Origin of the sequence: Lactiplantibacillus paraxiangfangensis (genome assembly GCF_036246185.1) — a bacterium.
Taxonomy (GTDB): domain Bacteria; phylum Bacillota; class Bacilli; order Lactobacillales; family Lactobacillaceae; genus Lactiplantibacillus; species Lactiplantibacillus paraxiangfangensis.
In genome coordinates, this window is sequence record NZ_BTPW01000023.1 from 1 (window position 1) to 46,621 (window position 46,621).

Consider the following 46,621-nt stretch of genomic DNA (forward strand, 5'->3'; position numbering starts at 1 on the left):
ATTCAAATCTAGAAACACGTAAACCACAATGGTTTACGCATCTAAAAGACTGGTTTACTCAAGAACAGTTAATCTTAAAGGGCTTAGAACTGGATCCAATTTTTCAACATACTTACTTTACAGCGCATGCCTTAGTGGATGCGTTAAGAACCAGAGATTACCAACGTTTTATCGAAGCTTTAAGTAGAACTGACAAAGTCAGTTCACAGCTTGAAATAACCATGAAAACCTATCGTAAACATCTGTCTCTAATTAAGAACATGATGGCAAGTACCTACTCCAATGGTCCTTTAGAGGGCGTTAATCGAAAAATAAAGCAAATCAAACGGACGGCGTACGGGTACAAAAATTGGTCGCGTTTTTACACACGAATTCGGATTGAATTTACAATTCAGAACAAAAAAAGAAAACCAATTCGAAAATGAATTGGTTTCCTCATAAAGTTACTCATCAACAGCCGTTGACAAAGAGCCAAAATTTTCTGATTGGCTTTTTGTCCCAAAACTCATTTTTTATGTTCATGCCACATTAACTACATGTCCGTCAACAAGCCATCAATAATTGCTAATACGCCATCATGATTATTGTCGAGGGGCGTCTCGTAAGTTGCCACCTGTTTAACGGGGGCAATGGCATTTTTCATCGCGTAACTGTAATCCGCTTCACGCAACATCTCAAGGTCATTACCGTTATCGCCAAATGCAGCCGTCTCACTAGGCGTCACCTGCCAGTGTTCCTGTAAATAGGCTAGCCCAGCCGCTTTATGCACGTGCGGTGGAATCACGTCTAGCCCATTGCCACCACTAACCGTTGCGCGTAGTCGCTGATCAAAGTGCCGATTAATCGCCGCGGCGTGCACGTTAGCGTCCGCATCCGGCCAACTAAAGTTCACTTTATAAACGTGGTCGCTGATTGTCGTTAAGTCATCAACAACGTGTAAATCACTTAAAAAGTACCGCATTAACGGATTGTCGTCTTGTGGTCGAATGTAAGCACCCTGCTTACCCGAAATTGAGATCTGCACCCCAGCCATCGCCGGTGTCGTGGCGACGAAGGTCAACAATTCCCGTAATAGGTCTTGGTCGATCAGACTTTCATGCAACGTCTGACCATGGTTATCCATCACGAGTCCCCCGTTTTCCGCCACGTAAGTCAATTCACCGTCAATCCCGTCAAAGACGTCGATACAATGCTGGAGCTGATTACCACTTGCAACCACAAAGTGCTGCCCCTGACGATTCATTTGATCTAATTGAGCCTGAAACCGGTTGCGGTCAAACTGATGGTCATCCCGCAAAAACGTGCCGTCAAGGTCAGTTGCAATAATTTTAACTTTCAAGGATCTGAGCCCCCCTAAGAATGTATAAGCCTATTTTACCAGACTTGAAAGGGGTTTCAACTAGTAACCTTGATCTTCGTAGTCTTCCAGCATACCCACCATTTCACCGTCGTCCGGTTCAATGGCCAAGTAATTCCGCAAAGCGGCAACCGTTTCCGTGAGCATCCCGGCCTCCCTAAAGAAGTAAATCGCTGGTTTTAAGAAGTCGACGTTATGTTCAAAGAACGGGTACGCGGCTAAGTAGTTATCCCGGGCTTCCTTGAAGTGATCCAAGTGATCGTCCGAGACCGCCAAGTTCCAATAAAATTGCGGGTCAAACTCATTAATCTGCAAGTATTGATCCAACAAGTTCACGTTATCTTGATAGCGCTCTTGTTGAACTAACAAATTGGAAAGCTCTAAGACCGTGGTCAAATTATCCGGGTCAATGCTTAGTCCTTCCCGCAAATACTTCTCAGCAAGGTCCTGATCGTCCAATTTAAGGGCTAAGCGGGCCGTCCGCAAGTAGAGTTGCTCATTGTACTGGTCGACAGCCAAACCTTCTTGTAGCGTCAACAACGCGTGATCCAGTTGATGCAACTTTTCCTGCGCTTCAGCTAAGTACGGGTAGACGGACGCATACTGCGAGTCCTGTTCCTGCAATTTCTTGAAAACGTCAATGGCCTTGCGCGGTTCATCAAGCTGTAAGTACGTAAAGCCCAGTTCAAATTGACTGTCCGGTGTTAACTTGGCCGGCTTGATCTGTTCTAAGTACCCGACGGCTTGTTCAAAGCGCCCAGCTTCAGCGTAGGAAACCCCAATTCGTTCAACTAAATTAACTTTAGAAATTTCCAGTTGACCCTTTTTGATCAAGTCCAAATAGAAATTAATCGCCTTATTATAGTTACGAATCAAGAAGTAAAATTCAGCTAACGCAAATTCAACGATCGGTTCGTCCGAATCAATTCGGTAAGCTTCCAATAGCTTTTGTTCGCTCACTTCAAACAGTTCCTGCGTTTGGTACAGGTCCGCTTCAACGAGCAGCGCTTGAACGTAAGCTGGTGAATCTGGCTTAACCTGGTGTAAATAATCCAAGGCCAGGTCCGTATCACCTTCATCAATGGCAATATCGGCTAATCCCGTTTTTAAATCATCTTCATTGGGATATTTTTTTAATAGTTTTTGATAAGTACGGGCGGATTGCTTTAAAAATCCAAGTCCGTAGAGTTCTTCGGCCAAGCTAAACAACGTGTCGTCATCATCTTTGCGTAATGCCCAGGCAAAGTGTTTCTTGGCCGTTTCAAGTTGCCCATTTGACAAGGCGGCAAGCATTTTTTCTGAGTAAGACATGGTACACCCCTTAAGAATGGCTTGGGCCACCAACTACGCCTCCGTTAGTTTAGCCCAAGTTTAAGTTAGTATGACTGCACGCCGATCAATGTCGCCGTGCAATTCGACTAATAAGCATAACGCAAAACAGTACAAAAAAGCCAGTATAACGATTGCTATACTGACTTAAAAAGTTTGCACTTTATGAAAATTATTTAACTGCATCCTTCAAAGCTTTCCCTGGTTTAAATGCAGGTACTTTGCTTGCTGGAATTTGGATTTCGTCACCAGTTTGTGGGTTACGGCCCTTACGAGCAGCACGTTCACGTACTTCGAAGTTACCAAATCCGATCAGTTGAACTTTTTCACCCTTTGCAAGAGTGTCTTGGATTGATGCAAAAACTGCATCTACTGCAGCAGTTGCGTCTTTCTTAGTTAAGTTAGTTGCGGCAGCAACATTGTTAACTAATTCAGCCTTGTTTGCCATGTTTGAATTCACCTCCCCTTTACAGAGTGAAGATGTAGAAGTCTTTTTTTAAATGACGTACATCCAGATGATCATTTTTGAGTGGTCCAAAAATGAGAGAAACGATGACAAGCATCATTTCTTCATCAAAGATAGCATAGGAATGCTGTAATAGCAAGCTTTTTTAGACCTTTTGCATAAAATATCGGAATCGAGTAATAATTATTTACAACCCCAATTGATTGTGCTAAAATGCTGGTTTTACAGGCTTCCGGCTACTTTCGGCGCCGTTCGATCATATGGATCGGTGTCCCGGTAAAATCAAACGCGTTCCGAATCTGATTTTCTAAAAAGCGTTCGTACGAAAAGTGCATCATATCAGGGTCGTTGACGAATACCACGAAAGTTGGTGGCTGAATAGCCACTTGAGTCGCGTAGTAAACTCGTAAGCGTTTCCCGTTGTCACTTGGTGTCGGATTCATCGCAATCGCATCCATAATGACGTCATTTAAGACGGAAGACTGGATTCGACGCATGTGGTTCGTATTAACTTGCTTGATCAAAGCAGGTAATTGTTCCAAACGCTGCGTCGTCTTCGCAGAAACAAAGATGATCGGTGCGTAGGCCAAGTAAACGAATTGATCCCGAATGTAGGCTTCAAATTCCTTCATCGTGTGGTTATCCTTTTTGACCAGGTCCCACTTGTTGACCACGATAATAATCGCCTTACCCGCTTCATGCGCGTAGCCAGCGACCCGCTTATCTTGCTCACGAATGCCTTCTTCACCGTTGATCACGAACAGGGCGACGTCACTGTTGTCAATGGCCTTTAACGCCCGCATGACACTGTAACGCTCGGTGTTTTCGTAGACTTTACCCTTCTTACGAATTCCGGCCGTGTCGACCATGACAAAGCGGTCGCCAGCCTCATCGGTAAACTTCGTATCAATGGCATCACGGGTCGTCCCAGCCACGTCTGAGACGATGACCCGGTCTTCTCCTAGCAGCGCGTTGACAATTGAAGATTTACCAACGTTAGGCCGACCAATCAAACTGAAACGAATCGTCCCAGGTTCATCTTCGCCACTTTTTTCAGGGAAGTTTTTCACGACGGCGTCTAATAAATCACCCAGCCCTAAGCCGTGTGACCCAGACAATGGGTATGGATCACCGAAACCGAGTGAATAGAAGTCATAAATCTCCGAGCGTAACTCAGGATTATCGACCTTGTTGACTCCTAAAACGACCGGTTTATCTGACCGGTATAGGATTTGGGCAACGTGCTCATCCGCATCGGTCACCCCACCCTTGACGCTAACCAAATAAATGATCACGTCAGCTTCATCAATCGCAATTTCGGCTTGTTCCGTAATTTGCTTAATGAACGGGGCGTCTTCAATGTCGATCCCCCCGGTGTCAATTAAGCTGAACGACTGTCCAAGCCACTCGCTGTTCGCATAGATGCGGTCACGAGTAACCCCCGGCGTATCTTCAACAATTGAAATCCGGTCACCGGCGATCCGGTTAAAAATAGTCGATTTCCCAACGTTCGGGCGCCCGACAATGGCGACAACTGGTTTTGCCATCTAAATTCCTCCTTTGCCTAAATAATTCATAATCATAAAAAAATATCCTTCAAGGCAAGCTTGAAGGGTATTTTTTACTCAATCAATGATTAGTTTTCATCATTGTTGTTTCCAGCATTCTTCAATTCGTTACCGATCAAATCGCCTAAAGTGAAACCACTTTGTTCTTCTGGGGCGTTCGCCGTTGAACGTTCGCTAGCAGTCCGGTTGTCGCGACTATTGTTGTTACGACGACGGTTGTTGCTACGACGTTCTGGTTGAGCGGCTTCTTCTTCGCCTTCAGCAGCTTGTGGCTTTTCTTCCAAAGCTTTGATGGATAAAGCTAAGCGCTTTTCGTCAGGACGAACATCTAAGACCTTAACTTTGATTTCTTGGCCAACCTTTAAAACGTCATTTGGCGTTGCAATGTGTTGGTGTGAAATTTGAGAAATGTGAACTAAACCTTCAACGCCAGGGAATACTTCAACGAAGGCCCCAAAGCTAGTCAAACGTTTAACTTTCCCATCAAGAACGGCACCTTGTGGCGCTTTTTCTTCAATCCCGTCCCAAGGTTCTGGTAAGGTTGCTTTGATGGATAATGAAACCCGTTCGCGGTCTGCGTCAACGGATAAAATCTTAACCGTAACTTCTTGACCAACCTTCAATACGTCAGCAGGCTTTTCAACCCGTTCGTATGAAATTTCAGAAACGTGAACCAACCCGTCGATACCGCCAAGGTCAACAAAGGCCCCGAAGTTAGTCAAACGAGCAACTTTACCTTCAACCGTTTCGCCAGCTTGTAAAGTCTTCAAAGCTTCTTCACGTTGTGCTTCGCGTTGCTTTTCGACAACGGCACGGTGTGATAAGATCAAACGGTTTTCGCTAGGTTCAATTTCAATAATCTTAAGTTCAAGTTCTTGGCCTTTGTAGGCGTTTAAATCTTCAACGTAATGATCATCAATCATTGAGGCAGGGATGAAGCCACGAACACCAGCGTCAACGACTAACCCGCCCTTAACAACTTGTGTTACCGGAGCTTTAATCGTGTGACCTGCTTCGTATTCTTTTTCAACATCGTCCCAAACTTTGCGAGCTTCTAACCGACGATGTGACAGTAAATAACTGCCGTTTTCTTTGTCGCTGCCAATCCGAGAAATGACAACCAAGTCTAAGACGTCACCAACTTTAGCGACATCGTTGACATCTTCGACCCGTTGTGTTGAGAGTTCCTTCAAAGGAACGACCCCTTCAACACCGGTACCTTGGATCCCAACAATAACTTGCTTGTCGTCGTCAATTGCTAAGACTTCACCCTTAACAACGTCACCGACGTTAACTTCTTCAACGCTATTTAAAGCGTCTAAAAGTTCATTTTTCTCATTTTGACTGTTTTCGTTTTCACTCATGCAAATTTCCTCCTGTCAACAATAACTCTAACCTATATCATAGCCGAAAAAGCTATGAAAAGCCAGCTAAAAGCATTAACTTAATGCAATTAGATTGTTGAACTTTGTTTTTTTATAATTTCAGCGATCGTTGTGACCACTTCTTCGATGGACATTGGTGTTGTATCGACCAGTACGGCATCCGCCGCCTGCGTCAATGGTGAAACCTTACGGGTCGAGTCTTTATGGTCCCGTAATTCAATTTCAGCCTGCAATTGGGCTAAGGGAGTTTCAATTCCTTTTTTGATGTTTTCTGCGTACCGGCGTTTTGCCCGTTCCGCCGCAGAAGCCACCAAGAAAATTTTGACTTCAGCATGTGGCAGTACCGTCGTGCCAATGTCACGACCGTCCATCACGATGCCGCCAGCATCAGCCATTTCCCGTTGCTGATCCGTCAAAATAGTTCGTACCTTTGGCAAAGCGGCAATCGTTGACACGTTATTCGTCACGTCCGGTTGTCGAATCGCTTGGGTGATATCCTGCGAGTTAGCAAAAACTAACTGATCAGGTTCGCCCGGCTTAAAGCTAATCTTTAACGACTGCATCGACGCAATGACAGCCGCTTCGTCTGTCAGGCTGACATCGTGTTGCATTGCCCACAGCGTCACGGCCCGGTACATTGCACCGGTGTCGACATAAATATAGCCAAACCGTTTGGCAACCAGCTTGGCCACGGTACTTTTACCAGCCGAAGCTGGCCCATCGATGGCTACTTGAAGTGCTTGTTCAGCCATTAACTATACCCTCACTATCCAAAATTCGTGCTTTTAACGGACACGTAACCGCTGGCCTGCCGAAATGGTGGCTCCTGAGGATAAGCCATTTAATTCAAGTAACTTATCCACGGAAATCCCCGCATTCGTCGCGACCCGGTAGACACCTTGACCAGCTTCTACCGTGACGTACTTACCGCCTGCTGAAGAACTACTGCTGCTGCTTGCACTGGAACTACTCTTAGTACTCGCAGAATCTTCAGAGTCGGATTTAGCAGCGGCCTTGTTACTAGCGGCTTTGGAACTCGCTAGGGCGACGCTACTACTCTTAGCAGCAGCCTTTTTCTTAGCTGCCGCTTCGGAGGCACTCTTTTTACTAGTGGCACTCGATTTATCAGCGACCTTTGTCGAAGATTTCTTCGAACTAGAACTAGCAACTTGTTCGGTCTGTTGCGGATTATTGAGCGAATTTTTCTTCACCAAAAAATAACCAATTGGTGCTAAGGCGAGCAACAAAATTAAAACCACTAGAATGGTGGTTAACGTTGAATTACTACTATCTTGCTTGCGTTTTTGAGTTCGCGATAAATTGCCCGAGTCATCCCGATCGTCTTCAAAAGTTTTATCCCAGGGCTTATCTGCCTGAGGCTTATCATTATCATTTTTTTGACTCATAGGGTGTTCCTCCTCAAAAAACTTTCAACCAATATTGTAACATAACCCTTAATCGATTTCTTTAAGAATTTGGTAAAAACAGCCGGGTTAAGGCTTTTTCCCAGTCCGATGCTTGTGAGGTTACAGTCGTTACCGTTCGAATCAACCCCAGCGTTTCCAGTGGGAGTGCTTCCCCGTCTAGCTGACAACAACCGTCATCGTGGGCCGGCGCTTCTTCATCAAAGTAATTCAGCATGACCGCACGCCGACAAGTGGTGCTCGTAACGTACTTCAACAATTCTCGCAGTTCCCGCTCCTTGGCTTCGGTCCGGGTGGCAAATAACGCCGTCACTTCAGCAACCGTCGCCTGGTGTTGCCAGTAATATTGTAACACCTGACTCACCTCATCGGTCGGTTCCTGTCGCCGGATAAAGCGTTGGTAATCTTGTTCAATTTCGTTAGGCGTTGCCGCGGTTAGTTCATTTAAATTACGGACAAGGGCTTCATCCCCCGGAACGTATAAAATCACCGCTAATGATGGTTGCCCATCCCGACCAGCACGACCAATTTCTTGAACGTAATCCGCTAACGTGGTGGGCAGATGATAATGAATCACCATCCGGATATCCGCTTTATTGATTCCCATACCAAAGGCCGACGTTGCACAAATTACGTCTAAATCACCAGCCATAAACTGCTGCTGAATTTTGAAACGGTCCTCCGCTGATAGCCCAGCATGGTACGCCGCAACCCGCAAGCCGGTCTGATCGCGTAGCCACTCCGCAATCAAGTCCGTTTGCCGTTTGGAACTGAAATAAACGATGGCCGGCCCCGCAACCGTGGTCACTAATTGCTGCAGCCGAACACGTTTAGCCGCCTCATCACTGAGATTGGCAACCGCTAAATAAATGTTGGGCCGGTTGACTGAGTGTAAGATTTGGTGTGCATTGGGTACCCGTAATTGCTGGAGAATGTCTTGACGAACGTGCTTAGTCGCCGTCGCGGTGAGCATCAACGTTCGGGGTTGGCCTAAATCGGCACGTAACGCCCCTAATGACCGGTAATCCGGGCGAAAATCGGGGCCCCACGTTGAAATACAGTGTGCTTCGTCCACGACAAATAAGGCGATCGGAACCAGTTTTAACGCGGCCATCACGGCATCCTGACTCAACATTTCGGGTGAGATAAATAAGTATTTAACGGCTTGGAGGTGATTCAGTAAGTGCTGCCGCGCCCCAAAGTCTAGTTGGGACGTCAACGCAGCCACCCGCTTTTCACCCTGATAATTCAACCGCGCAACTTGGTCTTGCATCAACGAAATCAAGGGTGAAACAACAACGACTAATCCGGGTACCACGCTCCCAACTAATTGGTAAATCAAGGACTTACCCGTCCCGGTCGGTAAAACGGCTAACACGTCTTGCCCAGCTAATAATTGCTGAATAACTTCTAGTTGGCCCGCACGAAAGTGGTCAAACCCGTACTTTTGCTTTAGTAAGTCGTGTAATTCATCCTCGTTCATGTTGACACCTCATAATCTGAAAGAGTCGGAAATAGAAAAAATCCAATTGCGGCATCACGGTTTGAACCTGTGCGAACTGCCAAGTCGTTAATTCGGGCTGATCCGCAAAAATCGTCGTTAATTGCTGACTGACCGTTTTTGTCAGCAACCGTTCAAAGGGGAAGTCCGGCGTTAAAATGGCGACTTCCAGTAAGTGTTCACGGACCGTACTGAGTTTCAGATGGCGCCGTTTAGAAATATTTTCCAAATCGCCAACTTGTAAGAAGTCCTGGAAGGTTCGCTGCGCGCTACTGCTGACTGGTGAAACTTTCACTAAGGGGGCTAGGAGCGCCCACAGCGGATCCGTTTGGTGCTGACCCAGCCAGATGACCCAGCGACACATCAGGTCTTTGCGGATGACTAATATTTCAACTGGTGACCGCTTGAAAGTAGTTGCGAGCTGGGCGTCCGTTTGTCCGGGAAACTGGTAGCCGGTCAGACTCTGAACAAAGATCTGTGCTAATTCATCGGGTAAGCTCACCAAAAAGGCTTGTAACCCATCAAAAATGTTTTGCCCCAACGTGGGACCGTGAAAGCGCCGAAACCACGCCTTGACGATAGCTTGAACACCCGGGTCAGTCGTCACCGGATAGTAACGATTCTCGCGGTGAGCCGCTTCAGACGCGACCTGTAGCGCTAATTGACTTAGGGCTGCAAAGCGACGGACGTCCGTTGTTTGAAAAACGTGCAAGGCAACGGGCTGGTAGCGTAATGCCCACTGACTTTTTTGCCGAGTCGCGCCCTGCGCGGTTAACTGATAATACCCAGGCGTCGGACTAACGAGGTCCCCAGTACTTTGTAGTTGCGCCGCCGTTGCCACAAATTTTTCCAGCGGTACCCCGTGCCAACTGTCTAGCTGGTCTAAGCAACCGTACGTCAGTCCAGCAAACAATGTCGATACGGTTCGACGACCCCGCAGTACGTTAAAAATCCCTTTGGCCCGTCGTGGTTGGGTCGCAAATAAAAATAAGACATAGTCTGAAAACACACCGACGCCTCCTCTCAATTCTAATAGCATAGCACGCCCCGCTACAATGAACCAATCAACACAAAAAAAGTACCCACTCCTCAACGTTAACTCCGTGAAAAGTGGGCACTCGCATTAACTTTTTTTGATTAAACTCGACTTGTTAATTGATTATGATTGCCGAGCCACTTGGCCAACCGTTGGTAAACTAGCCCGAAGACCGTCCCAACCAGGACACCCTTGATTAAGTTGAACGGTACCACCACAAACAACACAAACTTACTTAATGATAATTGGAGATTGAAGCCCATGACCTGTAAATAAAACGGCAATACAAACGTTAAGTTCGCCGTCGACTCGACCACGGTCAAAACAATCGTTGCTATCCCCACCGCCAATGGTAGCCGGTACTTGGGATTACCTTTGTAGTAGCGTAAAACGACCGCAAAGACAATAATCAAGCTAGCAGAGCCTAAAAAGCTTGCTAAAGAGCCGATTAGATCATAAATGGCAAACCCCATCGTCGCAGAATGAATCACTAACTTTAGCACCGTGATGGTGAACGCACCACCAACCCCGTAAAGCAGTAGCCCAATCAAAATCGGAATATCCGAGAAATCAATCTTCATCCACGTTGCCGCGGGAAGAATCGGAAACTCCAGTAACATCAATACATATGCACACGCGCCGAGTAAGGCAATGCCCACTAGTCGGCGTAACGTCGTTTGTTCCATAACGCACCCTCCTATGGGTCATCTTCAATTGAACCCCATTGTCATACCTAAGTAAAAAGACCGCACGAATAACAGTTACTGTCATCCGGGCGGTCTTACTTGCAAGTTTATGGCAAATAAGCTCGATCTTCTTTATACCAGACTTTAACTGTCGACTTTGGAATTGCACCAAATCACTATGCCACTGCATAGGTCGCGGGTTTTTACCGCCGGTCGGGAATTACACCCTGCCCTGAAGATGAACCAAATATTTATTTTTACATTTATATTCTAAGCGCAATGTTATTAAAATGCAAGCGCTATCTTTCACCTTTTAACTTACTAATTTCAATTGGCTTTAATTTACGATACTCACCAGGTTGTAAACTTTGCAAATCTAGAACACCATACCGCTCGCGCTTTAGCTTCGTTACGGGGTGCCCGATTGCAGCCAACATATTCTTCACTTGGTGGTTATGACCCTCATGAATCGTCAATTGGACTAAAGCATTATTTTTTTTATGATCGCTATCTAACAAGTTAGACTTCGCTGGTGCGGTCGTCCGACCGTCAATTTCAACACCTAATCGGAGTTGTTTTAAGTCGGCGTTCGTTGGCACCCCTTCAACTTTTGCCAAGTACGTCTTTTTAACTTCGTACTTAGGGTGGGTCAAACGGTTAGCCAAGTCACCATCATTAGTCATAATCAATAAACCCGACGTGTCGTAGTCTAAACGGCCCACCGGATAGATCCGTTCAGGGACGTCCTTAAAGAAGTCCATGACCGTTTTACGACCCTTTTCATCGTGGACAGTCGTAACGACTCCGCGTGGCTTGTAAAACAAATAATAGACTAGGCTCTCCGCATTCAACGGAAGCCCCTTCACTTCAACGTGGTCACTTGGTTCCACTTTAACCCCAAGCGTGGTTACAGTCTTTCCATTAACTTTGACGTATCCGGAAGTGATCAACACTTCAGATTTACGTCGGGAAGCAACGCCCGCTTCCGCCATAACTTTTTGTAAACGTTCTGCCATTAGTTTTCCTCTCGATCTTGGTCGTCGCCCTGCAATTTATCTTGAAACGCATTGAGGAATAGGTCCGTTTCTGGTGCTGGATTTTCAGCATCGCTCAGTGCGTCCAGATCAATTGTAGGTAAGTCGTCTAGTGTCTTTAAGCCAAAGTAGTCCAAAAATAATTCAGTCGTCCCGTACAAAATTGGTCGGCCGGGTTCGCTTAAGCGTCCCGTTTCAGTCACTAACTGTCGTAAAACGAGCTTCTGAATCGTTGAGCCACTTTGAACCCCCCGAATCTCATCAATTTCAATCCGGGTCAGTGGTTGCCGGTACGCAATAATTGCCAGTACTTCTAGTGAAGCCTGTGACAAGCTCGTCGATAACGGCGCTTCAAAGTACCGTTTCAATACTGGTGCAACCGCGGCCTTCGTTGCCAAACGGTAAGTATTCTCAGTCGACAACACCATCAGTGCACAGTCGGGGTCCTGGTCATACTTGGTCGCTAGATTGGTCAACATCGTGGTGATGGCCGGCTTAGCAAAACTCGTGGCGTGTTCAATTTCCGCCACGGTGATTCCTTCATCACCGGCTACAAACAGTAGCCCTTCAATTTGTTCAATGTTCGTCATGCTGTTGTTCTTCCCGCCTTAAAGTTAAATGAATCGGTCCCAATTGATCACGTTGCGTTAGTTTGATCTGCGCTTGTTTCGTTAATTCAAGGACGGCCATGAAAGTTGTCACCAACATTTCATCACTCGCCGTTACCGTGAATAAATCCGCAAATGCCATCCCCGTATGGTGACGCTGCAACTGCGTTTTGATTTGAGTCATCCGAACGTCGATATTCACGCTCTCAGCCACGACCGTTTTAGTTAGTGGCCGTGCCCGACGGCGTTTATCAACTAATTGCCGAAAAGCAGCCTGCAGATCGTCAACCGTAATTCCAGCCGTGAGCTTAGGTGCACTCAAATCACTGGGCACTAGCATCGCTTCACGTGTGAAATGTTGATGACGCGCCTGTTCCTTGACCCGCAGTTCACCGGCAGCTTCTTGATAGACCTTATAAGCCAACAGTTCTGCCACTAACGAGTCTCTAGGATCATCTTCAGCTGCATCTTCGTCATCATCTGGTTCTGGCTGTGGCAATAAGTAACGACTCTTAATCGTCATCAAAGTCGCTGCCATGACCAGATAATCACCCGCAATGTCTAATTTTAACGCCTGCATTGAGTGCAAGTAATCTAGGTACTGCTGGGTAATGTCCGCAATGGGAATATCATAAATATCCATTTTATTCTGTCGAATCAAATGGAGCAGCAGATCAAGGGGACCTTCAAATTCAGAAATTTTAATGGTGATTGGTTGTTGTTGATTGTTTGTCACGATTTCGCTCCCACTCGCCAATAATTGACGCCATGTCTAAGGTTCCCATGACCCGCTTATGCGGGTACAGCGCTGCTAGCTCATCCAACATCTGTTGTTGATTGTCGGCCGTCCGTTCTTCTGGTGACAGTGAATCATGGTGAACTAAGACAAAGTCAGGCCCAACCTCGATGCCAATGATGCCGCTAAAGTCACCATCGGCTTGCCGCCACAGCAATAGCTGATGGTTGTCAGTGGCAAGGTACCACTGCATCTCGGTCTGTAAGTGCGCTAGGTCTTTGAAATCGGGAATAAACGATAACAATCCCATCGCTACTTTCTCATAATCTTTTCGATATTTAACTAGCAACGTGGACCTCCTTATTAAGCACGCGGATGGTATTTATTATAGACTTCTGCAAGTCGTTTTTTCGTAATGTGCGTGTAGATCTGGGTCGTGGAAATATCCGCGTGTCCTAAAAGTTCTTGGACGACCCGTAGATCCGCACCATTTTCCAAAATATGGGTCGCAAACGAGTGGCGCAACGTATGGGGCGTGACGTTCTTTTCAATTCCAGCGGCTTTAACTTCCGCTTTTAAATTCTTCCAAACACCTTGCCGCGTGAGTTGTCCACCATGATTATTTAGAAACAAGTACGTGTTGCGACGCTTAGGCGAGGCGAGTTTCGGACGGGCAGTCTTCAAGTACTGCTCCACAAAATCAATGGCAACGTCACCAATCGGAATAATGCGTTCCTTGTCGCCCTTCCCAATCGTTTGAATCAGTCCTAAGTCTAAATGCAAATCGTCAAGTTTCAAGTTAATTGTCTCGCTAACCCGTAACCCGGTGGCGTACATCACTTCTAAGATCGTCCGGTCACGTAATCCCAACGGTTTATCCAACTTAGGGACAGCCAACAACCGTTCCACTTCATGTGGTGATAACACCTGTGGCAAATGTTGGGCACGCTTAGGCGTATCGATCTTAATCATGGGATCACTGTCAACCTGGTGTAACTGCGCCAAATACTGAAAAAACTTACGCAGACTAGAGACACTGTGGATGATCGTATTCCGTGATTTACCCCCATCGTCTAGAAACTGCAAGTAATTCAGTAACACGTAGCGGTCAACATCATTATAATCAGTGATTTTTTGCGTCATCAAATATTGACTAAATTCCGTTAAATCTTGCGAATAGCTTTTTATACTATTCGTTACCAGGCCGCGCTCGACACGCAAAAAATGCAGGTAATCAGCAAGCTGGTCCTGCATTCGTTGCTCAATCTTCGGCTTGCTCATCGGTTGGTTCCACCAACTTGATTTCGCCAGGTTCCTGACTGATCAAGCGTTGTTTTAATAAATTACCGACGGCCCGCTTGAATTGGGACTTGCTGATGCCAAAGTACGTCCGGATATCTTCCGGATCACTTTTATCCCAAAATGGTAACTTATGGTCCGCTTGATGTTGGAGTGCGGCCAACAACATCTGCGCATCATCACCAATTTCTTCGTAGCCCCGTGGTTTAAGCGACAAGTTCAATTCGCCATCACGTAAATAACCGATAACGCGGGCTTTCATATGTTGCCCCAAACGTGGTTCTTGATCCCGTTCTGACGGGTGGACAAAGCCTAAATGGTTATCATCGGTAATAACCGTTGTCCCAACAATTTTTAATCGTAAAACGGTCACTTCAGTATCCGAATTTTTAACTTGTTCTTTGTTATACGGTGTCGCTAATGCTTGGAAATCCGTCATTTCAGCTAAGGTTCCCCAAAGCCGGTCTTTATTATCCCGCGTCAATTTAATGTAGAGGCGGTCATCCTTCTTCGGCCATAGACGGCTAATCGTTGGAAGTTCATCCAATGAAACCACGAAGTCTTTATTAGGTAAACCAACATCTACGAACACCCCTAAATCATGGCGCGTCCGGACAACGGTTCCCCAGACAAACTGATCAAACGAAATTTCTGGAACGTGGCGCGTCATTTGTAGACGGTGATCTTCATTCTCATAAACAAAGCCTTCGTAAGAACCGCCAATGTGTAACGGTTTTTCTGGTTCATCCTTATCGACCCACAATGTTTGACCATTCGCCTGTACAAAGTACGCGTCATCATTTTCATCGGTTACCTTTGCAGTAACCACCATTCCCATAATACTGTCCATTAATTTTGCTCCTTTAACCTACTGTAAACTAAGATGTAGGACTTGAATAATGCAATAAGTAATTCCGGCCGCAATAATTGGGCCGGCGGCGATGCCCTTTAATAAGACAACCCCCATAATCGTTCCAAACACGAGGGCCACCGTAATCTCCGGCGTCGCTGACAAGAGACCGACCCCGTGAAAAGACAGGACCGATACCAGGACACCACACGCGACCGCGATCCAACCGACCGGCGATTTAAACGCGTGCAATAGATCCCGAAACCCAATCTGACCGGTCGCGATTGGAATCAAGATAGCAACGGTAATGACCGTTACGCCCCAATTGATCCCTTTTTGACCGATCGTGGTTAAAAGTTTATTCGTATTCGGAATTAACTTGATCAGCAAAACCACTCCGGTCGCAATTTGTAACGACTGATTTTTTCCTAACCAGGCTACGACCAAAATTGCTAATAAAAATAACCAACTTTCCATACGACACCTCACGTGATATTTATTGTAACTGAAAACGCCCCAAATTACGAGGATTCACGGTAATTAACCGTTAAAAGTCCCAACCCCAAGCCAGGATCTTGGCTACAGCTATGTAAATAAAAAGCCGTCGCAAAGCGACGACTTTTCGAAATCAAATTAAATTTGATCTTAAAGGGCGTTTGAAGCACCGCGGTAAACAATCCCACGACGTGAATCAACGGTGATCAATTGACCATCGGCAATCACAGTAGTGGCATCCTTAACACCAACGATAACAGGAATACCCATTGAGATACCAACAACGGCAGCGTGTGAAGTTAAACCACCATTTTCAACAACTAAAGCGCTAGACTTTTCGATTGCTGGTAAGTAGTCTTTGTCGGTAGTCTTAGTAACTAAGACGCCGCCTTCAACAGCCTTGTCGATAGCTTCTTGTGCTGACGTTGCGATTACGGCTTTACCGATAACCGTTTCATCACCAACACCTTGACCATCAGCTAACTTAGAACCAATTAATTGGATCTTCATGATGTTAGTCGTACCGCGTTCGCCAACTGGCACACCGGCAGTAATCAAGATTAAGTCGCCTTCCTTGGCAAAGCCAAGTTCAACAGCTTTAGAAGCAGCTAAATCAAACATGTCATCAGTGGTTTCTGGTTTGTCAGCCACGATTGGTTGAACACCCCAGTTAACCATTAAGCCACGTTGAGTCCGTTCGTCAAAAGTGATAGCTAAGATATCAGCATTAGGACGGTACTTCGAAATCATCTTAGCAGTGTAGCCAGATTCAGTCGCAGCAACAATCGTCTTAATGTTTAAGTTCTTAGCAGCACGGGCAATCGCAATACCGATTGTTTCCGTAACACTGGTCTTGTCGAAACGGTTTAATTGTAAGTTACCATTTTCAGCCAAAGTGTTTTCAGCCTTTTCGTCGATCTTAGCCATCATGGCAACAGATTCAACAGGGTAAAGACCGTTAGCACTTTCACCAGAAAGCATGGTTGCGTCAGTACCGTCAAAGACAGCGTTGGCAACGTCAGATGCTTCGGCACGAGTAGGACGTGGGTTTTCTTGCATTGAGTCTAACATTTGGGTAGCAGTGATAACTGGCATACCTAAAGCGTTACACTTCTTGATCAAGCTCTTTTGTACCAAAGGCACATTTTCAGCTGGAATTTCAACACCCATGTCACCACGAGCAACCATCAAACCATCACAAACCTTAAGAATTTCATCGACGTTGTCGATACCTTCTTGTGATTCGATCTTAGGGAAGATTTGAACGTGTTCCATATGCTTTTCTTCAAGTAATTCACGGATGTCTAAGACATCTTGTGGCTTACGAACGAATGAAGCAGCAATGTAGTTGATTTCATGATCCAAACCGAAACGAATATCGTCTGAGTCTTTTTCAGTAATCCCAGGTAAGTTGATAGAAACGCCAGGAGCGTTAGTACCTTTACGTGAGCCCAAGACGCCGGCATTTTGAACAGTCGTAACTAATTCGCGATGTGCATCGTCTTTTTCATCGATCTTCATGTCTAATAAACCATCATCGAAGAGGACATGACCGCCAACATGAACATCGTCATAAAGGCCATCATAGGTAACGGCAATCTTTTCCTTGGTTGATTCAAGTGAATCGTCCATAGAAATACGTACCTTATCACCGATCTTGTATTCAGACTTACCGTCTTTTTGAACGGTCGTCCGAATTTCAGCACCCTTGGTATCAAGCATGATACCAACAGTCTTACCCGTAATCTTTTCTGCTTCGTGGACCTTAGTTAAACGATCCAAATGTTCTGCATGATCTCCATGTGAGAAGTTAAAGCGGAAAATATTTGCGCCGGCTTCGATTAATTTAACAATAGTGTCAGTATCGGTGCTGGCAGGACCAAGTGTTGAAACAATCTTGGTTTTCTTCATAAGAAAAATCTCTCCCTTGAAAGTTTTTTATAAAAAGACATTAACGTCATTTTTATCAGAGTTTAGTAATAAAGTGGTTAGCACTTATTAGTGGAATGAAAGTTCTTCGTTCAACTTGCTAAGTGATAATTCCGCTTTATGTTTAGAATCGAATAGGTCCAGGATGTCGTGGCTAACTAATTGGTTTTCTTGAATCCCAACCGCTAAACCACCCTTACCGCTAAGTAAGAGTTCAACAGCGTAAGCACCCATCTTGCTTGCCAAGACACGGTCCTTAGCCGTTGGACGACCACCACGTTGCATATGACCGATGGTGTTGGCACGAGCATCAAAGTCACCGTATTGTGATAACTTTTCGACGAATTCGTCGGCGCTCATAACCCCTTCGGCCAAGACAACGATGTTGCAACGATGACCATTAGCACGGTTGTGCTTGATCTTGTTTGCGATCGTTTCCATATCCCAATCAAGTTCTGGGATCACGATTGCATCGGCACCGGCAGAAACACCAGCCCACATTGCAACGTCACCAGCGCCACGACCCATAACTTCCACAACGAAAGTCCGGTCATGACTGTGAGCCGTATCATAAATCCGATCAAGTGCTTCAACGTCAGTGTTAACCGCCGTATCAAAACCAATCGTGAAATCAGTAAATGGAATATCATTGTCGATTGTTCCGGGAAGACCAATCGTGTTGTAGCCGTGTTCAGTTAAACGTAAGGCACCATGGTAAGAGCCATCGCCACCAATAACGACCAAGGCATCGATACCGAATCGCTTCAGTTGTTCGATTCCTTTTAATTGACCTTCTTCATGAGCAAACTCAGGATAACGTGCGGAATATAACAAGGTTCCACCTTGGTTGACCACACCGTCAACATCTGCTGCTTCAATTTTATGAATGTCACCAGCAACCAACCCAGCAAAGCCGTAGTTGATGCCGTATGCTTCTAACCCTTCGGCCATTGCTTTACGAGCAACGGAGCGAACGGCCGCATTCATACCAGGAGCGTCGCCGCCACTGGTTAAAATACCAATGCGTTTCATTTTTTCACCTCAGGCAATAAATTGAGTTCGTAACTCCATAAGTGATTCTAACACTTTTAAAACTGATTGTCTGTTATTTTCGCAAATTAAATCATGGTGAAAACGCCGTCAAATCAGGGGGTTACGTTCTTCATCACCACATTATCGCGACCTAATAACGTTGTAAGCGCTCCAAATAATTCTGCATTTTCACTGACCCAATACTGTGAATTTAGTTCAACTGTTCGGTGGGCACTGACCGAGTAGATTAAAACGGGGTTCGGCCCAGGAGACTGCCGTAGTAACCCCAAAATTTGCTTTTGCACGGTCGCGTCATCCTGGTTAGGCTGTAATCGTAAGAATAATTGTCCCGTTGGTTTTGGAAACTGATCCGCCAATTGCCAATTATCCACGATGACTTGTAGCCCCCGCTGTTGCTCGACCTTCCCACTGATCAATACGATGCTTTCCGTCTGCAATTGATCTTGCAACCGTTGATACGTATTCGGAAAAATCGTTAAATCAATCTCACCAGAAAGGTCACTGCCCGTGGCAAACGCCATCGCCTGACCCCGCTTCGTCCGGATCGTCCGAATCTTCGTAATATAGACCAAAAGTTTAACCCGTTGCTCATTAGTGAGCGTACTTATCAAACTCGTCCGCTGCTTTTGTGCCAGCCACTGATAAGTTTCCACCGGATGGCCAGAAACGTAAGCCCCCAGGTATTCAGCTTCTTTGGCTAACCGTTCACCTAGCGGCAATTCCGGTTGCTTTTTGATCTTTGGAGCTAATGATGCAAACAAGCTCATACTGTTGCCAGCCAATTCTGCACTCGACATTAACTCCGGCACACCGGTCAATAACTCTGCCCGGTTGAGTCCAAAGTGGTCAAATGCCCCAGCATAAATCAAAGCCGTCATTAAATCATCTTTCAACCACTTAGATTCGATGCGCTGCATGAATTGCTGCAAGTTCTTAAACGGTCCGTTAGCCTTCCGTTCACCAATAACGCTTTGAATAAAGTCACGTCGTAAGCCCTTGATCGAGCTCAAGCCGAAAATAATCTGTTTGCCGTTCCAATCAAAGTACTGCCCACTCCGATTAATATCGGGTGGCACGATGGCCACGTGATGCTGTTTGGCTTCGGCTAAGTACTGCTTGAGTTTCGTGCCGTTACCCATCACCGAGTTCATTAACGACGTAAAGAACGCCCCCGGAAAATGAACCTTCAGGTAAGCCAGCTCAAACGCCATCTTACTATAAGCTACCGCATGTGAGCGATTAAATCCATAATTTGCGAATTGTTCAATATATTGGTAGACCTGCGTTGCAACGTCCGGGCCAAACCCGTTGGCCTGAGCGCCAGCGATAAACTTCTGCCGCATTTCATCAATCACGGCCCGTTTCTTCTTACTCATCGCCCGCCGCAATAAGTCGGCTTCGCCTAATGTAAAGCCTCCCATGACCGCGGCAACTTGCATGACTTGTTCTTGATAGACCAAGATACCGTAAGTGGGGCCTAAAATTGGCGCTAACTCGTCAGCCGGGTAGCTGACGGCTTCACGCCCCTGTTTGCGGGCAATGAAGTGGTCAATGTTTTCCATTGGCCCCGGCCGGTACAGTGCGTTTACGGCCGCCACCAGTTCAAAATTATCAGGATGCAATTTACGTAAGACGTTGCGGATCCCACCCGATTCAAATTGGAAGACGCCGGTCGTGTCGCCAGCCTGAAAGAGTTTTAACGTTTCCGGATCATTTAAATCGATTTTGGTTATCGCTAACGGCTTGCCCGTCTGGCGCTGAACGTAATGCAACGCACTCGCCATTAAGGATAAGTTTCGCAGTCCCAGAAAGTCCATCTTCAATAGACCGACCGCTTCCACGGTATCCTTAGTATATTGCGTCATCATCATCGTCTCACTACCAGCTTGCAGCGGAACAATCGTAATCAACGGTTGCTGACTAAGGACCACCCCGGCGGCATGGGTCGAGTAATGCCGCGGTAAGCCTTCTATTCGTTGGGCCGTCTCAAATAACAGTCGATTTTTAGATGAATCCGCCACCATATTCTGTAGACGCTGTGAGCCCTGATAGGCTTGTTTCAGCGTGATGTGTAGTTGGTTAGGGACGGCCGCACTCCAATCACTCATTTCAAAAGTCGATAGCCCAAAGACCCGCCCAACGTCACGCAGGGCTTGCTTGGCGGCCAAGGTGCCAAAGGTAATGATTTGGGCGACCCGATCGTGTCCGTACTTATCATGGACATACGCTAAGACTTGTTCCCGGCGATTATCCGGAATATCCAAATCGATATCGGGCATGTTGGCCCGTTTAGCATTTAAAAATCGTTCAAATAATAAGTTGTACTGTAACGGATCGACATCCGTAATTTTTAAAACGTAAGCCACTAGTGACCCCGCCGCAGAACCGCGCCCCGGGCCAGTCGTAATGTCTGACTGGTGAGCAAAGTTCATGACGTCCCAAACGATCAAAAAGTAATCATCAAACCCCATCTGGTCAATTACTTTTAGCTCCCGTTCAAGGCGGTCATGGTACGGTTGCGGGTCGGTCGTTTCCGCCATCGCTGCTAGTCGTTCTTGGAGCCCGGCCGTACACAGTTGCCGCAAATATTGGTTAGCAGGCTGCTGATTCGGCGTCGGGTACGTTGGAAGTTGCGGTTGTTGAAAAACTAACTCAACGTGACAGGCAGCCGCAATTTCCCCAGTAGCGCTAACAGCCGCCGTCAACGATAGTTCGTCGTAATCCCTGACCACCGTCTCAGCTGGACGTAAATAGTGGGCACCGGCAATACCTTGTAACTGTTCGGGCTGTTCAATTTGCTGGCCCCGGTCAATCGCGCGCAGTACCGAGACCGCAAAATAGTCGGTCGACTGGACGTAATCTACCGGATCCAACGCAACGATTGGTAACTCACTTTGTTCAGCAAACGCCGCCACCGTCGTCCGCATTGCGGGCGCTTGGTCTAACGACACCCCTAAATAGAAACTCTGGGGGTCAACAGCCGCGCGCAACCGTTGCACCCAGTCCGCCACTTGCTCACGGGCATCTTGCATCAGTAACGCCGTTAATTCACTATCCTTAGCCGGCGTCATCACGATCAAATGGTGTAAATAAGGTAATACCGTCGTTAAGCTTAGCGGTTGATCATTAGGCGCCGTTTGCTTCATTGTTGAAAGCTGCATTAACGTTTGATACCCCGCTAAGTCTTTCGCCAAGACAACTAAACTAAACGTTTGGTCGGTCAACTGACTACCCGTTAAGTTCAGCGTAATTCCTAAAATTGGGGTGATCTCAGCTTTGCGACACGCATTATAGAAATCAACGATGCCATACATGACATCGACGTCCGTTAATGCTAGTGCCGGGTAGCCTTGTTGCTTAGCGGTTTGAACTAATTCATCAATGGTACTCGTACTTTGCAATAAGCTGAACGTACTCATTACTTGTAAAGGAACATACTGCATCGTTACCTCCTCCTTCCCTATTTTTCATATTTAGTTTCATTATAGCAAACAGTTGTTCTTTACGGCAGTTATAAGCTAATTGGTTTTTCAAAGTGGTTGTGCTAAAATAACTTTCATTGGGAGGTGTCGGAAGATGATGAAACAACTTACAATTATCGTTTGGGCGGTCTTGTTTGGGGAAGTTATCGGTTATATCGGTGGTGCCCTCGAAGCATTGACTTGGAACCCCGGTCAAATCGGGGTCATTTCAGCCGTCTTTGCGCTGGTCGTTGTCAACGGAATCACCATAATTACTAACAATTCCCTACCCGTTAAAGGTTCTGAAAAAAAGTAATCAAGCTAATAAAAAACTCGTGATTATCAGAAATTGATAATCACGAGTTTTTTTGTTTCCATTTTGATAACAGATTACATTCAGTGTCCCGTCAAAGTTTACCGATTACGCCTGTTGCGTTTTCGTATTCGGTTGGTTTTCAAAGACTAAGTGGTCGTCCATCAAATTAATTTCAACCGTCGTGTCCGGTGCGACCCGCCCAGCAATAATTTCCTTGGCAAGTGGTGTTTCGACATGGTTCGTAATGAACCGCCGTAATGGCCGAGCGCCGTACGCTGGTTCGTACCCCTGTTGTGCGATCCACTTTTTAGCGGGTTCCGAAATCTTCAACGTAATGTCACGGTCTTGCAGTCGTGCGGATAACCGTGCAATTAACTTAACCACGATTTGCTCAATCGCACCTAATTGTAGTGGCGTAAACATAATGATGTCGTCGATTCGGTTTAAGAATTCAGGCTTAAAGCAACTTTGTACAAGTTGCATTACTTGGTCATGGGCCGAGGCAGATAATTGTCCCTGATCGTCAACACCAGCTAATAACTGCTGTGACCCTAAGTTAGACGTCATAATCAAAATCGTGTTCTTAAAGTCGACCGTACGACCTTGGCCGTCCGTTAAGCGCCCGTCATCTAAAACTTGTAACAAAATATTAAAGACATCGGGATGGGCCTTCTCGATTTCATCAAACAACACGATGGAATACGGATTACGGCGAACCGCTTCCGTCAGCTGACCACCTTCTTCGTAACCAACGTACCCGGGAGCAGCCCCGACTAACCGCGAAACGGATTCTTTTTCCATATATTCACTCATATCGATGCGGACCATGTGATCATCCGCGTCGAATAGGTTTTCCGCTAAGGCCTTGGCCAGTTCGGTCTTCCCAACCCCGGTTGGTCCGAGGAACATGAATGACCCTAACGGCCGGTTTGGGTCTTGTAAGCCGGCCCGTGAACGCAGCACGGCGTCAGAGACGGCGTTCACCGCGGCATCTTGCCCGACGACCCGTTCGTGTAGGTGGTCCGCTAAGTGTAAGAGTTTCTCCCGTTCACCCGCAACCAGCTTATTGACTGGAATCCCGGTCATCCGTGAAACCACGTTAGCAACCTGATCCGGTGTTACGGATTCTTCAACTAACCAGTCTTCATGGTGGTCGTTAGCTTCCATTGCTTTTAATTCGGCGACCAACTTAGGAATCGTCCCGTGTTGCAACTTAGCGGCCGTTTCCAAATCATACTTATTTTCCGCTGTTTCCAAGTCGTGCTTAGCTTTGTCCAGGGCGGCCTTTTTATCGCTCAACGCTTGTAGGCTCTTCTTTTCACTGGCCCAACGTTCCGCCAACGTGCGTTGCTTTTCCTTAGCGCTAGCCAATTCCTTCTGTAAATCAGCTAACCGCTTCACGGAGGCATCGTCCGTTTCCTTCTTGAGTGCGGCTTCTTCCACTTCTAAACGCATTAATAACCGGTTGACTTGATCCAATTCCGTTGGGTTAGAATTCATTTCGACCCGAATTTCAGCGGAAGCTTCATCAATCAAATCCAGAGCTTTGTCCGGTAAAAAGTGGTCCGTAATGTAACGATCTGATAACTTAGCAGCCGCTACCAACGCGTTATCGTGAATCCGGACGCCGTGATGAATTTCAAACCGTTCCTTTAACCCCCGCAAAATACTAATGGTATCTTCAACGGATGGTTCGGCAACTAGGACCTTTTGGAACCGCCGTTCAAGAGCCTTATCCTTCTCTAGATATTGCCGGTATTCGTCCAAGGTCGTCGCACCAATCAAATGGAGCTCGCCTCTGGCTAACATTGGCTTCAACAAGTTACCGGCGTCCATGCTACCTTCCGTTTTACCAGCACCCACAATGTTATGGATTTCATCAATAAACATGATGATCTGGCCGTCAGCCTTCTTAATTTCCTTTAAGACGGCCTTCAGACGTTCTTCAAATTCACCACGATACTTGGCACCGGCAATTAATGACCCCATATCAAGGGAGAACAGGGTCTTATCCTTTAGATTGTCCGGAACATCCCCGCGAACAATTCGTTGGGCGAGGCCTTCAACGATTGCCGTCTTCCCAACACCGGGTTCCCCAATCAAGACCGGGTTGTTTTTCGTCTTGCGTGACAAAATTCGAATCACGTCTAAGATTTCTTCATCCCGACCAATCACTGGGTCCTGATTGCCTTTACGTGCTTGTTTAACTAAATCCACCCCGTATTTTTCAAGGGCTTGATACTGGTCTTCCTGATTACGTGACGTGACCCGTTGCCCACCACGAATCCGGTCAACCGCGTTTTTGACTTGTCCAGCCGTAATCCCCGACTGGTTTAAATACTTGGTTAGTTGGTCGCCGGTTTGATCCATCAATGCCAGCGCAATCGTGTCGGTGGCTAAAAAGTCGTCACCTAGGGATTTACGTTTGGCTTCAGCCGTCTGCATCAAAGTTGCTAAGCTACTACTGAAACTTTGGCCGTACTGAACGTTACCACCACTAACAACACTAATATCATCCAGTTCCCGGTCCAACTCGACTTGTAATTTATCGAGATCGACACCCGCTTCACTGAATATCTGGCGCACCAGTTCACCTGGCTGGGTTAAAAACTTAAATAAATGCGGAATCCCAATCTCTTGGTGCCGCCGCGTCTGTGCAATTTGTTGGGCTTGAGTTAAAGCCTGTTGTAAACTTTCCGTTAATTGTTCTGGATTCATAAATCATAACCTCCTCAAATTAGGTTAGCAAAAAGGCAGCTATATCAGCTGCCAATTGAGTTTGACCTTTATTGACGATTAGATTATATAACTAATGGTCAAAGAAGGTCAAGGATTTAGTTTTGATTGTAATTATCCGTAACGATTTGCAATACAACGTCAACGGCTTGCGCCATGACTTGTTCCGAAACGTATTCAAACCGGCCGTGCATATTCTCGCCACCGGCAAACAAGTTTGGTGTTGGTAAGCCCATAAACGAGATCTTAGAACCATCAGTCCCACCACGAACAGGGAAGATCAATGGTTTGATGTTCAGCTTCAACATGGCTTGCTTAGCCAATTCAACAACGGCCATATCTTTTTCAATGATTTCACGCATGTTGTAGTACTGGTCCTTAACGTTGACCTGGACGTACTCGCCACCGTGAGCCAAGTTAATTTGATCACCATCCGCCACGATTAACCGTTTGCGAGCTTCAAATTTGGCTCGATCGTGGTCACGAATAATGTAGGTCAACTTAGCACCGTCAACCGTCCCGTCTAACGCTAATAAATGGAAGAAACCTTCCCGGCCATCCGTTTTTTCAGGAACATCGTGTGCTGGTAAACCATCCTGGAATTCAACGGCTAACTGTAACGCGTTAACCATGACATCCTTAGCAGAACCAGGGTGGACGTTGACCCCCTTGATCGTGATTTCGGCCTGAGCAGCGTTGAACGTTTCATATTCCAACTGACCGAGTGGCCCGCCATCAACCGTATAAGCGTAATCGGCTGCGAATGCTGGCACGTTAAAGTGGTCCGCCCCCGTTCCGATTTCTTCATCGGGACCAAAGCCCATTCGAATCTTACCGTGTTTAATTTCTGGATGAGCTAATAAATATTCAGCGGCACTGATAATTTCAGCAACACCGGACTTATCATCCGAACCTAATAAGGTATTCCCATCGGTAGTGATCAACGTGTGACCCTTATAATTTTTGAGGTTTGGAAAGACCTTAGGATCCAAATGATACTCGCTGTCGCCCAATTGAATCACTGACTGGCCATCATAGTCTTCAACAATTTGTGGATTAATGTTTTCCGAATTAAAATCCGCCGTATCGATATGTGAGATAAAGCCTAAAGTCTTCACAGCCTTATCGCTGTTAGCTGGTAAGGTTGCAAAGACGTACGCGCTTTGTGCATCCTGTTCAACGTCACTTAACCCGATAGCCTTTAACTTGTCCATCAGTTGGTTTAAAAAGGCCGTCTCCCGTGGTGATGAAGGTACCGTCGTCGAACTCTCGTCAGAACGACTATTGATTTTAACGAAGCTCAAAAAATCTGAAATTAAATTAGGATATTTTGCCATCTTACAAACTTCCTTTCAAAATTACAAGATTATCTCTATTAGATGAAAGTAAACGGATCAGTATTTAACTTTGAGGCAACGATTTCAACTTGCCAGTTTGATTCCGCCTGCCATTTTTTAAAACATTCGGTCAAATGAGTTTTACAAATGCTTTCGATATGGTGACCGGGGTCGACCACCGTTAAACCAGCGGCTAACATGTCGTGAGCCGTATGGTAATAAACATCCCCGGTCACGTAAGCTTGGGCTCCCGCTTTAATGGCATCTTGATAAAACTTTCCGCCATCGCCACCGAGGACCGCCACCCGCTTAATTTCTTGCTGGGGCTGCTGACAAACTAACCGCAAGCCGGACACGTTAAAGACCGTCTTACAGTGTTCTGCAAAGGCTTCAGCCGTCATTGGGGTTGGTAAATCGCCGACCCGCCCCATACTATACTGGTGACCACCCGTCAGTAATGGTTCAATCTGATAATCCCAACTCGTTGCTGGAACAAAGTGATTGATGCCAGCCACTGCGGGGGTAACCCGGTCAGCCATTAAATCAACGGTAAACTGTTCACCAGAGTTAAATGCGTACCGGTTGAGTTTTGCTTGCCAAGTATCCGTTAAATACTCTTGAACGGCTTCTACTTGATCCGTCGGAACCGTCACGGTCATTTTGACCGCCTTTTCGACGTAACCTGGTACTAAGCCACTGACATTTTGTAAGCCTAAAGCGTCAGCTAACCAGTCGTTCATCCCGCCATCGGCACTATCCAAATTCGTATGGGCCGCGTAAACCAAAATGTGATGGGCCGCAATCTCGGCGTACATCGCTTTTTGGGGGTCCTGATAATCTAAGTTATTAGCCGGTCGAAACATCACCGGATGATGGGCAAAAATCATATCTGCCCCGATCTCAATGGCTTCTTGAACAACTTCTGGACGAACATCTAAGGTCACTAACACCTTATGGATAGCCTGCTTGGGATCACCAATCTGTAACCCACTAGGGTCGCGATCCCACTTCAACTTCAAAGGTGCAAACTGTTCAAAACGACTAATTAACTCATTTGCCAACATCCGCTAAGACTCCCTTAATTAAATTAATTTTGGCATGCGCCGCGGTCAAATGGGCCGCTGGCGCGACTTTAGCTTGTTGCATTTGTGTTACTGCTCGTTCGGTCCGCTGCAGTTCCCGTTGCCACTTCTTAATAAATACCGTGGAACGTTCCACTAACAAGTACGGCCCAAATAATAATTCCGCTTCAGAATAATGAAACGCTGCGTCCGTCTTATCCGCACAAATCACTTCGTAGGTGTGATTATCTTCAGATAAAATCCGCTCAGCCGTAATTTGAAACTGATTAGCAACCAGCCACTCGCGAACCGTGGCTTCACCCACGTTAGGCTCTAAAATCAGACGCGTGACCCCGGCTAATCGAGTTGGATTAGCTTCTAAGATATGCCGAATCAGGGGACCACCCATCCCGGCAATGGTCACAGTGTCGATTCGATCCTTGGACTCAATTGCTGCTAAGCCATCCGCTAAGCGGGCCTCAAGGAGTTCCTCTAAACCTAACTTACGAATCTCATGGCGCGCATTCTCGAACGGTCCTTTAACGACTTCGCCAGCCACGCCCCAGCTAATCTGATGATTTAACGCTAAGTTGGCTGGCAGGTACGCGTGATCGGACCCGATATCGGCCACCCGCGCGCCCGGTTTCACAAACGAACCGACCGTGGCTAATCGTTGTGACAATTGTTTAGCATCCACACACATAACCCCTTTTTCAACAACATTTAAGTAAGTTTAACTAATCATATTTTAACATGCTTCACCCAAGAAACGGCTTTCAATCTTGAAAAAATCAAGGAACTTTATCAGGATCGAACGTCGGTTTTCAAAGCCGCCCAATCGTAAAAATAGCGGTTAGTTATTTATTAAGCGCTAGGTTAAAAGTCCCTATAAAAAAATAACCTTATGACCCTTTTCGTAACTGAACTATGTAAGGGGTCGTTACAGACCACCGCCATTAAAGTGATTATAAAGGAGCGATCAATTATGATTCAGTCACAATTAAAGACAATTCTAGATGCCCGGACCATCTCAAACGACGAATTTTCCACTATGACTGGGATTGACCCACACACACTCGTCAAGCTAATTTCTGGTCGGGCTAAGAGCATCAGCTTTAACCACTTGAACCGCATTACCCGTACACTGAATATCGACTTAAACGATCTCTTTTTGGTCACTCCCGACCTCGAGTTAGAAGTGACGCTCCAATCAATTGACGAGGCCACCAAACTTTTTAGTGGTACCTTACGCTTCATCGACCACGATCAACATTGCGTGACCGCGTTGCCACTCACCGGACAATATCAACAGTCCGGCCCTCTGTTTACTTTTACGATTAACGACGCTTACGACGAGACCCTTGAAGCCGACGGAATCGCGGAACGTTTAACCGACTTGCAACCCTTTCCCGTAATGACATCGACTAAGCAACACCTCTTGGATTTACTCTCACAATATCCCGAACAACAAGCGTGGTTTGAGCCCGAAGGCATGCCGCTAAGTACGAACCCTACGGATACGGAATTAGAGCGCTACTTACAAGTGGGCAATCTCATTGCACGGACCCAGTACGAAAAGTTGCACCGGTTGCTGGAGCCCCTGGTCATGAATTTTCTGGCCGCCCTGTACCACGACTTTCCCAAATTCTTAGGTAATCCGCAAGACATCACCGTCCCGTGGGGTGTGCCTGACACGTTCCACATCTTCAATTTCGTCTTGGCCGAGAGTCCCACGTCACTAGCTAATAATGGCATTACCAAGCGTCAAGAACAGGTCCGCCAACAGCACGCCTTTCCCGTTAGTTATACGAGCCTAGACGTCATCAGTTATTTCTCGAACGACTAGTTATTGTATAATACAATTGTCGATTTTTATTAGCCAAGTTATCTTTAATCCAATCACGCTTTTCAAGTCGGCTCACAAGCTTTAATTTGTTTCTTGTTAGATATTAAAATAACCGTCAATCACGTGACTACCTCACTTGATTGACGGTTATTTTAGATTCTTCTAGTTTTTAAAATCTAATAACTACTTTCCCCTTTGGATGTCCGTTTGCGACGTAATCCAAAGCCTTATTGACATCTGATAATTTGAATTCAATTGGATCAACTGCGGGCTCAATATTATTTTTTTCAACAATTTTAGTAATCTGCTTTAATTGTTCACCATCACTTCTGACAAAAATAAACCGATAACTAGCATTCGCTTGCTTAGCCTTCCTGTCAATCCCGCTACCTGCAATCGTAAATAATGCTGTTTTCCAAAATGGCATGTGATGGTCTTTGGCAAACTGACGATTTGGCAACATAATCAATGACAATAACCGACCATTAGGTTTCAAGACTTGTAGTTCATGTTCAAGTTCCTTATTACCAACGGTATCAATCACGTAATTAACTGGTTCAAGGTGTTCCCAATAATTTTGCTTACGATAGTCAAAATATTGTTCCACGCCCATATCGACCGCTGATTGTTTCGAGCGCGCATTCCCACTAACCATGACGCGTAAGCCCATTTCTTTTGCAATCGGGATAGCCATTTGACCAAACGATCCTGACCCACCAGGAATCATCACACTTTGTCCGGGCTGAGCTTCTAGTTCCTCAGTCAAACCTTGGTACGCAGTTAGCCCTGTTAATGGGACCGCAGCACTGTGAACAAAATCCAAGCCCACTGGTTTCATGGCCACTGCGCGATAGTCGATTACGACATACTCCGCAAAAGCGCCAATTTTGTCTAAAGGTAAACGCGAATATACTTCATCGCCAATTTCAAACCCTTTGACATTTTTACCAATGGACTTAACGACGCCTGACAATTCATTTCCCATCGTCAATGGCAATGAATAGTTTTGCATCAGCTTCACATAACCCGTTCCAATTAAATTTTCTAATGGGTTGACAGCAGCGGCTTTTACCTTGACTAGGATTTCATCTTCGGTAGGTGTTGGTATTTGTATATCCTTAAGAACTAATTTAAAATTTTTTCCGTATTTCAACAATTGAGCAGCTTGCATCTTTAAAATTCCCCTTTGACCATTATTAAGTCATTTTATTTATATTTTGTAGTTGGCGATATCTTATAATCTTTGGTTACAAAAGTCAAATAAAGTCACTTTTTAGAAATTTGTGCTAAAATAAATTAAATTCAAAAAGGAGATTACCTACTAAATATGGCTCAAAATACTAGAGACAAGATACTGACTACGGCTGAAAAATTAATCATGAAAACTGGTAATGCCGAAGTAACGCTAAATCAAATTGCATCCGAACTCGGTCTCTCACACGCAGCACTATACAAACATTTCCGAAATAAACAGGCATTGTGGGAAGCCGTTGCATCTACTTGGTTTAACCGTGAAATCATCAACAAAATAAACATTTCATCTTCTCTTCCGCAAAAAGAGCAACTCCACGATTGGCTATGGGCATTTGTTAATGCCAAAAAAACAGCATTCAATACAAACCCAAAAATGTTTGCATTGAATACCGAATACATTGATAACAACCCAACGGCCTTACGTCATATTCTAATTAGCGCCTATCAGGAAATTGATTCAATTATGGATTACCATGACCCCAAATTCGAAAAATCAGAATTAATTCTGGCTGCATTTTCAATTTTTATACTGCCGAACTTCAAAGATACTTGGAATGATCCCGAATACGACAGCAGATTTGAAATGCTGTGGGATTTACTAACAGATGGGATTTAAACGTTTAATACTAAAAACACATCGGTACAATCAATTTGATTCAGGTTACTGTCTTAGTTAGGAAACTAGCCTTAGCAAGAATGAACGGTTCATTCTAAAACGAACTGATGCTATACTCGCCTCATTCCATGGAGGTGATTAGATGGATTTACACGAAAAGTTAACGCGCGTTATCACGAGCGCTAAAATTTTATTCATTGTTCCCGGCTATGCTGAAACTAAAATGGCGGACATTGCCACACATGCTAACTTAGCCGTTGGAACCCTTTATAGTTTATTTCGCAGTAAAGACGATTTACTGAAATTTGTATTTGCAAGCACCCTCGATCCGACAATTATCGATCATGTCCAGACCTTACCCGTGACCCCACTTTCTGATGACAAACTGGTCACACACACCGCTGAAATCTACCAGCAAGCAACCCAACAATTACACAAGCTGACGACGGATTATCCAACCGATGCGCGCTTTTCCGCAATGTTGGACTACCTGTTTGCCAACTTTCACCAATACGGTGCCTATTTTTTGATTCTCGAGCGTAACCCGCAGATGAGTCCAGCGCTATTACAACTATATAAACATTATCGACAACAACTGTACACAGACATTGCCCAATTGTTAGCTACCTTAGTTGCTTCTGGTGAAGTTCGTTACCTCAGTCATCCAGAAAACGACGCGTTACTCATTATTGACCAAATTTTCTGGTGGTCTGCTCACAAACAGTACGATTCTTTTGACCATCAAACCAATCATTTTGATCAACAACAGATGAAAAATTGCGTTATTCAGCAACTAACGGCTAGCTACACCTGAGATAGCTGGTTGAACCTTTGAAAAGGCGGTCAACGGACCGTTTTTCTTTGACTGGTCTTATGAATGAATCATTCATTATAAAAGTATGGGGGCATCAATAATGTTTTTAGATGAATGGAAATACGTTTTTCGTACCAAGGGGTTGTTACGAATTATTCTTGGAATTTTACTGATTCCAACCTTTTACGCGGTCATCTTTCTCGCTTCGCTATGGAATCCTTATAGTAATGTAAAACATTTACCCGTTGGAATCGTCAACAACGACGTAAAAATTGTCAAACATCAGACGAGCTACTCACTCGGAAAAGCCTTAACTAATCGCTTGACCCGAACCAATAACGCCGATTTCAAAGCCCTCAACCAGACGCGTGCCAATCACGATCTTAAAACCGGAAAACTTTATATGGTCATTACAATTCCTAAAAACTTTTCCAAACAGGCCACCCAATTAGGCCAGCATAATTTCAAAAATATCAACCTAAATTATCACACCAATGCAGGCTTTAGTTTCATTGCAATGAAGATGTCGACGACGATTGCTGAAAGTGTCCAAAAATCTGTCAATCAACAGTTAACAACGGCTTACTTACAAGTAATGGCCCAGACACTCACCAATACTGGGAAGCAATTAACAACGGCTAGCCAAGCCCTGACGCAAACAAATGTCGGCCTCAAACAAACTGCTAGCAGCGCAACCCAGCTTGCCACTGCGGATCAAACACTCAGTCACCATGAAGCTGAGATTCAAAACGGACTCACACAATTAGCCACTGGAACGGCGAAACTAACTGCTGGACTTAAACAAATTACTCAAAATAATCAGCAACTCGCACAAATTTTAACAACATCAACTCAAAAACAGTCAATCACAGCCACCAAGCAAACCGTCCAAAAACTACTGACTGCAAACACAGCCATTGCCCAGCAAGCAATTGCTGGTAATAATCACAGCCTGGCTGCCATCCAAGCCCTTAATCAGGGCGTTTCAAAACTAAGTACGGGCGCAGCAAGTCTTTCTGGCGATACGACTAAACTGGCTCAGGGTACCAATTTGATCCATCAAACCAATACCAAGATTGCCACTGGTCTTAAAGCTGGTGGACAACAACTGAGCGCCGCTGGTCAAGATACCACGCACCAAGTAAAAACCATTGTCAGCCCCGTCAAGCTCACTCATACGGATACGACCCACGTCAAAAACAATGGGACCGGTATGACACCTTACTTAATGTCGGTAGCTTTATTTGTCGGTTGCATTACCTTTAATATTATTTACGACATGTTTACACCCCATCGGCGGCCAAAAAATGCCTTCGATTGGTGGGGCGAAAAGATTCCTTTCTTCTTAACCTTTACGCTAGCTGCCGCGACCATTATGTTCTTGATGCTCCTGCTTATTAACCGGCTCACACCATTACAACCAATTAGAACGTGGCTATTCGCGGTCCTAACCATGTGGGCCTTTGGGAGCATCGTGACCTTTTTCAATCTGATTATGGGCAAAACCGGGGCCTGGTTCATGCTGATCTTTATGATTATCCAATTAGGGGGATCAGCGGGAACCTATCCCATCCAATTGTCTAATCACTTTTTCCAAGTCATTCACCCGTACTTGCCAATGAGTATTTCAATCGATGCTTTTAGAAGCACCCTCTCGATTGGCAACAGCATCCTGTCTGAGACCGTCATCTTTGGCGCAGTGATCCTTATTTTCAACTTGTTAATGTTGCTTACTTTTTCGTTAAATATGCAAAAAATCGCGACTTACTCGTACGATAACTGAAAACTTACAACCATCATTTAGGTCCAATCCAAAAACTGGTGCTAATGGGAAATCCATCAGCACCAGTTTTTGTATGCTACAATATTAAAATCAAATACACGACCCAGCAGTAACGATAACTTATTCAAGCCTGACTTTATTTTGATCGTGTCCAGCTGTAACCTGCGTAGAGCCGGTCAGAATTGTTGCCAAATCGAGTGGCGATAATAAGCGACTATGCAAAAAGGTCGCATACGCAGCTGTTGGCGAAACCATCGGCATCTGATTTAACCAGTAGTTCAAAATTGTTACCACATTTTCGACAATTAAGGCCCTAGCCAACTGTGGTGGTACTCGCAAGCTTTCCGCCTGATTATTTGGTATCGAAAGTGATGAACCAATTACCAGTTTTTCACCAATTAAGTGGCGCATTTTAGCTAATAACGCGGTCTCTGGACAATTGACCAACGTTCGAATACTACGGCGGTGCTGATAAATAAACATCATCATCACATAGAATGCATCAACATCTGACTTAGCAGGTAATTCAGTGAGATCTGGTTTGGGATACTTTTCAAAAATAGCTGTCATTTCACTAATTAACTGGTCTTCATATTGGTCCAACAAATCATACTTATCCAGATAGTACCGATAAAAAGTTCCGCGTGAAATTTTGGCCATTCGTAAAATATCAGCTACCGTCACCGTTTTAAACGCTTTATCCTGAATTAATTTCAGTAGGGCCGCGGCAATTCGCTGCTTGGTCTCCTGCCGATGTGCACTAATCATTACTTCTTCACCGTCCTTGCAAAATCCTCACCATCTAAAAAGCCAAATTTATTGGTTTGAATATTGATGGCAAACTTCAAAGCAATTAGTCCACTTGCCACTACTAGAATTGCCATCATGATCAAACTATCCGTTTGAATCGAACCCCCTAATGAAATTGCATGCCGCAACCCATCGATCAAATAAGTCATTGGCAAATACGGATTTAAACGACTTGCAAACGAGCTCGTGAGTTGAACCGGATATAAACCAGCAGAGGCCGATAACTGCAGGACCAAGACGATCGTGATTAGCCAAGTGCCAAATCCGCCCAACAAAATTCGCAGACCAAAGATAATCGCTAAAAAAGTCAACGAACCCAGTAATAACAAACTAAATAATTGTAAATTTGTTTTTGCTTGTAATCCAATTATTGTGTGTAAAACAATAAAGAGTCCGCTTGCTTGTAATAGCCCTACTAAACCAACTATCGAAAATTTAGCGCCCCACCAAGTCCACCAATGACGTGGTCGTATGGTCGGTGTATATGCGTCAAACATCGTGCCCACTGCAATGCCACCAACAAACAATCCAATTGCAATCGCAAATGGTGCCATCCCCGTACCATTATTTGGTACCTTCGCCTCATCGGTCGTAATTGCTTGAACTGGACTGGCAAGAATCGCTGCATTATGAGAACTATCACGAATTGTGCTTAACTTTTCAGCACTCATCAACAATGTTTGCGCTTCATCCTGGTTACCATTCTTTAGTTTTGTCAATCCTTGACCCATTGCTTGCGTTCCAGCCGTCAATGCTTGACTCCCAGTACTAAGCTTTGTCAGACCAGTTTTTATCGGCAACGTTGTCGAACTGGTTGGCAATTGGTCTTGAAGTTGATTCAATCCGGAAGATAATTGTTGGGTCCCCTGTGATACCCCCCTGATACCGGCTTGTAACCGAACATCGCCATTAGCTAAGGCTTGACTCCCGGTCCCAGCCGTTCTGAGACCATCTTTAACATTGTGAACCGTTCCGAGCAAAATACTGGTATACATTTTAGTCACCTGAGTCGCAACTTTTGCTTGAATGGCATTAGCAGCGCCAGTCGTCATTTTTGAAACAATAAAGTTACGACCAGAACTGATTCGATAATGTAATTGTAACTGGTGGGGCTGATTGCCTAGTAGCGTGGTTGCATTCTTAGAAAAATCACTTGGAATCGTAACAATCATATAGTATTGACCCGTTGCCAACCCTGCCTCGGCATGCTTTTTTGAAACCTGATGATAGGCTAATGAATCTGAATGCTTCAATGATTTGACTAAATTATGACCAATTTGAATCGTCTTACCGTGATAGCGACGCGTCCTGTCTTGGTTCACTACCGCAACTGGAATATCCGCCATTTTTCCATAAGTATTCCACATAGATGATAAATACAACCAGCAATAAATTGCCGGAATTAAAGCAATCATTACTAGTACTAAAATCATGCCATAATCGTGACTGAGCTTTTTCCATTCTGCTTTAAACATTTTTATCACTCCCCAAACTGATTCTTGAACAACTTGTTCAAAAATCAGTTTAGAGAGACTGAAACACATTAACAAGAAACAAAATAGTGATAGTTGTCTATTTCAACCACAATATTTATTTCTAAAGACAGCCTTACCAATAGTTGCGCCAATAAGCAGGTCATATTTAAGAACTATCATTTCAATAGTTTCATTATTGCAATGAATGCCCATTTACCGCAATAACACACTTTTTGTTTAGTCAGTATCCGAATTCAGCTTAAATATTTTGGAACCTTCTTCTAAAAACAAATCCAATAACAATAACAACTTCAAGCACTATCCCAACTATGACAAGCACGCCAGAACCAAAGATGTTTGCTAACCAGGCGGCCCCTAGAGTTCCAACGACCGTACTGGCATCCGTAACGGCTAAAACTTTCGCCATTGTAGCGCTCATTTGACCAATCGCTACTTCGCGTTGAACTTTTGAGAAAAACTGAACATTAAACATCCCCCTGATCAATCCTAGCAAAAGCATCCCCACCATCATACTTGGGATGTATGGATACAATAACAGTAAACTAACTGGTAATAATAAACTTAGTACGCTTAATTTGGTGCCAGGTAGCTTGCTTAAAATGATTGGTGCAAGTAGGATGCCTACCGCCTCAAACGTCAGTAGCAAACTTAAAAGCCAATTGTTTTTTAAGACCACGAGTGATAGCCACGGCACCAACACGGCAACTAATGCGTCGACAAAGCAACCAATGGCAGCAAGCAGTAAGTTGTACTTAAGACCCTTCTCAAGATGGATTGCATGGCCATCTTGTATCTTACATATATCACTTCTAATAGCTCTTTTTCTTTGTAATTTTAAATCAAAAACAACTGATATTATAAATAGCAGTCCAATTATAAAAATGATGAATTTAGGATTAAGAACAACCAATAATCCAGTGACTAAAATTGACGACGTAATAATTGATAACTGGCGTACCTGCGTTTGAATACTATTTATTTGCTTGATTTCATTATCGACAAACAATTCTGGAATTATCGTTTTATTACTGAGCTTGTAAAAGACACCAATTGATTTATTTAACACGGAAACAACGATTAACAGTGTGACCATTTGAACCGATAATTCCATTAACCCGTAAGTAAAAATAAACAAGATGCCGGTCAAAAGATCCGTCACTGCCATCACTACTTTTGCGCTCAAAGCTTTGACGACCCTACCAGCTATTAAGTTCAATGCAATGGCTGGTAACATCGTTATTGTCAAAACTTTGCTGAGTAATTCGGGTGAGCCGGTCTCTTTTATCATCATCCAAGAAACTAAGTATGAGAACCCGTAAAAACAAAAGAAAGTGATTGTCATACTAGCAATGTACGGTCCCTGATTAGTCAATTTTTTTGATGTGGCTATGTCTTTATCCATCTTGTTATTCACCCAACGTTTCATACCAATATTTTGAAACTTGCTTACCCATTCAACCCATACTATTAATATAGCCATAGGACGTAAACGAAAGCGTAACTTAAAGTAAATAGGCTGTATATGTTTTGTAAATCTGAATTGGCGTATAGACAGTTAAAAAAAGGAACCAATTCAAAACTGAATTGGTTCCTCGTTGAAGTCTTTAATTCCAAATTCCGTACAAATCTGTCGCAACACTTGGATAGGCCAAAAACAACTCGTGTAACCTTTCCGGTGAAACGTGTTCTTGAATCAAGATTGCCACATCATTGATCAAGTCATCCGCAATGTAACTCAGGGCTTCCGCCCCAACGACCTGATTATTTTGCCGATTAACAATCAATTTTAAACACGCCTGTTGATCATGCTGACGCTGATAATTCAACCATTTGTTAAGGGCAATTTGTTTAATTTCATACTTCCTAGGATCAAGCTGAGCCTCATTGACCGTCACCCCAGCTTGGGCTAAACGGGGTAAGCTAAAGACGGCATTTACCGGCAGTGGGTATTTAATCGGAAAGACTTGGGCTGCAACCAAACTATCCCCCAAATACTTACCCTGATAGATTGCATAATTGGCCAGCTTCGGGACCGCTGCATCAGCACAGTCGCCAACTGCATAAATCGTTGGCTGACTCGTCTGGAGGTAATCATTCACCCGGATGCCACGGCGACCATACTGTACGTTAGCACGGCCCAACTGCAACTCCTCAATATTAGGGGTTCGCCCTAACGCCGTATATACGGCGTCTACTTCTAATTGTACTTGTCCCGCGGTGTTCAAAGTAAGACCATGATCCGTTGATTCAAGTTCAGTAATCTCATCATTGAATAAGAATTTCACACCCCGGTTTTTCAAGTCCGCAATTAAGGTTGCCACCAACGTTTGATCATACCTGCGTAACGCAACTTCATCATGCTGGATAATCGTTACCTGCGCACCGGCTTCGTTTGCGATACTAGCCATGGCAAACGCAATGATTCCCGCACCTAGAATAACTAAGCGTGCCGGCAACTGTTCACTTCGGAAAAAGCTTCCCGAGTGTTGGACAAACTGACTGCCGGAAAAACGTAACTCATTTGGCCGGGCACCGGTGGCGATAACAATTTTGGCTGCCGTCAAAGCTTCGCCATTAATCGAAACCGTATTTGTATCGATAAACGCCGCGTGACCTTCATACGTCGTCACACCATGTTGTTGAAAGCGTTCCTTAAATTTAACCGCCGTTTTAGCGACAATGTTATCGCGATAAGCCGCTAACTTTGGCCAATCAATTGCGGGTATGCCAGTCGCAAAACTTTGTTCCGTAAAGTGGCGATGCGCTTCAGCGGCCGCCAGTAGAACCTTTTTGGGTGTACTCCCGCGATTGACGGTCGTTCCGCCCCAGTCACGTTGTTCGATGACCGCAACTTTTTGTCCGTTTGAACTGGCTTTGATTGCCACGCCAGCACCGCCAACGCCACCACCAATTACGATTAAATCAAACTCGTTAGTCATTAACTAAAGAATGAATTGGCATCATCGGTATGCCCATTAGATGAATTCGACTTTTTGGGTGTCGTTGGATCATCGTACCAAACGACGGCAGCTTCTTCACTTGGCAATTGTTTAACCGTTGTCGTTGACACATTTAAGTGATCAGCGACGATTTGAGCTGGCGTCGTGGCCAACCATTTGTTTAATGAAATGTCAGAGTAAATCGGGTTTTTAAACAGTTCGATAAAGATTAACGGTTCATCACCAATGTTTTGAATGTAGTGGCCAGCTTCCTTAGGAATAACCCCAACATCCCCAGCCTGAAAATCAAAAGTCCGTGCCAAGGAGTTCGAATTGAACACGCCTACTTTGGCTTGACCTTGCATAAAGTAGTCCCATTCTTCCGCTTTTGGATGCCAGTGTAATTCACGCATCCCACCTGGTTCAACCATCACAATCGCCGCAGAAATTGTTTTAGCGGCTGGGAAGACGTTTTGATCAACAATCCAGACTTTACCCGCCTCAAATTGTTTAGCAGGAACGTCCTTCATATGCAGGGTAACGGGTTCTTGCATGTCTTTTCCTGGACGGCTGACTTGTGAAATTGGCCCTGGCACTTGTCCATCAAAGATATATTTTTCATGAGTTGGTAGCGCAGCTAAGGCATCTTCATCGAGCTTAAAGTTAGCGGCAACGATGTCTTTCGGGGTGTGTGCTAGCCAATCAGTCAATAAGAACGTATTATTTTCTGAAAAATCTGGTTCACTAAAGACTAATAAGAATTCACAACCTTGATCAAGCGCTTGGATGGAATGCGGAATCCCCGCTTCAAAGTTCCATAAATCACCAGCATCCAAGTCGTCAATAAAGCTTTCACCATTTTCGTTTAAGGCAGTTACCCGAGCATTGCCTTTCAGCATGATGGCCCATTCGGCTTCTTTATGCCAATGTAATTCACGGTAAGCGCCTGGCTTGAGGCACATATTTACGCCCGCCATATCGTGAGAAGCTGGTAATTCCCGGTTAGTGACTTCCCGGGCCCAACCGCCTTCTTCTAAGCGCATGTGCGCGTCAGAAAAACTAAAACGTAAATTCGTCACGGTTCCGTGATCGGTAACCGGTGGCACTAAAATATCCGGATTTTGACTATCCCGTTGTTCATTGCGAGGTCCCTGATCGATCCAGCCGGTATGGTCCGCTTCACGAATTGGTTCATTTTGCTTTGTCATTATCTAACCCCCAACGTTATTTTTTAATAATATTAATTATAAAAACATCATTATATTCTTACAATTGAATCCATTTGTCAAAGATAGTGAAATATCCTTACTAACAAAGCTTGCCTATTTTTCCGTTACTGACGCTGGCCTTGCCATTGCAGCCGGAACAAATAACCAAAGTAATAATAAGACTTTCAAGACTGTCACCAACCACAACGCGTCCAACGATGACAGCCCCCATTGCCGGACACTAGCTCCTAAGGCACAGCCGGCGATAAAGGTTAAAATGACTAGTAAGATGTTCAATTGTGCTTTTCTTGCGTTGCGGTCGCCATCAATCAAGCCTTTGTAACTGCTAACGGCAAGACTCTTTGTATTGCCCGTCATAATGCCATTGTTAATGGCGATACCACCAACCTGTCGAAAAATCGTCAAATCATACCCTGCCATCAAGCCCAAGAGAAAAATCAAAAATACAGTTGGTAAAATCGTCTGAAAATAAGCTAATGCCAAGTAGGCAGCTGCATCCAACAACATTAACCACCGCATATGTTTCCGGTGATCACCGTCGCCAAGAAATTCACTTAACGCCTGAGCACCAAAACAACCTAAAAAATAACCAATCCAGACTGGAACGTTTACCCACGCAGTCCCCCAGCCGTGCTGAACTAATTTGACAACAAACACCACCAGGTTTCCGGTTTGAGCACTAACAAAAACTGCTCCCCGATTCAAATACGTATCGGCGTCAACCATTCCCATGGAAAGGGTTGCCCCTAACGTTAAAATCGTTTCCGTTGCAGGCCTAAATTGCCTTGTAACCGTTTGATCCATATGATCAACTCCATCGTCTGCACTTTAAATCATTTAACGGACACATTTTAACAAGGAATATCTTCGGGAATACAGCAAAGAAGCTCGCAAATTTTTTTGACTTTATAACGTCATACAGGCTAGATAATCACCCAACTTTCTATATACATCTCTCATCTCCACTAGTACTTGCTATATACAATCATTAGATTATGATATGATGAAAGTGCATCATTTTAGGTCTTAAAATATTTCTTATAAAAAATCCTGTATCTAAAACGTTCAACTCAAAAGGAGCATCCCATTATGCCTGAAATTAAAATTGGCACCACCGTTAAACTTCCCGCACCTTACACCGGCGTCCCTGGAATCGTCATTTTTTACGATGCCGCCAAGGACCAGTACTTGGTTCGGATTGGTGTTAGCCAACAACTCTATTTCCAAGCGGCCGACTTGACCGTTTGGGACGCCAAATAAAAGTGCACAGTTTAAAAAAAGCTAGCCCAGTCTCTGATCGTCTAACGACTCAGAACTGGGCTAGCTTTTTTAGTCATATAACGCCTTATTAAATCAATTACTCGAAGTCTTTGACATCACCAATGACCATGTTTTTTTCACGGCACTTCTTTAACATCAGTGGCCCCGCAATTGGTGATAACACGCCGGCAATAATAACCCCACCAATAAGTGTTGCAATCGTTCGGCCAATAACTGACCAAAAGCCACCAAAGTACCACATTCCGTTTAGTAACCGGCCAACAAAACTCTCGCGGTACCAGTACAGTGAAAATGGATAAAAATACGCACTAAGTCCTGTTAATAAAACTTGGATGATAAAAATAACGGATAGTGAAGCTGACTGTTCAAAACCATTATTACTCATAATTCCCCCGAATAAAATGGCTGAAATAATTAGACCGTACAACATCCATACGACTGGAATCACAATCACTAGGTGAAACAATTTACGTTTGCGATAATCCGGATGTAAGTACGCTGATGCTTTTAACTTTCCCCCCGTAGTAGTGGTCGTATGACGCTTTTGCTTTGGTGGTTTAACATAGTGCCGTTGTTCTGACATATTTCTTACCCCTTTTTATAATCAGTTACAATTTATAACTTAGCTGCATTCAAATCTTGTGCCGTAATCAATGACAAATCAGCTTGCTCGTTGCCCGCAATTCGAACGGCCATTTTTCTGACCAGTCGTTCGTTTAAATTCCGAATCCAACGCCCATTACTGTGGTCGTCAGACTGTTCAAAATTATGGTGTACCAGCTCAGTATAAGTCGCTTCATCCACGCGGTATTTCTTCTTTTTAAGATCCAATAACCCAATTTGAACTAGTTCATCCTGGGTGTAGTCTTCAAAATTAAAGCTATTTGGAATCCGACTCTTAAGCCCTTCGTTCATTTGTAAGAACTTTTCCATACTATCCGTATAGCCGGCAAAGATAATGACGATGTCACTCCGATGATCTTCCATAAACTTCAGAATTTCATCAATCGCTTCGGAACCAAAATCATTTTTGCCACCACTTGCTAACGTGTACGCTTCATCGACGAATAGAACACCTCCAAGGGCTGATTCTAGCACTTCACGCGTTTTAACCGCCGTTTGACCAACGTATTGGCCAACTAAATCAGATCTAGAAACTTCAATGAATTTTTGATTGGCAATAATTTTCTTTTCATATAGCACTTTTCCAAGGATTCTAGCGACCGTCGTTTTCCCCGTCCCGGGATTGCCTAAAAACAGTGAATGTAACGTCATCGCTGAATCACTTAGACCTTTATCCTTACGCTTCTTATTCATCTCAGCAATAGCAATGAATTCATTGACTTCGTCTTTGACATTCTTAATACCAATCATATTGTTTAATTGCTCATAAGCCGTCAAATCGCCAAAGTAAGTGATTTTACCCTTAGTTGCAGCTGGCACATAGTTATTGTTTTCATCAACTAAAAAGGCCTGTTTCTCTTGATCATATTGATTATGGCCTACGACACCGACTTTAAAATCAACGTTTCGTTCCAACTTGATATTCGGGTTAGTGAGGATACCAAAATTGATTCGATCAGCTTTAATCGAAGAATCACTAGACATATACAAATTGACTGTTCCATTCTCCTTACCAACGATAAAGAAGCGTTTGGCCGATATCGTTGACTTTTTCTCAGCTATTAAACTTTCCTGAATAACGGTCTCATCGATGGTCACAGTTGAACTTGTGACTTTCATTGAGTCAATGGAACCACCAGTAAGCGTCACTTTTCCATTGGTAACCAAAAGGGCCCGATTAAGCTTAGGCTGATTAATCGAACTATTCATAATAGTTAGTTGCGAGTCGAATACTCGAACACAAGCAAAAAAGGTTTTGGGTGTGCTAAGGCCGCCAATAAGCGTTGAAGATTCAATCGTAACATGACTATTCTTTTCGCTATAAATAGCATTCGCAACCTGACAATTAATCGTTGATTGCTGACAAATCACCGTTGCGTTCGTTGCCAGCACCCGTACATAAATGATAGAATTCACTAAATCTAAACTTGCATCCGAAACATAGACTTCATTTTTCTTATCCTGTGTCTTTCCGGCGTCAATTTGAACCCGATTAAACTTTGCGTGCGACTTACCGTCAATGTAAACGATTGGATACATGGTTCCGCTTTCGACCGTGGAACGAATATAGACGTTATCAGCGATTAGAGTACTGCCTTTGCGAACACCAATATTATTACTTTTGTCGATGTTCTTTTGAATACAAACATCCTTTAACGTGACCTGAGCACCATCTGTTACAACAATACCATCAAGGGTGTTCGTAAAGGTTTGGCCCCCCTGATCATTTACAGTTACATGCCCCTGAATTGTGATGTTTTTTCTGATAACGGTGGACTGATTATCCTGACTATTGATGGGGCAAAAGCCCTCTTCAATTTCAATCACATCGCCGTCTTCAGCCGCCTCCAGCGCGTCGTTGAAATCCCAAGTAGATTGCCTACTGAAAAGGGATCGTTTCTTTTCCCCAACTAAGTAATAATTCATTACCGCTACCACTCCTTTTAAGTGTCTTTACCTATGTTTGCCCTAAATCCTATTGTATTAATTCACAACGTCAGCACGCTACTTTTCGTTTATTCGTACCGACTATATGCCAACTTAATTAAGCCACTATCTTTCATCATTTACATGGCTAAATAATTAATGGCAGCATTAGTATCTTCATTATACACAAAATTTCTTTTGCTGAACGGCTCCAATAAAATATCTCATTATCACAAAATACAAAAACGGGTCTGAAATCAACTTTTCAGATCCGTTATTTGGCTAATTGTTACTCATTATCTGGATAAATCCCCAAGACAAAATTGGTCAACTGGCGTTCAATATTGTCCCGTTCAATCCCAATGTAGCGTTTAGTCACTTGCTCGCTGGAATGGTTAAAAATCATCATTAACCCCGCAATATCGTGCGTCTGTTGGTAATAGTGATAGCCAAAGGTTTTCCGTAGTGTGTGGGTGCCAATATCACTGCGGTCTAATAACTGACTGGCCGCTTGAAACGCACGGTAAATGCCGTTGACGGTAATTGCTGCGTTACCACGACCACTTGGAAACAGTGGCGCCATGTCATCACGGTAGCGTGTATACTTAAAAAGTTCTCCCCGTAAATTTTTTAGAAACAGCCACCGTTTCTTGCCAGTCTTCTGTTCAATAATCATCGCTCGATCCTTATTACGAACTTGACCCACTTTTAACTTTAAAATATCACTCATTCTTAGACCGGTGTTTATACCGAGTAACACAATCATTCGGTTACGTTGGCCGTGTTGGGTCCGGGCGACGGCCCACAGAAAATCATCAATTTCCTGTTTAGTGCGTAAAGGTTCTACATTATAGTGCATTCCATTTTTCCCTCAACAATCAATTCAAGCATTTAAATCATTCTATATTCAATTGTACTCGTTATAATTGAATACAACCGTTATTTTATTCATTATAAAAATAATTAACCGCCACGGAATTACCCGTGCCGGTCGTCGTTATAATTTCTTATTCAAATGACTTAAATGCTCAGTAAAGGATTGCGTCGTCGGGGTGTCTAACGTGGTCGTCAGCCCCTCCTTAATCGTTGCGACCCGCTGAATTCCAGCATCTGTCAATGCCAAGTTCCGTAAGCGCCGGTCGGGTAAACTAGGTTCACTTTGAATCCACCCATCATGCGTGAGTGCCCCAATCGACTGTGCTAACGATCCTTTTGAGATATCCAGCGACTGCGCAACCTTTCCAATTGGCTGATTGGGATATACAGAAACGTATAATAATATTCGTAATTCATTCAAACTAAGTCCCGTTTGAGCAGACCAACTAGACGTTAAGCGCTTAAGCAACCGTTCTAAACGCATCACATCTAAAACATAGTCAAAAACATCTTCCACCATTGATTCCTCCTCGATCAATCTAAAAACTCAAGCCAAAATAAAACCAGTCATCCGGTTCGCACGATTTTTAAAAAAATCATGCGAAGTGATTGCCGTCATCATTGGATTTATCCCGATAATTAATTGAAGCTCGTAGTTACATAAGTTAAATAAAAGCAGTCGTACCAGTCAGTTATTCGCATAACTTTTTTAAAAAGATTGCGAATTAATGACCTAAATTAATTGTTTATTGAACTAACCAACTTGGTTACAATTTTTATTATTACATAATTCCAATGTTTCTACAAACGTTCGTTTAGCCCATAATTGGCCTTTGGTTCCGCCTTCATTGTTAAATTTAGATTGCTGTTAATCACGGATAAGTTATCTTCAAATAAGCATCACGCCCGTCATAGCACGTGTATGATTCCTTTGCACTCAACTTTATTGGGCCAATTATAAGGCTTCTATTTTGGATTCATCTGGTCCCAATTTAATTGGCTCTAGAATATTGGGTGTTGATGGATTTCCATCAACACCCAGTTTTTGTGTAAAATAAAAAGGACAACTCCCCCAATGCACCACTGTACCGACCAAAGTAAAAGTAAAGGCAAGTGAGAAAAGATGTCCCAAAACCATTTTATCGAAGATACTCTTCAAATTAAAGACCCAAATATTATTTGTACTGATATTGATAGTAGTGATCCAAGCAAACAGGTTGTTCACGCCAAACTGACCTATCCTTTAGAGAACTGCCCACTTTGTGGCCAGCCCGAAGTAGTGCGTTTTGGGACTAACCTAATTAATGTCAGAATGCCCCCAGTCAAAGAACGACCAATTATTTTAAAATTGCGTAAGCAACGTTATCGGTGTAACTCCTGTAAGCATACTTTTAGCGCACAAACATCATTAGTTAAGCCACATTGCCAGATCTCAGAAGATACGAAGCAAATGATTATCT

General features: G+C 44.4%; 43 protein-coding genes and 1 riboswitch. Of the genes, 8 read left to right on the forward strand and 35 right to left on the reverse strand.

Features of this window, described 5'->3' with window-relative positions; genetic code table 11:
• Positions 1-425: transposase (locus AAA939_RS11895; protein WP_338225911.1), on the forward strand; the 425-nt coding region annotated here is incomplete at its 5' end.
• Positions 426-532: 107 nt separating this feature from the next.
• Here the strand turns inward: AAA939_RS11895 and AAA939_RS11900 are convergent.
• From AAA939_RS11900 to dnaE, 20 genes are all read right to left on the reverse strand, one after another.
• On the reverse strand, positions 533-1,339 hold the full coding sequence (locus AAA939_RS11900) for a Cof-type HAD-IIB family hydrolase (protein ID WP_338211060.1): 807 nt from the start codon (positions 1,337-1,339) through the stop codon (positions 533-535).
• Positions 1,340-1,399: 60 nt separating this feature from the next.
• Entirely contained in the window at positions 1,400-2,668 is a 1,269-nt protein-coding gene (locus AAA939_RS11905; protein ID WP_338211129.1) for a tetratricopeptide repeat protein, read from the reverse strand.
• 190 nt (positions 2,669-2,858) lie between these two features.
• Positions 2,859-3,134 carry an HU family DNA-binding protein gene (locus AAA939_RS11910; protein WP_003640587.1) on the reverse strand — a complete coding sequence of 92 codons (276 nt, stop codon included), beginning with the start codon at positions 3,132-3,134 and terminating at the stop codon, positions 2,859-2,861.
• Positions 3,135-3,388: 254 nt separating this feature from the next.
• The gene (gene der, locus AAA939_RS11915; protein WP_338211068.1) at positions 3,389-4,699 is read right to left on the reverse strand and encodes a ribosome biogenesis GTPase Der; all 1,311 of its coding nucleotides are present in this window, start codon (positions 4,697-4,699) and stop codon (positions 3,389-3,391) included.
• Between the two features lie 89 nt (positions 4,700-4,788).
• Positions 4,789-6,084 (reverse strand): 30S ribosomal protein S1, encoded by a 1,296-nt coding sequence (rpsA, locus tag AAA939_RS11920; protein ID WP_338211070.1) that lies wholly within the window; start codon positions 6,082-6,084, stop codon positions 4,789-4,791.
• A gap of 89 nt (positions 6,085-6,173) precedes the next feature.
• Positions 6,174-6,857 (reverse strand): (d)CMP kinase, encoded by a 684-nt coding sequence (gene cmk / locus AAA939_RS11925; RefSeq protein ID WP_338211072.1) that lies wholly within the window; start codon positions 6,855-6,857, stop codon positions 6,174-6,176.
• Positions 6,858-6,890: 33 nt separating this feature from the next.
• Positions 6,891-7,511: a LysM peptidoglycan-binding domain-containing protein gene (locus AAA939_RS11930; protein ID WP_338211073.1), complete on the reverse strand. Its 621-nt coding sequence runs from the start codon at positions 7,509-7,511 to the stop codon at positions 6,891-6,893.
• A 61-nt stretch (positions 7,512-7,572) separates the two neighbouring features.
• On the reverse strand, positions 7,573-9,012 hold the full coding sequence (locus AAA939_RS11935; protein ID WP_338211074.1) for a RecQ family ATP-dependent DNA helicase: 1,440 nt from the start codon (positions 9,010-9,012) through the stop codon (positions 7,573-7,575).
• Positions 8,999-10,039: a YpbB family protein gene (locus tag AAA939_RS11940; RefSeq protein WP_338211075.1), complete on the reverse strand. Its 1,041-nt coding sequence runs from the start codon at positions 10,037-10,039 to the stop codon at positions 8,999-9,001. The genes AAA939_RS11935 and AAA939_RS11940 overlap by 14 nt, the downstream gene beginning before the upstream one ends.
• Positions 10,040-10,167: 128 nt before the next feature.
• Positions 10,168-10,752: an ECF transporter S component gene (locus AAA939_RS11945; RefSeq protein WP_338211077.1), complete on the reverse strand. Its 585-nt coding sequence runs from the start codon at positions 10,750-10,752 to the stop codon at positions 10,168-10,170.
• A gap of 121 nt (positions 10,753-10,873) precedes the next feature.
• Positions 10,874-10,996, reverse strand: a riboswitch (FMN riboswitch).
• 55 nt (positions 10,997-11,051) lie between these two features.
• On the reverse strand, positions 11,052-11,768 hold the full coding sequence (locus tag AAA939_RS11950; RefSeq protein ID WP_338211078.1) for a pseudouridine synthase: 717 nt from the start codon (positions 11,766-11,768) through the stop codon (positions 11,052-11,054).
• Positions 11,768-12,376 (reverse strand): SMC-Scp complex subunit ScpB, encoded by a 609-nt coding sequence (scpB, locus tag AAA939_RS11955; RefSeq protein WP_057707210.1) that lies wholly within the window; start codon positions 12,374-12,376, stop codon positions 11,768-11,770. The genes AAA939_RS11950 and scpB overlap by 1 nt, the downstream gene beginning before the upstream one ends.
• Positions 12,363-13,130, reverse strand: a complete 768-nt coding sequence (locus tag AAA939_RS11960; RefSeq protein ID WP_338211082.1) for a segregation and condensation protein A — start codon at positions 13,128-13,130, stop codon at positions 12,363-12,365. The genes scpB and AAA939_RS11960 overlap by 14 nt, the downstream gene beginning before the upstream one ends.
• Entirely contained in the window at positions 13,096-13,479 is a 384-nt protein-coding gene (locus AAA939_RS11965; protein WP_338211083.1) for an N-acetyltransferase, read from the reverse strand. Before AAA939_RS11965 ends, AAA939_RS11960 begins: the two co-directional genes overlap by 35 nt.
• Before the next feature lie 14 nt (positions 13,480-13,493).
• The gene (gene xerD, locus AAA939_RS11970) at positions 13,494-14,384 is read right to left on the reverse strand and encodes a site-specific tyrosine recombinase XerD (protein ID WP_338211131.1); all 891 of its coding nucleotides are present in this window, start codon (positions 14,382-14,384) and stop codon (positions 13,494-13,496) included.
• 7 nt (positions 14,385-14,391) lie between these two features.
• A complete protein-coding gene (locus AAA939_RS11975) occupies positions 14,392-15,279 on the reverse strand; it encodes a CvfB family protein (protein ID WP_338211085.1) in 888 nt (295 codons plus the stop codon).
• Positions 15,280-15,297: 18 nt separating this feature from the next.
• Positions 15,298-15,756: a DUF441 domain-containing protein gene (locus tag AAA939_RS11980; protein WP_057707214.1), complete on the reverse strand. Its 459-nt coding sequence runs from the start codon at positions 15,754-15,756 to the stop codon at positions 15,298-15,300.
• Positions 15,757-15,924: 168 nt separating this feature from the next.
• A complete protein-coding gene (gene pyk, locus AAA939_RS11985) occupies positions 15,925-17,685 on the reverse strand; it encodes a pyruvate kinase (protein ID WP_338211087.1) in 1,761 nt (586 codons plus the stop codon).
• A gap of 87 nt (positions 17,686-17,772) precedes the next feature.
• A complete protein-coding gene (gene pfkA / locus AAA939_RS11990; protein ID WP_338211089.1) occupies positions 17,773-18,735 on the reverse strand; it encodes a 6-phosphofructokinase in 963 nt (320 codons plus the stop codon).
• A gap of 113 nt (positions 18,736-18,848) precedes the next feature.
• Positions 18,849-22,199 carry a DNA polymerase III subunit alpha gene (gene dnaE, locus AAA939_RS11995; RefSeq protein ID WP_338211091.1) on the reverse strand — a complete coding sequence of 1,117 codons (3,351 nt, stop codon included), beginning with the start codon at positions 22,197-22,199 and terminating at the stop codon, positions 18,849-18,851.
• A gap of 133 nt (positions 22,200-22,332) precedes the next feature.
• Between dnaE and AAA939_RS12000 the strand changes: the two genes are divergently transcribed.
• Positions 22,333-22,533, forward strand: coding sequence for a YjzD family protein (locus AAA939_RS12000; RefSeq protein WP_338211092.1), 201 nt, complete (start codon positions 22,333-22,335; stop codon positions 22,531-22,533).
• 105 nt (positions 22,534-22,638) lie between these two features.
• Here AAA939_RS12000 and clpB read toward each other — a convergent pair whose 3' ends face one another.
• The 4 genes from clpB to AAA939_RS12020 all read right to left on the reverse strand — a co-directional run bounded on the left by clpB (position 22,639) and on the right by AAA939_RS12020 (position 28,364).
• The gene (clpB, locus tag AAA939_RS12005) at positions 22,639-25,251 is read right to left on the reverse strand and encodes an ATP-dependent chaperone ClpB (RefSeq protein WP_338211093.1); all 2,613 of its coding nucleotides are present in this window, start codon (positions 25,249-25,251) and stop codon (positions 22,639-22,641) included.
• Positions 25,252-25,367: 116 nt separating this feature from the next.
• Positions 25,368-26,606 (reverse strand): peptidase T, encoded by a 1,239-nt coding sequence (pepT, locus tag AAA939_RS12010; protein WP_338211094.1) that lies wholly within the window; start codon positions 26,604-26,606, stop codon positions 25,368-25,370.
• Positions 26,607-26,644: 38 nt separating this feature from the next.
• Positions 26,645-27,670 (reverse strand): Nif3-like dinuclear metal center hexameric protein, encoded by a 1,026-nt coding sequence (locus AAA939_RS12015; RefSeq protein WP_338211096.1) that lies wholly within the window; start codon positions 27,668-27,670, stop codon positions 26,645-26,647.
• Positions 27,657-28,364, reverse strand: a complete 708-nt coding sequence (locus AAA939_RS12020; RefSeq protein WP_338211098.1) for a tRNA (adenine(22)-N(1))-methyltransferase — start codon at positions 28,362-28,364, stop codon at positions 27,657-27,659. Before AAA939_RS12020 ends, AAA939_RS12015 begins: the two co-directional genes overlap by 14 nt.
• Before the next feature lie 288 nt (positions 28,365-28,652).
• Between AAA939_RS12020 and AAA939_RS12025 the strand changes: the two genes are divergently transcribed.
• On the forward strand, positions 28,653-29,513 hold the full coding sequence (locus AAA939_RS12025; RefSeq protein ID WP_338211100.1) for a helix-turn-helix domain-containing protein: 861 nt from the start codon (positions 28,653-28,655) through the stop codon (positions 29,511-29,513).
• Positions 29,514-29,682: 169 nt separating this feature from the next.
• Here AAA939_RS12025 and AAA939_RS12030 read toward each other — a convergent pair whose 3' ends face one another.
• The gene (locus tag AAA939_RS12030; RefSeq protein WP_338211102.1) at positions 29,683-30,684 is read right to left on the reverse strand and encodes an NADP-dependent oxidoreductase; all 1,002 of its coding nucleotides are present in this window, start codon (positions 30,682-30,684) and stop codon (positions 29,683-29,685) included.
• 156 nt (positions 30,685-30,840) lie between these two features.
• Here AAA939_RS12030 and AAA939_RS12035 point away from each other — a divergent pair, with 156 nt between their 5' ends.
• The 3 genes from AAA939_RS12035 to AAA939_RS12045 all read left to right on the forward strand — a co-directional run bounded on the left by AAA939_RS12035 (position 30,841) and on the right by AAA939_RS12045 (position 33,980).
• The gene (locus AAA939_RS12035; protein WP_338211104.1) at positions 30,841-31,383 is read left to right on the forward strand and encodes a TetR/AcrR family transcriptional regulator; all 543 of its coding nucleotides are present in this window, start codon (positions 30,841-30,843) and stop codon (positions 31,381-31,383) included.
• Between the two features lie 142 nt (positions 31,384-31,525).
• Positions 31,526-32,197, forward strand: a complete 672-nt coding sequence (locus tag AAA939_RS12040; RefSeq protein ID WP_338211105.1) for a TetR/AcrR family transcriptional regulator — start codon at positions 31,526-31,528, stop codon at positions 32,195-32,197.
• A gap of 100 nt (positions 32,198-32,297) precedes the next feature.
• Positions 32,298-33,980, forward strand: a complete 1,683-nt coding sequence (locus tag AAA939_RS12045; protein WP_338211108.1) for a YhgE/Pip family protein — start codon at positions 32,298-32,300, stop codon at positions 33,978-33,980.
• Positions 33,981-34,100: 120 nt separating this feature from the next.
• Here AAA939_RS12045 and AAA939_RS12050 read toward each other — a convergent pair whose 3' ends face one another.
• The 6 genes from AAA939_RS12050 to AAA939_RS12075 all read right to left on the reverse strand — a co-directional run bounded on the left by AAA939_RS12050 (position 34,101) and on the right by AAA939_RS12075 (position 41,258).
• Positions 34,101-34,748, reverse strand: a complete 648-nt coding sequence (locus tag AAA939_RS12050; RefSeq protein ID WP_338211110.1) for a TetR/AcrR family transcriptional regulator — start codon at positions 34,746-34,748, stop codon at positions 34,101-34,103.
• Positions 34,748-36,265: a YhgE/Pip family protein gene (locus AAA939_RS12055; protein WP_338211111.1), complete on the reverse strand. Its 1,518-nt coding sequence runs from the start codon at positions 36,263-36,265 to the stop codon at positions 34,748-34,750. Before AAA939_RS12055 ends, AAA939_RS12050 begins: the two co-directional genes overlap by 1 nt.
• Before the next feature lie 259 nt (positions 36,266-36,524).
• Entirely contained in the window at positions 36,525-37,688 is a 1,164-nt protein-coding gene (locus tag AAA939_RS12060; protein ID WP_338230896.1) for an MFS transporter, read from the reverse strand.
• 202 nt (positions 37,689-37,890) lie between these two features.
• Positions 37,891-39,225: a dihydrolipoyl dehydrogenase family protein gene (locus AAA939_RS12065; RefSeq protein ID WP_338211114.1), complete on the reverse strand. Its 1,335-nt coding sequence runs from the start codon at positions 39,223-39,225 to the stop codon at positions 37,891-37,893.
• Positions 39,225-40,433, reverse strand: coding sequence for a cupin domain-containing protein (locus AAA939_RS12070; protein ID WP_338211116.1), 1,209 nt, complete (start codon positions 40,431-40,433; stop codon positions 39,225-39,227). The genes AAA939_RS12065 and AAA939_RS12070 overlap by 1 nt, the downstream gene beginning before the upstream one ends.
• 114 nt (positions 40,434-40,547) lie before the next feature.
• Positions 40,548-41,258: a YoaK family protein gene (locus tag AAA939_RS12075; protein WP_338211118.1), complete on the reverse strand. Its 711-nt coding sequence runs from the start codon at positions 41,256-41,258 to the stop codon at positions 40,548-40,550.
• A 285-nt stretch (positions 41,259-41,543) separates the two neighbouring features.
• On the opposite strand from AAA939_RS12075, the gene AAA939_RS12080 reads away from it, so the two are divergent.
• Positions 41,544-41,714 (forward strand): hypothetical protein, encoded by a 171-nt coding sequence (locus AAA939_RS12080; protein ID WP_338211119.1) that lies wholly within the window; start codon positions 41,544-41,546, stop codon positions 41,712-41,714.
• Positions 41,715-41,811: 97 nt separating this feature from the next.
• Here the strand turns inward: AAA939_RS12080 and AAA939_RS12085 are convergent, their stop codons facing one another.
• The 4 genes from AAA939_RS12085 to AAA939_RS12100 form a co-directional block, all read right to left on the reverse strand.
• Positions 41,812-42,318 carry a hypothetical protein gene (locus AAA939_RS12085; protein WP_338211121.1) on the reverse strand — a complete coding sequence of 169 codons (507 nt, stop codon included), beginning with the start codon at positions 42,316-42,318 and terminating at the stop codon, positions 41,812-41,814.
• A gap of 32 nt (positions 42,319-42,350) precedes the next feature.
• On the reverse strand, positions 42,351-44,285 hold the full coding sequence (locus AAA939_RS12090) for an AAA family ATPase (RefSeq protein ID WP_338211123.1): 1,935 nt from the start codon (positions 44,283-44,285) through the stop codon (positions 42,351-42,353).
• A 289-nt stretch (positions 44,286-44,574) separates the two neighbouring features.
• A complete protein-coding gene (locus AAA939_RS12095; protein ID WP_338211125.1) occupies positions 44,575-45,144 on the reverse strand; it encodes a tyrosine-type recombinase/integrase in 570 nt (189 codons plus the stop codon).
• Between the two features lie 138 nt (positions 45,145-45,282).
• The gene (locus tag AAA939_RS12100; RefSeq protein WP_338211127.1) at positions 45,283-45,681 is read right to left on the reverse strand and encodes a MarR family winged helix-turn-helix transcriptional regulator; all 399 of its coding nucleotides are present in this window, start codon (positions 45,679-45,681) and stop codon (positions 45,283-45,285) included.
• A gap of 603 nt (positions 45,682-46,284) precedes the next feature.
• Between AAA939_RS12100 and AAA939_RS12105 the strand changes: the two genes are divergently transcribed.
• Positions 46,285-46,621, forward strand: a 337-nt coding sequence (locus AAA939_RS12105) for a transposase family protein (protein WP_338230516.1), incomplete at its 3' end; no start/stop codon positions are given.

Coding starts and splice junctions, on each gene's coding strand:
- dnaE (WP_338211091.1), bottom strand. CDS start 22,199: ATGCAGTATGTTCCTTTACAAGTAATGAGTACGTTCAGCTTATTGCAA.
- AAA939_RS12025 (WP_338211100.1), top strand. CDS start 28,653: ATGATTCAGTCACAATTAAAGACAATTCTAGATGCCCGGACCATCTCA.
- AAA939_RS12040 (WP_338211105.1), top strand. CDS start 31,526: ATGGATTTACACGAAAAGTTAACGCGCGTTATCACGAGCGCTAAAATT.
- AAA939_RS11945 (WP_338211077.1), bottom strand. CDS start 10,752: ATGGAACAAACGACGTTACGCCGACTAGTGGGCATTGCCTTACTCGGC.
- AAA939_RS11950 (WP_338211078.1), bottom strand. CDS start 11,768: ATGGCAGAACGTTTACAAAAAGTTATGGCGGAAGCGGGCGTTGCTTCC.
- pepT (WP_338211094.1), bottom strand. CDS start 26,606: ATGGCAAAATATCCTAATTTAATTTCAGATTTTTTGAGCTTCGTTAAA.
- AAA939_RS12075 (WP_338211118.1), bottom strand. CDS start 41,258: ATGGATCAAACGGTTACAAGGCAATTTAGGCCTGCAACGGAAACGATT.
- AAA939_RS11975 (WP_338211085.1), bottom strand. CDS start 15,279: ATGGACAGTATTATGGGAATGGTGGTTACTGCAAAGGTAACCGATGAA.
- der (WP_338211068.1), bottom strand. CDS start 4,699: ATGGCAAAACCAGTTGTCGCCATTGTCGGGCGCCCGAACGTTGGGAAA.
- AAA939_RS12035 (WP_338211104.1), top strand. CDS start 30,841: ATGGCTCAAAATACTAGAGACAAGATACTGACTACGGCTGAAAAATTA.
- cmk (WP_338211072.1), bottom strand. CDS start 6,857: ATGGCTGAACAAGCACTTCAAGTAGCCATCGATGGGCCAGCTTCGGCT.
- AAA939_RS12000 (WP_338211092.1), top strand. CDS start 22,333: ATGATGAAACAACTTACAATTATCGTTTGGGCGGTCTTGTTTGGGGAA.
- pyk (WP_338211087.1), bottom strand. CDS start 17,685: ATGAAGAAAACCAAGATTGTTTCAACACTTGGTCCTGCCAGCACCGAT.
- AAA939_RS12095 (WP_338211125.1), bottom strand. CDS start 45,144: ATGCACTATAATGTAGAACCTTTACGCACTAAACAGGAAATTGATGAT.
- AAA939_RS11930 (WP_338211073.1), bottom strand. CDS start 7,511: ATGAGTCAAAAAAATGATAATGATAAGCCTCAGGCAGATAAGCCCTGG.
- AAA939_RS12045 (WP_338211108.1), top strand. CDS start 32,298: ATGTTTTTAGATGAATGGAAATACGTTTTTCGTACCAAGGGGTTGTTA.
- AAA939_RS12070 (WP_338211116.1), bottom strand. CDS start 40,433: ATGACAAAGCAAAATGAACCAATTCGTGAAGCGGACCATACCGGCTGG.
- AAA939_RS12050 (WP_338211110.1), bottom strand. CDS start 34,748: ATGATTAGTGCACATCGGCAGGAGACCAAGCAGCGAATTGCCGCGGCC.
- AAA939_RS12030 (WP_338211102.1), bottom strand. CDS start 30,684: ATGCAAGCTGCTCAATTGTTGAAATACGGAAAAAATTTTAAATTAGTT.
- AAA939_RS12085 (WP_338211121.1), bottom strand. CDS start 42,318: ATGTCAGAACAACGGCACTATGTTAAACCACCAAAGCAAAAGCGTCAT.
- scpB (WP_057707210.1), bottom strand. CDS start 12,376: ATGACGAACATTGAACAAATTGAAGGGCTACTGTTTGTAGCCGGTGAT.
- AAA939_RS12060 (WP_338230896.1), bottom strand. CDS start 37,688: ATGGATAAAGACATAGCCACATCAAAAAAATTGACTAATCAGGGACCG.
- AAA939_RS12090 (WP_338211123.1), bottom strand. CDS start 44,285: ATGAATTATTACTTAGTTGGGGAAAAGAAACGATCCCTTTTCAGTAGG.
- AAA939_RS12080 (WP_338211119.1), top strand. CDS start 41,544: ATGCCTGAAATTAAAATTGGCACCACCGTTAAACTTCCCGCACCTTAC.
- AAA939_RS12055 (WP_338211111.1), bottom strand. CDS start 36,265: ATGTTTAAAGCAGAATGGAAAAAGCTCAGTCACGATTATGGCATGATT.
- pfkA (WP_338211089.1), bottom strand. CDS start 18,735: ATGAAACGCATTGGTATTTTAACCAGTGGCGGCGACGCTCCTGGTATG.
- rpsA (WP_338211070.1), bottom strand. CDS start 6,084: ATGAGTGAAAACGAAAACAGTCAAAATGAGAAAAATGAACTTTTAGAC.
- AAA939_RS12100 (WP_338211127.1), bottom strand. CDS start 45,681: ATGGTGGAAGATGTTTTTGACTATGTTTTAGATGTGATGCGTTTAGAA.
- AAA939_RS11905 (WP_338211129.1), bottom strand. CDS start 2,668: ATGTCTTACTCAGAAAAAATGCTTGCCGCCTTGTCAAATGGGCAACTT.
- clpB (WP_338211093.1), bottom strand. CDS start 25,251: ATGAATCCAGAACAATTAACGGAAAGTTTACAACAGGCTTTAACTCAA.
- AAA939_RS12065 (WP_338211114.1), bottom strand. CDS start 39,225: ATGACTAACGAGTTTGATTTAATCGTAATTGGTGGTGGCGTTGGCGGT.
- xerD (WP_338211131.1), bottom strand. CDS start 14,384: ATGCAGGACCAGCTTGCTGATTACCTGCATTTTTTGCGTGTCGAGCGC.
- AAA939_RS11935 (WP_338211074.1), bottom strand. CDS start 9,012: ATGAACGAGGATGAATTACACGACTTACTAAAGCAAAAGTACGGGTTT.
- AAA939_RS12015 (WP_338211096.1), bottom strand. CDS start 27,670: ATGTTGGCAAATGAGTTAATTAGTCGTTTTGAACAGTTTGCACCTTTG.
- AAA939_RS11980 (WP_057707214.1), bottom strand. CDS start 15,756: ATGGAAAGTTGGTTATTTTTATTAGCAATTTTGGTCGTAGCCTGGTTA.
- AAA939_RS11910 (WP_003640587.1), bottom strand. CDS start 3,134: ATGGCAAACAAGGCTGAATTAGTTAACAATGTTGCTGCCGCAACTAAC.